This is a genomic window from Pseudomonas sp. GW823-FHT06B06 (genome assembly GCF_058795195.1).
Window position 1 is genome coordinate 1 of sequence record NZ_JBXAHO010000039.1, and the last position, 54684, is coordinate 54684.

General features: G+C 60.0%; 60 protein-coding genes. 33 read left to right on the forward strand and 27 right to left on the reverse strand.

The features are described 5' to 3' along the window. Nucleotides 1–122: 122 nt before the first annotated feature. The 3 genes from AC1Q8Q_RS26155 to AC1Q8Q_RS26165 form a co-directional block, all read right to left on the reverse strand. The gene (locus AC1Q8Q_RS26155) at nucleotides 123–338 is read right to left on the reverse strand and encodes a hypothetical protein (protein ID WP_020800925.1); all 216 of its coding nucleotides are present in this window, start codon (nucleotides 336–338) and stop codon (nucleotides 123–125) included. Nucleotides 339–355: 17 nt separating this feature from the next. Further along, the gene (locus AC1Q8Q_RS26160; RefSeq protein WP_020800926.1) at nucleotides 356–562 is read right to left on the reverse strand and encodes a DUF6021 family protein; all 207 of its coding nucleotides are present in this window, start codon (nucleotides 560–562) and stop codon (nucleotides 356–358) included. 87 nt (nucleotides 563–649) lie between these two features. Further along, nucleotides 650–1378: a peptidase C39 family protein gene (locus AC1Q8Q_RS26165; protein WP_492615707.1), complete on the reverse strand. Its 729-nt coding sequence runs from the start codon at nucleotides 1376–1378 to the stop codon at nucleotides 650–652. A 167-nt stretch (nucleotides 1379–1545) separates the two neighbouring features. Here AC1Q8Q_RS26165 and AC1Q8Q_RS26170 point away from each other — a divergent pair, with 167 nt between their 5' ends. Further along, nucleotides 1546–1713 carry a hypothetical protein gene (locus AC1Q8Q_RS26170; RefSeq protein ID WP_492615708.1) on the forward strand — a complete coding sequence of 56 codons (168 nt, stop codon included), beginning with the start codon at nucleotides 1546–1548 and terminating at the stop codon, nucleotides 1711–1713. An 80-nt stretch (nucleotides 1714–1793) separates the two neighbouring features. Here AC1Q8Q_RS26170 and AC1Q8Q_RS26175 read toward each other — a convergent pair whose 3' ends face one another. Both AC1Q8Q_RS26175 and AC1Q8Q_RS26180 read right to left on the reverse strand, forming a co-directional pair. Beyond that, nucleotides 1794–2543 (reverse strand): TerC family protein, encoded by a 750-nt coding sequence (locus AC1Q8Q_RS26175; protein ID WP_020800929.1) that lies wholly within the window; start codon nucleotides 2541–2543, stop codon nucleotides 1794–1796. Between the two features lie 29 nt (nucleotides 2544–2572). Then, on the reverse strand, nucleotides 2573–2815 hold the full coding sequence (locus AC1Q8Q_RS26180; protein ID WP_020800930.1) for a hypothetical protein: 243 nt from the start codon (nucleotides 2813–2815) through the stop codon (nucleotides 2573–2575). Nucleotides 2816–3057: 242 nt separating this feature from the next. On the opposite strand from AC1Q8Q_RS26180, the gene nhaR reads away from it, so the two are divergent. Then, nucleotides 3058–3957: a transcriptional activator NhaR gene (gene nhaR, locus AC1Q8Q_RS26185; RefSeq protein ID WP_492615709.1), complete on the forward strand. Its 900-nt coding sequence runs from the start codon at nucleotides 3058–3060 to the stop codon at nucleotides 3955–3957. Nucleotides 3958–3961: 4 nt separating this feature from the next. Here the strand turns inward: nhaR and AC1Q8Q_RS26190 are convergent, their stop codons facing one another. Then, nucleotides 3962–5116 carry an MFS transporter gene (locus tag AC1Q8Q_RS26190; RefSeq protein ID WP_168758597.1) on the reverse strand — a complete coding sequence of 385 codons (1155 nt, stop codon included), beginning with the start codon at nucleotides 5114–5116 and terminating at the stop codon, nucleotides 3962–3964. Nucleotides 5117–5440: 324 nt separating this feature from the next. Between AC1Q8Q_RS26190 and sstT the strand changes: the two genes are divergently transcribed. Beyond that, a complete protein-coding gene (gene sstT, locus AC1Q8Q_RS26195) occupies nucleotides 5441–6673 on the forward strand; it encodes a serine/threonine transporter SstT (RefSeq protein ID WP_020800436.1) in 1233 nt (410 codons plus the stop codon). Nucleotides 6674–6862: 189 nt separating this feature from the next. Here sstT and AC1Q8Q_RS26200 read toward each other — a convergent pair whose 3' ends face one another. The 3 genes from AC1Q8Q_RS26200 to AC1Q8Q_RS26210 all read right to left on the reverse strand — a co-directional run bounded on the left by AC1Q8Q_RS26200 (nucleotide 6863) and on the right by AC1Q8Q_RS26210 (nucleotide 9813). Beyond that, the gene (locus AC1Q8Q_RS26200; protein WP_020800435.1) at nucleotides 6863–7372 is read right to left on the reverse strand and encodes a DUF1993 domain-containing protein; all 510 of its coding nucleotides are present in this window, start codon (nucleotides 7370–7372) and stop codon (nucleotides 6863–6865) included. Between the two features lie 78 nt (nucleotides 7373–7450). Further along, nucleotides 7451–8644, reverse strand: coding sequence for an acyl-CoA dehydrogenase family protein (locus AC1Q8Q_RS26205; RefSeq protein ID WP_492615710.1), 1194 nt, complete (start codon nucleotides 8642–8644; stop codon nucleotides 7451–7453). Beyond that, nucleotides 8641–9813, reverse strand: a complete 1173-nt coding sequence (locus AC1Q8Q_RS26210) for an acyl-CoA dehydrogenase family protein (protein WP_168758598.1) — start codon at nucleotides 9811–9813, stop codon at nucleotides 8641–8643. Before AC1Q8Q_RS26210 ends, AC1Q8Q_RS26205 begins: the two co-directional genes overlap by 4 nt. 227 nt (nucleotides 9814–10040) lie before the next feature. On the opposite strand from AC1Q8Q_RS26210, the gene AC1Q8Q_RS26215 reads away from it, so the two are divergent. After that, entirely contained in the window at nucleotides 10041–10688 is a 648-nt protein-coding gene (locus AC1Q8Q_RS26215; RefSeq protein ID WP_020800432.1) for a YceH family protein, read from the forward strand. A 42-nt stretch (nucleotides 10689–10730) separates the two neighbouring features. Here AC1Q8Q_RS26215 and AC1Q8Q_RS26220 read toward each other — a convergent pair whose 3' ends face one another. After that, nucleotides 10731–11558 carry a shikimate 5-dehydrogenase gene (locus tag AC1Q8Q_RS26220; protein WP_020800431.1) on the reverse strand — a complete coding sequence of 276 codons (828 nt, stop codon included), beginning with the start codon at nucleotides 11556–11558 and terminating at the stop codon, nucleotides 10731–10733. A 244-nt stretch (nucleotides 11559–11802) separates the two neighbouring features. Between AC1Q8Q_RS26220 and AC1Q8Q_RS26225 the strand changes: the two genes are divergently transcribed. The 3 genes from AC1Q8Q_RS26225 to AC1Q8Q_RS26235 all read left to right on the forward strand — a co-directional run bounded on the left by AC1Q8Q_RS26225 (nucleotide 11803) and on the right by AC1Q8Q_RS26235 (nucleotide 12861). Then, nucleotides 11803–12186, forward strand: coding sequence for a hypothetical protein (locus AC1Q8Q_RS26225; RefSeq protein WP_020800430.1), 384 nt, complete (start codon nucleotides 11803–11805; stop codon nucleotides 12184–12186). Nucleotides 12187–12359: 173 nt separating this feature from the next. Then, a complete protein-coding gene (locus tag AC1Q8Q_RS26230) occupies nucleotides 12360–12554 on the forward strand; it encodes a hypothetical protein (RefSeq protein ID WP_020800429.1) in 195 nt (64 codons plus the stop codon). A 115-nt stretch (nucleotides 12555–12669) separates the two neighbouring features. Beyond that, a complete protein-coding gene (locus AC1Q8Q_RS26235; protein WP_032831464.1) occupies nucleotides 12670–12861 on the forward strand; it encodes a hypothetical protein in 192 nt (63 codons plus the stop codon). Here the strand turns inward: AC1Q8Q_RS26235 and AC1Q8Q_RS26240 are convergent. The 3 genes from AC1Q8Q_RS26240 to AC1Q8Q_RS26250 all read right to left on the reverse strand — a co-directional run bounded on the left by AC1Q8Q_RS26240 (nucleotide 12858) and on the right by AC1Q8Q_RS26250 (nucleotide 17345). Next, a complete protein-coding gene (locus tag AC1Q8Q_RS26240) occupies nucleotides 12858–13916 on the reverse strand; it encodes an AI-2E family transporter (RefSeq protein WP_020800428.1) in 1059 nt (352 codons plus the stop codon). The genes AC1Q8Q_RS26235 and AC1Q8Q_RS26240 overlap by 4 nt on opposite strands. A gap of 193 nt (nucleotides 13917–14109) precedes the next feature. After that, entirely contained in the window at nucleotides 14110–15918 is a 1809-nt protein-coding gene (gene oadA / locus AC1Q8Q_RS26245) for a sodium-extruding oxaloacetate decarboxylase subunit alpha (RefSeq protein WP_020800427.1), read from the reverse strand. An 11-nt stretch (nucleotides 15919–15929) separates the two neighbouring features. Continuing rightward, a complete protein-coding gene (locus tag AC1Q8Q_RS26250; protein WP_008056950.1) occupies nucleotides 15930–17345 on the reverse strand; it encodes an acetyl-CoA carboxylase biotin carboxylase subunit in 1416 nt (471 codons plus the stop codon). 189 nt (nucleotides 17346–17534) lie between these two features. On the opposite strand from AC1Q8Q_RS26250, the gene AC1Q8Q_RS26255 reads away from it, so the two are divergent. Continuing rightward, nucleotides 17535–18497, forward strand: a complete 963-nt coding sequence (locus AC1Q8Q_RS26255) for a LysR family transcriptional regulator (protein ID WP_033042890.1) — start codon at nucleotides 17535–17537, stop codon at nucleotides 18495–18497. On the opposite strand, the gene AC1Q8Q_RS26260 is transcribed toward AC1Q8Q_RS26255, so the two are convergent. From AC1Q8Q_RS26260 to uraH, 3 genes are all read right to left on the reverse strand, one after another. Next, nucleotides 18439–18651, reverse strand: a complete 213-nt coding sequence (locus tag AC1Q8Q_RS26260; RefSeq protein ID WP_033042891.1) for a PA3496 family putative envelope integrity protein — start codon at nucleotides 18649–18651, stop codon at nucleotides 18439–18441. The two genes, AC1Q8Q_RS26255 and AC1Q8Q_RS26260, sit on opposite strands and share 59 nt — an antisense overlap. Before the next feature lie 171 nt (nucleotides 18652–18822). Continuing rightward, on the reverse strand, nucleotides 18823–19689 hold the full coding sequence (gene hexR, locus AC1Q8Q_RS26265) for a transcriptional regulator HexR (protein WP_008056956.1): 867 nt from the start codon (nucleotides 19687–19689) through the stop codon (nucleotides 18823–18825). 265 nt (nucleotides 19690–19954) lie between these two features. Further along, entirely contained in the window at nucleotides 19955–20308 is a 354-nt protein-coding gene (uraH, locus tag AC1Q8Q_RS26270) for a hydroxyisourate hydrolase (protein ID WP_020800424.1), read from the reverse strand. A gap of 434 nt (nucleotides 20309–20742) precedes the next feature. Here uraH and puuE point away from each other — a divergent pair, with 434 nt between their 5' ends. From puuE to AC1Q8Q_RS26310, 8 genes are all read left to right on the forward strand, one after another. Continuing rightward, nucleotides 20743–21669: an allantoinase PuuE gene (gene puuE / locus AC1Q8Q_RS26275; protein ID WP_020800423.1), complete on the forward strand. Its 927-nt coding sequence runs from the start codon at nucleotides 20743–20745 to the stop codon at nucleotides 21667–21669. Next, the gene (uraD, locus tag AC1Q8Q_RS26280; RefSeq protein WP_033042892.1) at nucleotides 21666–22181 is read left to right on the forward strand and encodes a 2-oxo-4-hydroxy-4-carboxy-5-ureidoimidazoline decarboxylase; all 516 of its coding nucleotides are present in this window, start codon (nucleotides 21666–21668) and stop codon (nucleotides 22179–22181) included. The genes puuE and uraD overlap by 4 nt, the downstream gene beginning before the upstream one ends. Before the next feature lie 86 nt (nucleotides 22182–22267). Beyond that, nucleotides 22268–23263, forward strand: coding sequence for an allantoicase (gene alc / locus AC1Q8Q_RS26285; protein ID WP_492615711.1), 996 nt, complete (start codon nucleotides 22268–22270; stop codon nucleotides 23261–23263). 139 nt (nucleotides 23264–23402) lie between these two features. Continuing rightward, nucleotides 23403–23906: an ureidoglycolate lyase gene (locus AC1Q8Q_RS26290; RefSeq protein WP_007988150.1), complete on the forward strand. Its 504-nt coding sequence runs from the start codon at nucleotides 23403–23405 to the stop codon at nucleotides 23904–23906. Nucleotides 23907–23956: 50 nt separating this feature from the next. Continuing rightward, nucleotides 23957–25261: a urate hydroxylase PuuD gene (locus AC1Q8Q_RS26295; RefSeq protein ID WP_033044497.1), complete on the forward strand. Its 1305-nt coding sequence runs from the start codon at nucleotides 23957–23959 to the stop codon at nucleotides 25259–25261. Nucleotides 25262–25399: 138 nt separating this feature from the next. Beyond that, nucleotides 25400–26752 (forward strand): nucleobase:cation symporter-2 family protein, encoded by a 1353-nt coding sequence (locus AC1Q8Q_RS26300; protein WP_020800419.1) that lies wholly within the window; start codon nucleotides 25400–25402, stop codon nucleotides 26750–26752. A gap of 170 nt (nucleotides 26753–26922) precedes the next feature. After that, on the forward strand, nucleotides 26923–27708 hold the full coding sequence (locus tag AC1Q8Q_RS26305) for an outer membrane protein OmpK (protein ID WP_168758600.1): 786 nt from the start codon (nucleotides 26923–26925) through the stop codon (nucleotides 27706–27708). A gap of 376 nt (nucleotides 27709–28084) precedes the next feature. Beyond that, nucleotides 28085–28870, forward strand: coding sequence for an outer membrane protein OmpK (locus AC1Q8Q_RS26310; protein ID WP_033044650.1), 786 nt, complete (start codon nucleotides 28085–28087; stop codon nucleotides 28868–28870). Nucleotides 28871–28971: 101 nt separating this feature from the next. Here AC1Q8Q_RS26310 and AC1Q8Q_RS26315 read toward each other — a convergent pair whose 3' ends face one another. From AC1Q8Q_RS26315 to AC1Q8Q_RS26325, 3 genes are read right to left on the reverse strand one after another with little or no spacing between them, the layout of a single operon-like run. Next, nucleotides 28972–30144, reverse strand: coding sequence for a patatin-like phospholipase family protein (locus tag AC1Q8Q_RS26315; RefSeq protein WP_083349442.1), 1173 nt, complete (start codon nucleotides 30142–30144; stop codon nucleotides 28972–28974). Nucleotides 30145–30160: 16 nt separating this feature from the next. Beyond that, on the reverse strand, nucleotides 30161–30283 hold the full coding sequence (locus AC1Q8Q_RS26320) for a hypothetical protein (RefSeq protein WP_020800413.1): 123 nt from the start codon (nucleotides 30281–30283) through the stop codon (nucleotides 30161–30163). Between the two features lie 25 nt (nucleotides 30284–30308). Further along, nucleotides 30309–31241 (reverse strand): lipid A biosynthesis lauroyl acyltransferase, encoded by a 933-nt coding sequence (locus AC1Q8Q_RS26325; RefSeq protein ID WP_020800412.1) that lies wholly within the window; start codon nucleotides 31239–31241, stop codon nucleotides 30309–30311. 118 nt (nucleotides 31242–31359) lie between these two features. Here AC1Q8Q_RS26325 and minC point away from each other — a divergent pair, with 118 nt between their 5' ends. The 8 genes from minC to AC1Q8Q_RS26365 all read left to right on the forward strand — a co-directional run bounded on the left by minC (nucleotide 31360) and on the right by AC1Q8Q_RS26365 (nucleotide 39291). Further along, the gene (gene minC / locus AC1Q8Q_RS26330) at nucleotides 31360–32097 is read left to right on the forward strand and encodes a septum site-determining protein MinC (RefSeq protein ID WP_033044636.1); all 738 of its coding nucleotides are present in this window, start codon (nucleotides 31360–31362) and stop codon (nucleotides 32095–32097) included. Between the two features lie 200 nt (nucleotides 32098–32297). Then, complete coding sequence (minD, locus tag AC1Q8Q_RS26335; RefSeq protein ID WP_008056976.1) at nucleotides 32298–33110, forward strand: septum site-determining protein MinD; 813 nt, start codon at nucleotides 32298–32300, stop codon at nucleotides 33108–33110. 3 nt (nucleotides 33111–33113) lie between these two features. Continuing rightward, nucleotides 33114–33368: a cell division topological specificity factor MinE gene (minE, locus tag AC1Q8Q_RS26340; protein WP_007974947.1), complete on the forward strand. Its 255-nt coding sequence runs from the start codon at nucleotides 33114–33116 to the stop codon at nucleotides 33366–33368. Between the two features lie 76 nt (nucleotides 33369–33444). Next, nucleotides 33445–34080 (forward strand): RluA family pseudouridine synthase, encoded by a 636-nt coding sequence (locus AC1Q8Q_RS26345; protein WP_020800410.1) that lies wholly within the window; start codon nucleotides 33445–33447, stop codon nucleotides 34078–34080. A 146-nt stretch (nucleotides 34081–34226) separates the two neighbouring features. Further along, nucleotides 34227–35318 (forward strand): hypothetical protein, encoded by a 1092-nt coding sequence (locus AC1Q8Q_RS26350; protein WP_020800409.1) that lies wholly within the window; start codon nucleotides 34227–34229, stop codon nucleotides 35316–35318. Between the two features lie 88 nt (nucleotides 35319–35406). After that, the gene (locus tag AC1Q8Q_RS26355) at nucleotides 35407–36696 is read left to right on the forward strand and encodes a M18 family aminopeptidase (protein ID WP_020800408.1); all 1290 of its coding nucleotides are present in this window, start codon (nucleotides 35407–35409) and stop codon (nucleotides 36694–36696) included. Nucleotides 36697–36880: 184 nt separating this feature from the next. After that, nucleotides 36881–37057, forward strand: a complete 177-nt coding sequence (locus AC1Q8Q_RS26360; protein ID WP_008056983.1) for a hypothetical protein — start codon at nucleotides 36881–36883, stop codon at nucleotides 37055–37057. Nucleotides 37058–37134: 77 nt separating this feature from the next. Further along, entirely contained in the window at nucleotides 37135–39291 is a 2157-nt protein-coding gene (locus tag AC1Q8Q_RS26365; RefSeq protein ID WP_033043384.1) for a mechanosensitive ion channel family protein, read from the forward strand. A 211-nt stretch (nucleotides 39292–39502) separates the two neighbouring features. On the opposite strand, the gene AC1Q8Q_RS26370 is transcribed toward AC1Q8Q_RS26365, so the two are convergent. Further along, nucleotides 39503–41176: a DEAD/DEAH box helicase gene (locus AC1Q8Q_RS26370; RefSeq protein ID WP_020800404.1), complete on the reverse strand. Its 1674-nt coding sequence runs from the start codon at nucleotides 41174–41176 to the stop codon at nucleotides 39503–39505. A 420-nt stretch (nucleotides 41177–41596) separates the two neighbouring features. Here AC1Q8Q_RS26370 and AC1Q8Q_RS26375 point away from each other — a divergent pair, with 420 nt between their 5' ends. Then, nucleotides 41597–42388: a crotonase/enoyl-CoA hydratase family protein gene (locus AC1Q8Q_RS26375; protein WP_020800403.1), complete on the forward strand. Its 792-nt coding sequence runs from the start codon at nucleotides 41597–41599 to the stop codon at nucleotides 42386–42388. Between the two features lie 99 nt (nucleotides 42389–42487). Here the strand turns inward: AC1Q8Q_RS26375 and AC1Q8Q_RS26380 are convergent, their stop codons facing one another. Further along, nucleotides 42488–43243 carry a spermidine synthase gene (locus AC1Q8Q_RS26380; protein ID WP_020800402.1) on the reverse strand — a complete coding sequence of 252 codons (756 nt, stop codon included), beginning with the start codon at nucleotides 43241–43243 and terminating at the stop codon, nucleotides 42488–42490. 159 nt (nucleotides 43244–43402) lie between these two features. On the opposite strand from AC1Q8Q_RS26380, the gene AC1Q8Q_RS26385 reads away from it, so the two are divergent. Continuing rightward, nucleotides 43403–44749, forward strand: a complete 1347-nt coding sequence (locus AC1Q8Q_RS26385; RefSeq protein WP_033041859.1) for a class II 3-deoxy-7-phosphoheptulonate synthase — start codon at nucleotides 43403–43405, stop codon at nucleotides 44747–44749. Between the two features lie 104 nt (nucleotides 44750–44853). Here the strand turns inward: AC1Q8Q_RS26385 and AC1Q8Q_RS26390 are convergent, their stop codons facing one another. From AC1Q8Q_RS26390 to AC1Q8Q_RS26400, 3 genes are all read right to left on the reverse strand, one after another. Then, nucleotides 44854–46083: a winged helix-turn-helix domain-containing protein gene (locus tag AC1Q8Q_RS26390; protein ID WP_492615712.1), complete on the reverse strand. Its 1230-nt coding sequence runs from the start codon at nucleotides 46081–46083 to the stop codon at nucleotides 44854–44856. Nucleotides 46084–46150: 67 nt separating this feature from the next. Continuing rightward, nucleotides 46151–46390, reverse strand: coding sequence for a DUF1127 domain-containing protein (locus AC1Q8Q_RS26395; RefSeq protein WP_020800399.1), 240 nt, complete (start codon nucleotides 46388–46390; stop codon nucleotides 46151–46153). Between the two features lie 162 nt (nucleotides 46391–46552). Further along, entirely contained in the window at nucleotides 46553–46774 is a 222-nt protein-coding gene (locus tag AC1Q8Q_RS26400; protein ID WP_020800398.1) for a DUF1127 domain-containing protein, read from the reverse strand. A gap of 95 nt (nucleotides 46775–46869) precedes the next feature. Between AC1Q8Q_RS26400 and AC1Q8Q_RS26405 the strand changes: the two genes are divergently transcribed. After that, nucleotides 46870–47724, forward strand: a complete 855-nt coding sequence (locus tag AC1Q8Q_RS26405) for a LysR substrate-binding domain-containing protein (RefSeq protein ID WP_020800397.1) — start codon at nucleotides 46870–46872, stop codon at nucleotides 47722–47724. Here AC1Q8Q_RS26405 and AC1Q8Q_RS26410 read toward each other — a convergent pair. Next, on the reverse strand, nucleotides 47714–48463 hold the full coding sequence (locus AC1Q8Q_RS26410; RefSeq protein ID WP_020800396.1) for a sulfite exporter TauE/SafE family protein: 750 nt from the start codon (nucleotides 48461–48463) through the stop codon (nucleotides 47714–47716). The two genes, AC1Q8Q_RS26405 and AC1Q8Q_RS26410, sit on opposite strands and share 11 nt — an antisense overlap. A 112-nt stretch (nucleotides 48464–48575) precedes the next feature. On the opposite strand from AC1Q8Q_RS26410, the gene AC1Q8Q_RS26415 reads away from it, so the two are divergent. From AC1Q8Q_RS26415 to AC1Q8Q_RS26430, 4 genes are all read left to right on the forward strand, one after another. Beyond that, a complete protein-coding gene (locus tag AC1Q8Q_RS26415) occupies nucleotides 48576–49532 on the forward strand; it encodes a LysR family transcriptional regulator (RefSeq protein ID WP_020800395.1) in 957 nt (318 codons plus the stop codon). A 69-nt stretch (nucleotides 49533–49601) separates the two neighbouring features. Beyond that, complete coding sequence (locus AC1Q8Q_RS26420) at nucleotides 49602–50063, forward strand: MarR family winged helix-turn-helix transcriptional regulator (RefSeq protein ID WP_020800394.1); 462 nt, start codon at nucleotides 49602–49604, stop codon at nucleotides 50061–50063. Between the two features lie 270 nt (nucleotides 50064–50333). Further along, the gene (locus AC1Q8Q_RS26425; RefSeq protein ID WP_033041858.1) at nucleotides 50334–50753 is read left to right on the forward strand and encodes an organic hydroperoxide resistance protein; all 420 of its coding nucleotides are present in this window, start codon (nucleotides 50334–50336) and stop codon (nucleotides 50751–50753) included. A 36-nt stretch (nucleotides 50754–50789) separates the two neighbouring features. Further along, the gene (locus AC1Q8Q_RS26430) at nucleotides 50790–51800 is read left to right on the forward strand and encodes an alpha/beta hydrolase (protein ID WP_168758607.1); all 1011 of its coding nucleotides are present in this window, start codon (nucleotides 50790–50792) and stop codon (nucleotides 51798–51800) included. A gap of 77 nt (nucleotides 51801–51877) precedes the next feature. Here the strand turns inward: AC1Q8Q_RS26430 and efp are convergent, their stop codons facing one another. Further along, complete coding sequence (efp, locus tag AC1Q8Q_RS26435) at nucleotides 51878–52447, reverse strand: elongation factor P (protein ID WP_008057003.1); 570 nt, start codon at nucleotides 52445–52447, stop codon at nucleotides 51878–51880. 48 nt (nucleotides 52448–52495) lie between these two features. Further along, on the reverse strand, nucleotides 52496–53638 hold the full coding sequence (gene earP / locus AC1Q8Q_RS26440) for an elongation factor P maturation arginine rhamnosyltransferase EarP (RefSeq protein ID WP_151142868.1): 1143 nt from the start codon (nucleotides 53636–53638) through the stop codon (nucleotides 52496–52498). A gap of 124 nt (nucleotides 53639–53762) precedes the next feature. On the opposite strand from earP, the gene AC1Q8Q_RS26445 reads away from it, so the two are divergent. Together AC1Q8Q_RS26445 and AC1Q8Q_RS26450 are read left to right on the forward strand one after the other, a co-directional pair. Then, nucleotides 53763–54173, forward strand: coding sequence for a hypothetical protein (locus tag AC1Q8Q_RS26445; RefSeq protein WP_033041856.1), 411 nt, complete (start codon nucleotides 53763–53765; stop codon nucleotides 54171–54173). A gap of 2 nt (nucleotides 54174–54175) precedes the next feature. Then, on the forward strand, nucleotides 54176–54658 hold the full coding sequence (locus tag AC1Q8Q_RS26450) for a GreA/GreB family elongation factor (RefSeq protein WP_168758611.1): 483 nt from the start codon (nucleotides 54176–54178) through the stop codon (nucleotides 54656–54658). Nucleotides 54659–54684 lie beyond the last annotated feature (26 nt).

The window sequence follows — 54684 nt, forward strand, 5'->3', positions numbered from 1 at the left end:
CTGAAGGCTGCCCAAGGCAGCCTTCAGCTATGAAACATGTTTACCGGACACTAGTGACGCAGAGCGTGGGAACGATCATTCGCTACGATGGGCCCCGCCGAAATTGGACGACCTCCCCGCCATCAATCGTTAGGCAACGGCATCTGGTCATCATCAGGAATACCATCACCTTTGCTGGGGTCGTGCCAGCCCTGCGGATGTTCAGTCGGCACCACCGTCGGCCGCGCCAGCGGATCGCGCAGCGGACTGTCCGGGTCCATCACCGGATCCATGTCCTTCTCGGGAGTAGTCGGTACGGTTTCCGGACGTTCGTCGTTGAAGCTCGAATCGGTAGACATACGCACCTCCAAAAGAACTAGGGTTTGAGATTACCCAATGGATCGTAGGGTTTGGCCGGAGCCTTGGAGTTGTCACCCGGCTTCACATCCCTCGGGGCCTTGGCTGGCCCGATTGGATCGACCGCCGGATCGGCAAGGTCCGGGGAGTCGGGATCGAACCCCAACTCATCGCCAGACGAATGCTCGGATGAGTGAGGGCCGTCGGGGGTATTGGAATGTGCCATGACACCTCCTGATAGCCCGGGAAAATCCGGGCCTTTTAGATAAGAGGTTGGCAACGGCCGCAGGTGCCCGGCGAGTGACGAACGGGCTTACTGCGCGACCAGCGCTTTCTTCGCCTTGGCGGCAGCCTGTTCCTGGCCCGCTTGGGCAAGATCGTTGGCTGCCTTGAGCCAACGCTGCTGATCGACCTGAGCGGGCAGCTGGGTCGGATTCTGAATCAACACGGCCCATCCGCCGGCGTCCTTGAACGCTGATTCGAACGAACCAAACCCCATCATCAGCCGCTGATCCATACCTGCACGTAGCAAGACGGTCTGCTTCTGACGGTTGTATCCACTCAAAATCGCGTAGCGCGGTTCGGCCCAGAGCGCCGTGCCTTCGGTGAAGCGCACCATCACCGGGTAACCGGCCGCGACCTGGGTCAGCAAGGCGGGCAGATTGCTGTCAAGGGGATAAACCACCATCCCGTACTCGCGGGCGAGGTTCTGCATGTTCTGTTGCAACTGCGCCTCACCGCCCGGCAGATGCAAAGGCTTGTCGAGTAAGCCAGGGGTGATCACGATGCCCTGTTGCGACAGCATGCTCGCCAAGACTTGCGGCCCGCTTTGATTGGCCACACCCTTGTAGAACCGGCCGCTGAGTTCGACACGCTCCGGCAGACGCTTGATCTGCGGCGAAACGCTCCCGGCGCACCCCGCCAAACTGGCAACACACCCCACGATCAGTGCCGCCGACAGCATTCGAGAAATTACTCGCACCATCATCTCTCTCTTATTCAGATGCCAGGCAATCGCATTCCCGGCTTGGCAGTCGATCATAGGGCGCCGCACTGCAGCGGTATAGCCTTAATCGGCAGTTGATCGTCTTCGATAGAGCAAACTGGTTGGTGATAGCCGACCTTTGGTCAATAGCCTGAAACACGCCAGCGACTAGACTGTCACTTGCATGGCGTGTGCGCCCGCAGCAGGGCGAAGAGGAGGCCTCGATGAGCCTGGCAATGACGATCGTAATGTTGATTTCTGGATGGTTGGCGGTAGCGGCCGCCATGTTATGGGGCGTTCTGCGCATCACCCGCCGGCACCATCATCCTGTCGAGCCGGCACCTCTGGCGAAAACCGAAAAAGCCAGCGCATCACACGTCACTGTCCACTGAACGCCCCCTGCTCACCCAAAAAATCAGTAAAAAAAAAACGGCCGCCTGGAATCCAGGCGGCCGCTTTATGTCAGCGAGGTTCAAGCCTCAGCGGTAACCCGCTTCTGCCGAGCCCGGCGGGACATCATGTTCAGCACCTCGATCGCTGCCGAGAACGCCATCGCCGCATAAACGTAGCCCTTCGGTACGTGGGCGCCGAAGCCTTCGGCGATCAGCGTCATGCCGATCATGATCAGGAAGCCCAGCGCCAGCATGACGACTGTCGGGTTGTCATTGATGAACTTGGCCAACGGATCAGCCGCCAGCAACATCACCAGCACCGACACCACCACGGCGATGATCATGATCGGCAAATGCTCGGTCATGCCGACAGCGGTAATGATGCTGTCGATGGAGAACACCATGTCCAACATCAGGATCTGACCGATCGCAGCGGCAAAGCCCAAGGTCACGGTCGAGGTCGCCGACTTCGGATCGTCCGGCGCCGGGTCCATGCTGTGGTGGATCTCGGTGGTGGCTTTCCACAACAGGAACAAGCCGCCAGCGATCAGGATCATGTCCTTCCAGGAGAATGCGTGGCCGAAGATCTCAATGACCGGCGCGGTCAGCTGGACGATGAATGCAATGGTACTCAGCAAGCCCAGTCGCAGGATCAACGCCATGCCGATACCGATACGCCGAGCCTTCTGCCGATGCTGCTCGGGCAGTTTGTTGGTCAGGATCGAAATGAAGATCAGGTTATCGATGCCGAGCACGATTTCCATCACCACCAGGGTGGCCAGGGCGACCCAGGCAGTGGGGCTGGCGGCTAACTGTAAAAGGTATTCCATGGGTCAGTCCTGACTCGCTGTAAGACGGTTTAGATTTCCTGGGAGGACGATGCGGATTTTTCCGCCTCTTTTTCCGATGATTCTTTTTTGCTGATCAACCCACCGGTGGCATCACTGAGCGCTTGCTCGGCGGCCTTGTGGGTATCGTCGATTGCCTGTTTCGCGCTTTCGGCAGCCTTGCCCATCAACTGCTGGGCGCTTTTTTCTGCCTGGTCGCAACCGGCCAGGACCAGCAAGGAGGTGATCAAGAAGGCCGTAGCTTTGAGTTTCATGGTGTTTTTCCTCGATATAACGAACGCAGCCGAAACGATGGCCCGTTGATAGCGAGGGATTCTAGGCAATTGAATACTTCAGGAAAATTCGTATTTTTAGCGGTTATACTTCGGTTTTAACGAACTAAATAAAAATTCACCCTGTAGGAGCTGCCGCAGGCTGCGATCTTTTGATCTTGATCTTAAAAACAAGATCAAAAGATCGCAGCCTGCGGCAGCTCCTACAAAGGAACGCAGCGTGCATGCTCAACTATCGACAATTGCATTACTTCTGGGTGGTGGCCAAGACGGGCAGCATCGTGCGCGCTTGCGAGCAACTGAACCTGACGCCACAAACCATCAGCGGGCAGATCTCGCTGCTCGAACAAACCTATGGCATTGAATTGTTCCGCCGGGTGGGTCGACAGCTTGAGCTGACGGAGGCAGGCCGGCAAACCTTGCCTTACGCCGAGCAAATGTTTCAGTTGGGGGGCGAACTGGAATTGATGCTGCGCGCGCAGCCCAACGAGCAGCAGATCCTGTTTCGCGTGGGCGTGGCCGACGTGGTGCCCAAATCCATCGTCTATCGCCTGATCGCGCCGACCATGGAGTTGAGTGAGCCACTGCGCATCACCTGCCGCGAAGACAAGCTCGAACGGCTGTTGGCCGACCTGGCCATCCAGCGCCTGGACCTGGTGATCTCCGACAGCCCGATGCCCTCACACCTGGACATCAAGGGCTACAGCCAGAAACTCGGCGAATGCGGGATCAGTTTCTTCGCCACTGCCGAATTGGCGGCGCGCTATGGCCAGGATTTTCCCTGCAGCCTGCACGGCGCGCCCCTGCTGATTCCCGGGCCGGAAACCGTGGTGCGCAGCCGTTTGCAACGCTGGTTCGCCGAGCAGCAGATCCAGCCGCAGATCGTCGGCGAGTTCGACGACAGTGCCTTGATGCAGGCGTTCGGCCAATCCGGCAGCGGAATCTTCATCGGCCCGAGCGTGATCGCCAACGAAGTGCAGCGCCAATACGGCGTGCAAGTGATTGGCCAGACCGACGCGGTCAGCGAGTCGTTCTACGCCATTTCAGTGGAGCGCAAGGTCAAGCACCCTGGCATTGTCGCCATTACCGAAGGTGCCCGACGCGAGTTGTTTACCGAACTGTAAAGCCTCAGGCGCAGACTTCCCGGGGCTTGAACGTCATCAGGGCGATGGCCAGCAGGATTGAGGCGAGGATAAAAGCCGCTGCCGCGAAGCCAAGGCCTTGCAGCCCTACGCTGTCGATCACCCGCCCGCCGATCATCGCGCCCAGGCCAATACCCAGGTTGGCTCCAGCAATGTTCAGCGAGGCGGCGAACGCCGGCGCTTCAGGCGCGGCCTTCATCAGGCGCACGTGACTGACCAGGAACATCGCCGCCTGGGTCACGCCCCAAATGCCCATCGCCGCGGCCAGACCAAAGGGCGAATGAATGTTCGGCACCAATGCCACCAGGCCGGCAATCATGAACGCACAGAACATCATCGACGCCATCAGCGGGTGACGATCCACCGCACGACCGCCCAGCGAGTTGCCGATCAACCCGACCGCGCCGAAGCCCATCAGGCACCAGCCAACCACGGTGCCGTTGAACCCGGCCAGGCGCTCAAGGATATCGGCCAGATAGGTGTAGGCCGTGAACATGCCACTGAACACAATCACCGACAGCAACACATGACCCAGCATCAGCGGGCTGCGCAGGATCTTCAATTGCGACAGCAAACTCACCTGATGCTGGTGCAGGTTGGTTTTCGGCAAGTAGATAAACAGCAGCAGTGCCTTGGCAAAGGCGATGACCGCCAGAATGGCGAAAGCACTGCGCCAGCCGAACGCATCGGAAATCAACGTGCCCACGGGAATGCCGAACACCGTGGCACAGACTATGCCAAAGCCGATCTTGGCGATGGCGCGGCCGGCGTAATCGGGACCGACGATGTCCACCGCGGTCTCACTGGCCAGCGCCCAGAACACCGGCAACCCCAGCGCTGGAATCAACCGGGCAAGCGCCATGACCCAGATGTTCGGCGCCAGTGCCGCCAGGGTGTTGGCCAGGCCAAACATGATCAACACCGAGATAAACAGCTTGCGCCGCTCGAAGCGGGCGAAGTACGCCGTGAGGAATGGTCCGAATGCGGCGACAGTGAAGGCGAACAGGGTGACCAGCAAACCAGCTTGCGGGATGCTGACGTCCAGGTCCCGGGCAATGGCCGGTAACAGGCCGACGATAACGAATTCCGTGGTCAGCACCGTGAAGCCGGCGGCAGACAACAGAAGAATGGGCAACAGCATGCAAAACTCCAGAAAACGACAACACCAGCGATAGCCCGAAGGCCCACTGGCAGACATGAAAATGAGGATGGCGAATATTAACAGAGTGATTGCGCACGCGGTTGCACGAACCTGCAAATCGCGTCGCTTAGTCGAGCGGCAGTTCGTCACAGGCCTGAAGGATTCTTCCTACGCTGTGATAAAGTCCGCGCCCTGCAAAACGTACACCCAGCGCTCATCGACCTTTCATGACGTCGATAGCGCGACCCTCTTCGGTTTCCTGCCTGAAGCTGCTCTGCAGCAGCGGTGAAACCTTGCACTTATAAAAATCCGAGATGCCGTTTTATGACTGCTTCAGCCCCTTCTTTATTGCAACGCTTGAAACGCCTGAGCCTGGTCACGCAAATCGTGATCGGCCTGATCGCCGGTATCGCCCTGGCCTCGTTCGCGCCTGAAGCGGCGAAATCCACGGCGTTCATCGGCAAAGTCTTCGTCAGCGCGCTCAAGGCGGTCGCGCCGATTCTGGTGTTCGTGTTGGTCATGGCATCGATCGCCAACCATAAGCACGGCCAGGAAACCCATATCCGGCCAATTCTGTTCTTGTACCTGCTGGGGACTTTCGCTGCCGCCGTGGTCGCGGTGGTTGCCAGCATGATGTTCCCGTCCAGCCTGGTGCTGTCGACCCATGACGTTGCAGTGTCCGCGCCGGGCGGAATTGGTGAAGTGCTGCAAAGCCTGCTGCTGAGCGTGGTCGACAATCCGGTCAGCGCCTTGATGAACGCCAATTTCATCGGCATCCTGGCGTGGGCCATCGGCATGGGCATCGCCATTCGCCATGCCGGCGACACCACCCGTGAAGTGCTGGGCGACTTGTCCAACGGCGTGACGGTGATCGTGCGCCTGGTGATCTGCTTCGCGCCGCTGGGGATCTTCGGCCTGGTGGCCTCGACCCTGGCTACCTCCGGTTTCGGCGCCTTGATCGGCTACGCGCAACTGCTGGCCGTACTGCTCGGCTGCATGCTGTTCGTGGCGTTGGTAATGAACCCGCTCATCGTGTTCTGGAAACTGCGCCGCAACCCGTATCCGCTGGTGCTGACCTGCCTGCGCGAAAGCGGCATAACCGCGTTCTTCACCCGCAGCTCGGCGGCGAACATTCCGGTCAACCTGGAACTGAGCAAGCGCCTGGGCTTGCACGAAGACACCTATTCAGTGTCGATCCCGCTCGGCGCCACCATCAACATGGCCGGCGCGGCGATCACCATCACCGTGCTGACCCTGGCAGCCGTGCACACCCTGGGCATCGCCGTGGACATCCCGACCGCCATCCTGCTGAGCGTCGTTGCGGCAATCTGCGCCTGTGGCGCCTCGGGCGTGGCCGGTGGTTCGTTGCTGCTGATCCCGCTGGCGTGCAGCCTGTTTGGCATCCCGAGCGAAATCGCCATGCAGGTGGTGGCGGTCGGCTTCATCATTGGCGTGCTGCAGGACTCGGCCGAGACTGCGCTGAACTCGTCTACCGATGTGCTGTTCACCGCGGCTGCTTGCCTGGGCGAAGAACAGAAAGTCCAAAGATTGGCGTAACGCTGCAGACTCTGTGGGAGCGGGCTTGCTCGCGAAGGGGTCGTCAGCTTCAACATTAACGTTGCCTGACACACCGACTTCGCGAGCAAGCCCGCTCCCACAGGTCCGGTGGTGAGCATGAAAAATGATCGCCCACGAAAAAGCCCGCCCAGGCGCAAACCTGGGCGGGCTTTTTTGCAGCTGGACGGTTTAGAACGCGCCCATGTAGTCGCGCTTGCCCACTTCCACGCCGTTATGACGCAGCAGCGCATAGGCGGTGGTGACGTGGAAGAAGAACTGCGGCAGGCCGTAGGTCAGCAGGTAAGCCTGGCCGGAGAAACGCTTCTCCTTCGGCGTGCCCGGACGGGTCACGATCTCGATGCCTTCCTTGCCGTTGATCTGCTCGGGCGTGAACTCGCCGATGTAGGCCAGGACCTTGGCGATCAGTGCTTGCAGTTCGGCGAAGGTGGTTTCGCTGTCGTCGTATTTCGGCAGTTCGACTTCAGCCAGACGGGAAGTCACGCCTTTGGCGAAATCAACGGCGATCTGCACCTGACGTACCAGTGGGAACATGTCCGGGTACAGGCGCGCTTGCAGGAAAGCGTTCGGGTCGATGTTTTTCGCAGTGGCGTGGGCCTCGGCTTTTTTCAGCACGTCGCTCAGGGCGTTGAGCATTTGCTGGAAAACAGGAACGGAGGCGTCGTACAGGGAAATAGTCATGGCAGTCTCGTGTGATGACAGGAGGAAAACGTCGGCCGATTATAGCCGTGCGCGGTCCTCCCGAGATCGCTCTTTTTGCTACTTGCCCGCACGCGCCTCCCGAGGCATGCCCAAGGCGCGCTCGGCAATGATGTTGCGCTGGATCTCGTTGCTGCCGCCATAGAGGGTGTCGGCGCGGCTGAACAGGTACAGAGACTGCAGCCGAGTCAGTTGATAAGGCGCAGCTTCGAGCAGTTCTGCCTCGGCGCCCAGTACGTCCATCGCCAGCTTGCCGAGGCTGGCATGCCAGGTCGACCAGAACAGCTTGTAGATGGTCGCCTCCTTGCGCAGCGATCCATCCTGGCTTCCCGAGAGCATGCGCAGCGAGTTGTAGCGCATGATCCGCAACCCACTCCAGGCCTCGGCCAGGCGTTGGCGCAGGATCGGATCGCGGGCAGCCCCGTTGCGCTTGGCGATGGCGATGATTTCGTTGAGTTCGTTCTGGAACTGCATCTGTTGGCCGAGGGTCGACACGCCGCGCTCGAACCCCAGCAACGCCATGGCGATTTTCCAGCCGTCGCCCGGCGCGCCGATAATATTGGCGGCGTCGGTGCGGGCGTCATCGAAGAACACTTCGTTGAACTCCGAGGTGCCGGTCAGTTGCTCGATCGGTCGCACGGTGATTGAAGCCTGGGCCATCGGGACCAGCAGGAAAGACAAACCTCGATGGCCGACGCTGCCCGGTTCAGTGCGAGCAATCACAAAGCACCAATCCGATTCATGGGCCAGGGAGGTCCAGACTTTCTGCCCGTTGATCACCCAACTGCCGGTCGCTTCGTCCAGCGTCGCGCGGGTCTTGACGTTGGCGAGGTCGGAGCCGGCCCCTGGCTCGGAATAGCCCTGGCACCAGAAGCTCGTGCCGTTGACGATCCCAGGCAGAAAACGCTGTTGCTGCTCGACCGTGCCGAATGCGGCAATAGTCGGCCCGGCCAGGCCTTCACCGATATGCCCCATGCGCCCTGGGCCGCCAGCGCGGGCGTACTCTTCGTGAAAAATCACCTGCCGCGTGATCGACAGCCCACGCCCGCCATGCTTAGGCGCCCAGCCGACGCATGTCCAGCCGCCCTCGGCCAGTTTGCGCTCCCAGGCTTTGCGCTCTTGGGGAAACATGTGCTCATCGCCAGGGCCGCCGCGAAAACGCAGGGACTCGAATTCGCCACAGAGGTTGGCGCTCATCCAGTCGACGACTTCCTGGCGAAAGCACTCGTCTTGCTCGCTGAAACTGATTTTCATGGTTGCTCTCCAAGAATCACCGCGGCGATCCGCTCGCGATGCCAGGCCGGCAGCCCGAGGAAGCTCTCGCTGGCGCGGGCGCGCTTGAAGTAGAGGTGTGGGTCATATTCCCAAGTGAAACCGACGCCGCCATGCAACTGGATCGACTCGGACGCGCAGTGGAAAAAGGTTTCCGAGCACTGCGCCTTGGCCAGCGCTGCTGCCAGCGGCAGTTCGCCCGCCACGTCGGCATCGCCCCGGGGATCAAGGGCTTCCTGAGCGACGCACGCCGCGTAGTAGCAGGCCGAACGCGCGCATTCGACTTGCAGCATCATGTCCGCTGCACGGTGTTTGAGGGCCTGGAAACTGGCGATGGGGCGACCGAACTGCTGACGCTCCTGCATGTAGGCCACGCTGAGGTCGAGCACCTGCTGCGCGCCGCCGGTCTGTTCGGCAGCCAGGCCGATGCAGGCCAGTTGCAGGACCTGCTCCAGGTGCGGCCAGCCGTTGCCGAATGTACCCAGCAGGCAGTCGGCTTCGAGGTACAGGCCCTTGAGCTCGATGCGAGCCTGGCGCCGGGTCTGGTCCATGGTCGGCAGCATTTGCCGCTCGATGCCCGCCCGCGCGGCGTCAACGGCGAACAGACTGATGCCCGCCTCGCCGGTCGATCCGGGTTGCCGTGCGGCAATGATCAAGAGGTCGGCGCCATGGCCATCCAGTACATGCTTGAGCGTGCCGTCGAGGACAAAACCGTCGCCCTCAGCCACCACCGTGGCCTGGACATCGCCGGCCGACCAGCCGTTGGCACTGCTGAACGCCAGGGTCGCGGTCAGGCTGCCGTCGGCAATCGAAGGCAACCAACGCTGCTTCTGTTCATCATTGGCGGCCAGCAATAACGCTGGCGTGGCCATGCAAGCAGTGGCGAAAAACGGCGAGCACAACAATCGCCGCCCCATCTGCTCCAGCAGGATTGCCAGCTCGACGAAGCCCAGCCCGAGGCCGCCATAGGCTTCGGGAATATGGATCGCCGGCCAACACATTTCCTGGCATAACCGCTGCCAGAGGGCCTCGTCGAAACCCCGTTCGCTGGCCATTGCCGCGCGCACGGCGGCCGAATCCGACACATCGGCGAGCAAGCCCTCGGCCGATGCGCGGATCATTTCCTGTTCGTCGCTGAATGCAAACTCCATCGCGGCGCCTTCTGCTCGTCTGGTGGGGCACGCGTGGCGCAACACCCCTTTGAACATGAAGTCTGCCGCTGTGCGGGCGCGGTGAAATCGTCAGCCTTGCCTAGTCCGAACGAGCGATGCCGTGGACAATGAAGCGCTGAACGCAGGCAAGGCTCGACTAACCTCCATCAACGAGGTCTTATAAGCCGAGAAAATCCTGACCAACCCTTAGCGAGGTTCCAGACACTGTGAGTACTGAGCAAGAAACGACTTTCGACGAACCACGCCTGAACAGCACGGAAATCCGCATTCTGGGTTCCCTGATCGAAAAACAGGCCACCAGCCCGGAAACCTACCCGCTGACCCTCAATGCCCTGGTGATTGCCTGCAATCAGAAAACCAGCCGCGAGCCGGTGATGAACCTCACCCAGGGCCAGGTTGGCCAGAGCCTGCGCGCCCTCGAAGGACGCGGCTTCGCCAGACTGGTGATGGGCAGCCGCGCCGATCGCTGGGAGCACAAGGTCGACAAGGCACTGGAACTGGTGCCAGCGCAGGTGATCCTGACCGGGCTGATGTTTCTGAGGGGACCGCAGACGGTCAACGAACTGCTGACCCGCAGCGGGCGCATGCATGATTTCGAGGATGCGGAGCAGGTCGTGCATCAGCTGGAACGCCTGATCGCCCGTGGCCTGGCAGTGCTGATCCCGCGTCAGGCCGGACAACGCGAAGATCGTTATACCCACGCACTGGGTGATCCGGCGGATATCGAAGCGATCCTCGCGGCCCGCCAAAACGCGCCGGAGCGTGGTGCTGGCGGCGCGGTATCGGTTGAACGAATCGAGGAGCTCGAAGCACGAATTGCCGCGCTGGAAGAGCGCTTGGCACGCCTCGAATAAAGGGGCGAGCCTTTGCGGGCGGCAATTGCGGCTGCCCGTCAATCAATAGGCAAGGCTGCTGCGGGCAAACTCCACGGCTTTTTGAAACTGCTCATCGGTCGGGCGCACACCGGTATAAAGCACGAATTGCTCCAGTGCCTGGATCGCAATCACTTCGAGCCCGGTGATGACATGTTTGCCCTCGGTACGAGCGCGCACGATCAGCGGAGTTTCCGCAGGAACCGCGACGACATCGAAGACGATATCCGCAGCCGCAATGGCATGGGCATCGAACGCCAACTGCTCGGCATGTGGGCCGGTCATGCCGATGGGCGTGACGTTGATGAGCATTTGCGGACGTTGCTCACCGAGCTCGGCTTGCCACGGGTAACCCAGCGACTGGGCCAATGCCTGGCCCGCGCGCTCATTACGCGCCACGATCAGGCCATCGCGGTAACCGCCATCGCGCAAGGCGCTGGCCACTGCCTTGGCCATGCCGCCACTGCCAAGCAACGCAAACGTGGTGTCCTTGGACACCTGGTGGGTCTGCAGCAACTGGGCAATGGCGATGTAGTCGGTATTGAAGGCCTTGAGATGGCCGTCGGTATTGACGATGGTGTTGATCGACTGGATGGCTGCGGCAGAAGGGTCCAGTTCATCGACCAGGGCTATGCAGGCTTCCTTGAACGGCATCGATACACCGCAACCCCGAATTCCCAGGGCGCGAATGCCGCCGACGGCGCCCGGCAGATCCTGACTGGAAAACGCCTTGTAGTAGAAATTCAGCCCCAACTGCTCATACAGGTGATTGTGAAATCGCAGGCCAAAGTTCCCAGGGCGTCCGGAGAGGGACATGCACAGCTGGGTGTCTCTGTTGGGGTTCATCTGCATATGAATCTCCTTGTGCTGCACTTTCGGATGGAAGGGATTAGCCTGCCCATCGGGTTCTGATCAATCATATTTGCGTGCACTGGCGGACGCCGCATGACCGTAAGGATGACGACACAGACCTTACACAAAATTTACCCGGCGGCTGTGCTGTTTTTTTAAAAAAAGCTGTCTTAGAAGTATCCCCGCGACATTCCTTGAGTCTATTGCAGACACAAGCGCCGGGGCGAAGCACCGAGGAGTCATCATGATCCGTAGAATCCCCACAGTGGCTTTGCTGATCGGCGCCCTCGCGGTCGCAGGCCAAGCAGAGGCCCATGGCGGTGGCGGTTGGGAAGGTCCGGCGGTATTTGGCGCGATCGTCGGCTCTGCCATCGTTGGCTCGGCAATCATCAACAGCAACCGGCCTGTGTACGTGACGCCGCAACCGGTCTACGCCCAGCCGGTTTATGCGCAACCGCAGCCGGTGTACATGGCGCCGCCCCCACCGGTCTACTACCAACCCGCACCGGTGTATGTGGGGCAACCGATCTACTACCGCCCGGCACCGGTCTATTACGGCCCACCCCGTGGTTACTACGGCCCACCTCGCGGCTACTACGGTCCGCCCCACGGCTACGGCCGCTGGTAATCCCGCGCGCGCAATCCGCCGTTCGTCGTCACAGGTCTGGAAAGATCCTGTCGGTGTCGTTCTCGGGACAGTGTCGACCGGTGAAGTCGGCAAGATTGACTCGCCCTTCCCTTTTGCGCCAGCAACAGCAATAACGGCGCCTGCAACGGGTCAATAACAACAAGGACGAGCTCATGCCCACGCAAAACCCGCACCGCATCAATGGCCTGTGCACTTGCAGCAAGGTCTACAACGCCCTGACGGAACTCAAGCAGCTCGAAGGTCATCGCAGCGCCAAGTTCCTTTCGCTACTGACGCAGAACCTGGTGAGAAAGGGACTGCTCAGCGAGCAGGAAGTGGTTCATATGCTCGACCAGGTGGTCGTCTGAGCGTCAGCCGGTGGGCTGACCTCACTGGCATCAATGACCACTATTGAAAACGTTGATTTTCCCTCGACGCACCCGGACCGTAAGGTGACTCCACAGATTGATGGAGGTCCCTATGATGTCTCAGATTCAGATCATGTCCGTTATCGGCAGCGCCGTTCCCGCACCGCTCAGAGCGCTTGGGTTGCTCGCCTGCTGGTACCTGGTCCAGGACGGCGAACAAATCAGCGGCCCGCTGACCTCACTACCGGACGCCCAGGCGTTGTCCCTGCAAATCGGCACGGGACAGCCGGGCAAGCTCAGTGCCTAAGGCAGCTGAACCCGCGGTTTGGTCTCGATGAAAATGGCCCAGCTCGACATGAACAGGGCCGCGATCAACGGACCGATGACAAACCCGTTGAGCCCGAACAGCGCCAGGCCGCCCAGGGTCGAGATCAGGATCATGTAGTCCGGCATCTTCGTGTCCTTGCCCACCAGGATCGGGCGCAGCACGTTATCCACCAGGCCGATTACGAATACCCCGAACAACCCCAGCACCACGCCTTGCCAGACTGCGCCGGTCAACAGGAAAAACGCCGCCACCGGCGCCCAGACAATCCCTGCCCCAACTGCTGGCAACAAGGACAGAAGCGCCATCAACACCGCCCAGACCAGCGCGCTCGGAATGTCGAGAAACCAGAAAATCATTCCGCCCAATGCACCCTGGGTAATCGCTACCAATAGGTTGCCCTTCACCGTGGCTCGCACCACGCGGTTGAACTTGAGCTGCAAACGGCGTTTCTGGTGTTCTTCCAATGGCACGGCCATGCGTACCTTGCGCGCGAGTTCAGCGCCGTCGCGCAGGAAGAAAAACAACAGGTAGAGCATGATGAAAAAGCTGACGATGAACTCGAATGTACCCTGGCCAAGACTGAACACCCGATTAGTCACCTCGCCGCCTGCCATCGCGCTCTTGACGATTTTCTCCCGAAGCCCGTTCAACTCTCCCACGCCGAACCGATCGAGCAAATGCTGGAAATACGGTGGCAAGTGATGCTTGAACTGCGTTACATACGCGGCAATGTCCAGCTCACCGCTCTCGATACTCTTGTACAGCGCCGTCCCTTCCTGAACCAGCAGGAAGCTGATGATGATCACCGGCAGGATCGCAATCACCAGGCAGATGCTTAACGTACAGAACGACGTCAGGTTGCGCTCCCAGCCGAACTTGAGCTGCAGCCGGCGCTGCATGGGCGCAAAGACAATCCCCAGGATCACCGCCCAGAACACCGCACCGTAGAATGGCAGCAGGATCCAGATGAACGCGATGCTCACCAACACCAGCAAAACCGCCAGCGATTTATCTTTTAGCGTCTCTTCGTTCATATCCGATCCTGGCCAGTCACCGGGCGCAACGTTGCGCCCTGATGCTTAGGCCATCACAGCGAGCGCGAGTGCCGTACGTTGTTCAAAAAGCATCGGAGGAAGGCGCCCAGGGGACCAATGGTGAAAATCCGGGCAAAAAAAAGGGGAGCACATGCCCCCCCGAGGTTTAAAGCGTTGTATCGCGGCCGTTAACTCAGCCTTCGATCTCGATCAGGATCTCGCCCGGGTTCACCCGGTCGCCCTTGGCCACGTGAATGGCGGTGACTTTGCCGGCGATGGCGGCCTGGACTTCGGTTTCCATCTTCATCGCTTCGGTGATCAGCACAGCCTGGCCCGCCTTGACACTGTCGCCTTCCTTGACCAGCACATCGACGATGTTGCCCGGCATGGTGGTGCTGACGTGGCCCGGTGCGCTGGCCTGCTTGCGCTTGCTGCTACCACCGCCGACGAATTCGTTGAGCGGCTCGAACACCACTTCTTCCGGCATGCCGTCGATGGACAGGTAGAAGTGACGCTTGCCTTCAGCCTTGACGCCCACACCGGTGATGTCGACGCGGTAGGTTTCGCCGTGGACGTCGATGACGAACTCGGTCGGCACGCCTTCGCCGCCAGCCGAAGCGACGCCGCCAGCTTCCGGAATCGGCAACAGCACTTCCGGGGTCAGGGTGCCCGCTGCACGCTCTTCGAGGAACTTGCGCCCGATGTCCGGGAACATGGCGTAGGTCAGCACGTCTTCTTCAGACTTGGCCAGGGCACCGATGTCGGCACGTAGCTTGGCCATTTCCGGCTTGAGCAGGTCGGCTGGGCGCACGTCGATCACTTCTTCGCTGCCGATAGCCTGGCGACGCAGTTGCTCGTTCACCGGGGCCGGCGCCTTGCCGTAGCCACCTTGCAGGTACAGCTTCACTTCGTTGGTGATGGTCTTGTAGCGCTCGCCGGCCAGCACGTTGAAAAACGCCTGGGTGCCGACGATTTGCGAAGTCGGGGTCACCAGTGGCGGGAAGCCGAGGTCTTCGCGAACCCGCGGGATCTCTGCCAGCACTTCGCTCATGCGGTTCAGTGCGCCCTGCTCTTTCAACTGGTTGGCCAGGTTGGAAATCATCCCGCCCGGCACCTGGTTGACTTGAACACGGGTGTCGACCGCGGTGAATTCGCTTTCGAACTGGTGGTACTTCTTGCGCACGGCGTAGAAGTACAGGCCGATTTCCTGGATCAGCTCGAGATTCAGGCCGGTGTCGTACTCGGTGCCCTTGAGGGCCGCGACCATCGACTCGGTGCCTGGGTGGCTGGTACCGGAGGCAAAGCTGGAGATTGCGGTGTCGATGTGGTCGGCGCCGTTTTCAATCGCCTTGAGCTGGCACATGGTTGCCAGGCCGGCGGTGTCGTGCGAGTGAATGAACACTGGCAGCGATTGCTCGGCCTTCAGCGCCCTGACCAGTTCGCCGGTGGCGTAGGGGGTCAGCAAACCAGCCATGTCCTTGATCGCCACCGAGTCGCAACCCATGGCTTCCATTTGCTTGGCCTGTGCCACGAACGCGTCGATGGTGTGCACCGGACTGGTGGTGTAGGCGATGGTGCCCTGGGCGTGCTTGCCGGCGGCTTTCACCGCTTCGATGGCGGTACGCAGGTTACGCACGTCGTTCATGGCGTCGAAGATGCGGAACACGTCGATGCCATTGACCGCTGCCTTGGCGACGAAAGCCCTGACCACGTCGTCGCTGTAGTGGCGATAGCCCAGCAGGTTCTGGCCGCGCAGGAGCATTTGCAGGCGAGTGTTAGGCAACGCGGCGCGCAGTTGGCGCAGACGCTCCCACGGGTCTTCCTTGAGGAAGCGTACGCAGGCGTCGAACGTTGCGCCGCCCCAGCATTCCAGCGACCAATAGCCGACCTTGTCGAGCTTGTCGCAGATCGGCAGCATGTCTTCAGTGCGCATGCGGGTCGCGAGCAGCGATTGGTGGGCGTCGCGCAGGATGGTGTCGGTTACGAAAATCTTCTTGGACATTGTTCTATTCCTCACAGGCCTGCGTGGGCGGCAATGGCGGCGGCGATGGCCAGGGCCAGCTCTTCGGGTTTGCGCTTGATCGAGTAGTTGGTCAGTTCAGGGTGGCTTTCGACGAAGCTGGTGTTGAACTGGCCGCTACGGAATTCCGGGTTACGCAGGATTTCCTGGTAGTAGGCCGCGGTGGTCTTGACCCCTTGCACGCGCATGTCGTCCAGCGCGCGCAGGCCACGGTCCATCGCTTCTTCCCAGGTCAACGCCCAGACCACCAGTTTCAGGCACATGGAATCGTAGAACGGTGGAATGGTATAGCCGGTGTAGATCGCCGTATCGGTCCGTACGCCCGGGCCGCCGGGAGCGTAGTAACGGGTGATCTTGCCGAAGCTGGGCAAAAAGTTGTTTTTCGGGTCTTCGGCGTTGATCCGGAACTGCAGCGCGAAACCGCGATGCTGGATGTCTTCCTGTTTCACCGAGAGCGGCAGGCCGGATGCAATGCGGATTTGCTCGCGGACGATGTCGATACCGGTGATTTCTTCGGTGATGGTGTGTTCCACCTGCACCCGGGTGTTCATTTCCATGAAGTACACCTCGCCCTCGGCGAGCAGGAACTCCACGGTACCGGCGTTCTCGTAACCCACGGCCTTGGCTGCGCGCACCGACAGGTCGCCGATGTAGGCGCGCTGTTCCGGGGTCAGTTGCGGGCTCGGCGCGATTTCGATGAGCTTCTGGTTGCGGCGCTGGATCGAGCAGTCACGCTCGAACAGGTGCACCACGTTGCCAAAGCTGTCGCCGAGGATCTGCGCTTCGATGTGCTTGGGGTTGACGATGCACTTTTCCAGGAACACTTCCGCGGAACCGAACGCCTTGGTGGCTTCGGAAATGACGCGCGGGAACGCCTGTTCAAGTTCTTCACGGCTGTTGCAGCGACGGATACCGCGACCGCCACCACCGGAGGTAGCCTTGAGCATCACCGGGTAGCCGATACGGTCACCCTCGGTCAGGGCTTCTTCGATGCCCGAAACGTTGCCTTCGGTACCCGGGGTGACCGGGACACCCGCCTTGATCATGCTGCGGCGAGCTTCGGTCTTGTCACCCATCCGGCGAATGACTTCAGCCGATGGACCGATGAATTTGATCCCGCGTTCGGCGCAGATGTCGGCCAGTTCAGCGTTTTCCGAGAGGAATCCGTACCCAGGGTGCAAGGCATCGCAACCGGTTTCCACCGCCAGGTTCACCAGCTTGCGCGGGTTCAGGTAACCGGCCAGTGGCTCGGCACCAATACTGTGGGCCTCATCCGCACGTTTGACATGCAGGGCATGGCGATCGGCGTCGGAATAGATCGCGACCGAGCGAATGCCCATTTCGGCACAAGCGCGTACGATTCGTACGGCAATTTCACCGCGGTTGGCGATCAGGATCTTTTTTATCACTTGGAGTTTCCCTTGATCCGGTGGTACCCACGACCTGCTAGACCAGGTCGACGAGTGACCAAATGTTTCAATTTGGTCGCACCTCCACACTAGCGCTCACAAGGGATTAACAAAAATGAATAATTATTGGGTCATGCATAAGTAAAGACTTATAGTTGACGCACCAGCCGTGGCCAGAGTGTTCAAAAAATGCGTAAGTCCTTGATGCGAATGACATTACGTCAATTGCAGATCTTCAACGAAGTCTGTGACCTGAGGTCCTACAGCCGGGCAGCCGACGAAATGTCCCTCACGCAACCGGCCGTCAGCCTGCAGATTCGTCAACTTGAAGAGCTGGTTGGCCAGCCCCTGTTCGATTATGTCGGCAAAAAACTCTACATGACCGAGGCCGCAGAAGCGCTGCAACGAGCGAGCCGGGACATTTTCGGGCGCCTGGAAAACCTCGACATGCAACTGTCGGACATGCAGGGCTCCTTGCAAGGCCAACTAAAACTGGCGGTGGAATCGAGCGCCAAGTATTTCGTACCGCATCTGTTTGCCGCCTTCAAGCGCCAGCATCCGGAAGTGAATCTGCAACTGACGGTGGTCAATCGCGCCCAGGTGATTCGGCGACTGTCGGACAACCGCGACGACCTGGTGATCATGTCCATGGTGCCGCAGGACATGGGGCTGGAGTTCCTGCCGTTCTTGAACAATCCGATCGTTGCTGTGGCACCGCCGGACCACCCGCTGTGCCATCAGGGGCCTTTGCGCCTGCAGGATCTTGAGCCTTACACCTTGCTGATGCGCGAGGTGGGTTCGGGCACGCGATTGGCCTGCGAGGAATACTTCAAGGAGAAACGTGTGCACTTCAACCAGACCCAGGAGGTCTCCTCGGCCGAAGCTCAGCGCGAATGTGTGCTGGCGGGCCTGGGCGTGGCTCTGTTGACGCGCCACGCCCTGAACCTTGAATTGGCCACCGGCGGCTTGATCGAGTTGCCGATCGAAGAACTGCCGCTCTACCGCAGCTGGTGCCTGGTACAGGCCAAGGCCAAACGCCTGTCACCGGTGGCTCACGCCTTCCTTGCGTTCATTCGAAGCGAAAGAATTCAGATCAGCGCGCTGGTTGAGCGCTTCGACGGGAAGCTGTCGCGGCCGCCTGCCAGTAATTGAGCTCAAGGTCGCCAGTAAAATCGGCGATCTCGGCCAGCAGCTGACGCTGCTCACAACGATCTTCGATCGCACGGCGAAACGCCATGCGGCGCCGGTCTTCCTGCTGGCGACGGGTTTTGACGACACTGTTGCGTTCTTCGTAGGGCTGGGCCATTTGAGTTCTCCCAAGTCGAATACGGGAGTTTCAAGATAGGCGCGAGGGATGACGGTTTGGCGGCGGGTCGGTGACAGAGAGATGAACAATCAAAAGATCGCAGCCTGCGGCAGCTCCTACAGGGATTTGTGAACACCTGTAGGAGCTGCCGCAGGCTGCGATCTTTTGACCTTAGTCGTCCAGCGCTTTCACCGACTTGGGTGACAGGCGCAAGCTGCGCAGGCTGCGCTTGACGCTCTTGAGGTGGTTGACCAGGCTCGGCCCCCGGGCCATGGCCACGCCCATGGCCAACACATCGATCACCACCAGGTGGGCAATGCGCGAGGTCAGCGGCGTATAGATTTCGGTGTCTTCGTGCACGTCGATGGCCAGGTTGACGGTCGACAGTTCAGCCAAAGGCGTCTGGCTAGGGCACAAGGTGATCAATGAGGCGCCGCTCTCACGCACCAGGTTGGCGGTGATCAACAAATCCTTGGAGCGGCCGGACTGCGAAATGCAAATCGCCACGTCGCTTGGTTTCAGGGTAACCGCCGACATCGCCTGCATGTGCGGATCGGAATACGCCGCCGCCGTGAGCAGCAAGCGGAAGAACTTGTGCTGCGCATCCGCCGCCACCGCACCAGAGGCGCCGAAACCATAGAATTCGACGCGCTGGGCCTGGGACATGAGTGTCACCGCACGCTGCAACTCCAGCGGATCGAGCTTCTCGCGAACCTCCATCAGCGTGTGCAGGGTGGTGTCGAAAATCTTCAGGCTGTAGTCCGCTACCGAATCGTCCTCATGGATCGCGAACTGCCCGAAACTCGCGCCCGCCGCCAGGCTCTGGGCCAGCTTCAGCTTCAAGTCCTGGAAACCCGAGCAACCGATGGCGCGGCAAAAGCGCACGATGGTCGGCTCACTGATCCCCACGCTGTGGGCCAGGTCCGCCATGGAACTGTGCATCACGGCCGCAGGATCAAGCAAAACGTGATCGGCGACCTTGAGCTCCGACTTGCGTAACAGGTGGCGAGACTGGGCGATGTGTTGCAGCAGATTCAAAGGGCTGGACTCTTTTTTATTTGGCAGGCGCCGGGGATGTAGCACGCTTGTAGTTATACTACATGAATCGCCTTTTTGCCTGCTCAATAAGTAACTGAATTGTCTTCGTCACACCCTGTTTTGGCGGGATGGGCTTTATGTAGCAGCGGATCCGGCCTTTGCCACCCAGGATTTTTTGCGAAAAAAAGCCCGCAGTGTGAGCGGGCGAAAGACCAAAGAAGCTATATGCGCAGTCGCTTCCAGGTGGAGAAAGCTGCTTGGGGGATCAGCTTCCTCGGTACGTTGAATAGCTGTAGGGCGAAATGAGCAGCGGTACATGGTAGTGATCCTGCTCGGCAGAGATGCCAAAACGCAGCACCACCACATCCAGGAATGCCGGCTCCGGCAACTGGACACCACGGGCGCGGTAATAGTCGCCCGCATGAAACTGAACCTGGTAGACGCCGGTCCGGTACTCATCGCCTTGCAGCAGCGGCGCATCGACACGACCATCGCTGTTGGTTATCGCGCTGGCGACCAATTCCAGCTGCGAACCTTCAACGCGGTACAACTCGACCTTGATCGAGCTGCCTGGGCAACCATGTGCAGCGTCCAAAACATGTGTAGTCAAACGTCCCATTGATTCTGCGCACCTGCCTGCGTGGAGCAGCCAGGCTTCGCGCCTCCCGAAGTCAGATGAAAAGGAGACCGCACCGATTCGGAGCACGAAAAGCTGCGGCGAGCGATTGATTAAGACACTTTTCAAAAAAATTGTACACAATAAAAACGACATTTTTGCGACTGATGGCGCCAACGATGAAAATCCCGCGGATTTCCTGTGAAACCCGCCACCTCTGAACCGTGCAATCATTAACTGACCAGCCAGGCAGGTTTCTTGCAGGAGCTTGTCATTAACACGCAAAGATGACCGTTAACGAAAAATGCAAAAAATCAGGCTTACAAAGTGAATATAAAGTTGTATACAATCACCCCATCGCTGTGACGCCACCCAGTGATCCAACCTTTAGTCGCGTCACACCAACTGTCACCACGAATATAAGAAGGAAGACTGCAGTGAGCGCTGACTACCCTCGCGACCTGATCGGTTACGGCAGTAACCCTCCGCACCCACACTGGCCGGGCAATGCCCGCATCGCCCTGTCATTCGTTCTCAACTACGAAGAAGGCGGCGAGCGCAATATCCTGCACGGCGATAAAGAGTCCGAAGCATTCCTCTCGGAAATGGTGTCTGCCCAGCCGCTACAGGGCGCGCGCAACATGAGCATGGAATCGCTTTACGAGTATGGCAGCCGCGCCGGCGTCTGGCGGATTCTGAAGCTGTTCAAGGAATTCGACATTCCGCTGACCATCTTCGCCGTGGCGATGGCCGCCCAGCGTCACCCGGATGTGATCCGCGCGATGGTCGATGCCGGCCACGAAATCTGCAGCCACGGCTACCGCTGGATCGACTACCAGTACATGGACGAAGCGCAGGAACGCGAGCACATGCTCGAAGCGATCCGCATCCTCACCGAAATCACCGGCGAGCGTCCGCTGGGCTGGTACACCGGTCGCACCGGCCCCAACACCCGCAAGCTGGTGATGGAAGAAGGCGGTTTCCTCTACGACTGCGACACCTACGACGACGACCTGCCCTACTGGGAACCGAACAACCCGACCGGCAAGCCGCACCTGGTGATCCCGTACACCCTGGACACCAACGACATGCGCTTCACCCAGGTGCAGGGTTTCAATAAGGGCGACGATTTCTTCGAATACCTCAAGGATGCGTTCGACGTGCTCTACGCCGAAGGCGCGGAAGCCCCGAAAATGCTGTCGATCGGCCTGCACTGCCGCCTGATCGGCCGTCCGGCGCGTCTGGCTTCGCTCAAGCGCTTTATCGAATACGCTAAAAGTCATGAACAGGTGTGGTTCAGCCGCCGCGTCGACATTGCACGCCACTGGCAGGAAACCCACCCGTACCAAGGGGCCGCGAAATGAGCGCCTTTCAAACATTGAAACCCTCGACCCTGAGCCGCGACGCCTTCGTCAAAGCCTTCGCCGACATCTACGAACATTCGCCATGGGTGGCCGAGAAGGCCTTCGACCTGGGCCGGGATGCCTCGATCGACCAGATCGAAACCCTGCACCAGCGCATGAGCGACATCCTGTTGAGCGCTGATCACGAAAGCCAGTTGGCCCTGATCAACGCTCACCCGGACCTGGCTGGCAAAGCTGCCGTCCAGGGCCAATTGACCGAAGCCAGCACCCATGAACAGGCTGGCGCCGGTATTCACCAATGCACGGCCGAAGAGTTCCAGCGCTTCACCGAGCTGAACGACGCCTACAAGGCCAAGTTCAAGTTTCCCTTCATCATGGCGGTAAAAGGCAGCAACCGGCATCAGATCCTCGCGGCGTTCGAAACGCGCATCCACAACCCGGTAGATACCGAGTTCAAGTGCGCGCTGGCGGAGATCAACAAGATCGCCCTGTTCCGATTACTGACCCTATAGCGAGTTTTGCCCGAGTGTTAAAAACGCTGAAGCACCCAGGGCACTGCAAGCATCCCAAGCCAACTTATTAAAGGCAGACAAGAAGAATGAAAGCTTACGCCGTACCTTTCGAGAAGTTCGTCAACCTGGCCGACGCCCGCCTGGGCACCAAGATCATCTCGGTCACCGATGACTGGTTCGCAGACGCCAACCGTCTGTTTCAACCGACCCCGGCCGTATGGAAGGAGGGCGTGTTCGATGATAACGGCAAGTGGATGGACGGCTGGGAGTCGCGCCGCAAGCGCTTCGAAGGCTACGACAGCGCCGTGATCCGCCTGGGCGTGCCTGGCTCGATCAAAGGCGTGGACATCGACACTTCATTCTTCACCGGCAACTTCCCGCCGTCGGCTTCCCTGGAAGCCTGCTTCCTGGCCGAAGGTGAGCCAGACGAAAACACCCAGTGGACCGAAGTGCTGTCGGCCGTCGAGCTGCAAGGCAACAGCCACCACTACCACGAAATCAGCAACGACCAGGCGTTCAGCCACCTGCGCTTCAACATCTACCCGGATGGCGGCGTGGCTCGCCTGCGCGTGTACGGCATCCCGTTCCGCGACTGGTCGGCGGTGGGTGACAACGAGCGGGTCGACCTGGCGGCAGCCCTCAACGGTGGCCGTGCCCTCGCCTGCTCCGACGAACACTTCGGCCGCATGAGCAACATCCTCAACCCGGGCCGTGGCATCAACATGGGCGACGGCTGGGAAACCGCACGTCGTCGCACGCCAGGCAATGACTGGGTGATCGTCGCCCTCGGCCATCCGGGCGAGATCGAGAAAATCATCGTCGACACCCTGCATTTCAAGGGCAACTACCCGGACAGCTGCTCGATCCAGGGCGCGTTCGTCAAGGGCGGTACCGACAGCCAGATCGAAACCCAGTCGCTGTTCTGGCGCGAACTGCTGCCAAGCCAGAAGCTGGAAATGCACGCCGAACACACCTTCGCCGAGCAGATCAAGGCCCTGGGCCCGATCACTCACATCCGCCTGAACGTGTTCCCGGACGGTGGTGTGAGCCGCCTGCGCGTCCTCGGCAAGGTCGCTAAATAAGGTGTAGATGATCGTTCCCACGCTCCGCGTGGGAATGCATACCGTGACGCTCCGCGTCACAGTGGACGCGGAGCGTCCATGGCGGCGTTCCCACGCAGAGCGTGGGAACGATCAAATTCAAAAGATTAAGAAGACCAGCATGCGCACACTGACGATTGAACCGCTGACCAAAGAAGCCTTCGCCCCTTTCGGTGACGTGATCGAAACCGACGGCAGCGATCACTTCATGATCAACAACGGTTCGACCATGCGCTTTCACAAACTGGCGACGGTGGAAACCGCCACGCCAGAGGACAAGGCGATCATCAGCATCTTCCGCGCCGACGCGCAGGACATGCCGCTGACCGTCAGCATGCTGGAGCGTCATCCGCTGGGCAGCCAGGCTTTCATTCCGCTGCTCGGCAACCCCTTTCTGATCGTGGTCGCGCCACTTGGCGACGAACCTGTATCAGGCTTGGTCCGCGCCTTCGTCACCAACGGCAGGCAGGGCATTAATTACCATCGCGGCGTCTGGCACCACCCGGTGCTGACGATCGAAAAGCGGGATGACTTCCTGGTGGTTGATCGCAGTGGCACAGGCAATAACTGCGATGAGCATTTTTTCAAAGAGGATGAGCGTTTGATCCTCGCCCCCCACCAATAAGAGAAGGTCTGATCACTCGACAACAGAGTGACAGGCGAGAGGTAAAGACTGTGGAAGCACATCTGTTGGAATGGCTGAACCTGAGCGTGCGCTGGGTTCACATGATTACTGGCGTGGCCTGGATCGGCGCATCGTTCTACTTCGTCTGGCTGGAAAACAACCTCAATCGGGTCAACCCGAAAAGCGGTCTGGCCGGTGACTTGTGGGCGATCCATGGCGGCGGTATCTACCACCTGGAAAAATACAAACTGGCTCCACCGACCATGCCGGACAATCTGCACTGGTTCAAATGGGAAGCCTACTTCACCTGGATGTCGGGTATCGCGCTGCTGTGCGTGGTGTTCTATTCCAACCCGACGCTCTACCTGCTGGCTCCGGGCAGCACCCTGAGCGGCCCTGAAGGCGTGGCCATCGGTATCGGCTCGTTGTTCATCGGCTGGTTCATCTACTCCTTCCTCTGTGACTCGGCCCTGGGCAAACGCCCTGCCCTGCTGGGTTTCATCCTGTTCGTACTGATCATTGGCGCCGCCTATGGCTTCAGCAAGGTGTTCAGCGGTCGTGGTGCATACCTGCACGTCGGCGCGATCATCGGCACCATCATGGTCGGCAACGTGTTCCGCATCATCATGCCGGCGCAACGCGCACTGGTGGCGGCCATCGCCGAGAACCGCACGCCCGATCCGGCGCTGCCGGCCAAGGGCCTGCTGCGTTCGCGCCACAACAACTACTTCACCTTGCCGGTGCTGTTCATCATGATCAGCAACCACTTCCCGAGCACCTACGGCAGCCAATACAACTGGCTGATCCTGGCCGGGATCGCGGTACTGGCGGTGTTGGTGCGTCACTACTTCAACACCCGTCACGACAGCCACAAGTTTGCCTGGACCCTGCCGGTGGCAGCGGTGGGCATGATTTGCCTGGCCTATGTGTCCGGTCCGAAACCGATGTCCAGCGCGCCTGAAGTGGCCAAGGCACCTGCCGCGATCGAGTACCAGCCTCTGCCGGAAACAGCAGTGGGTGGTGGTTTGAAACCGGCTGAAGCAAAACCTGCCGAAGCCCCTGCAACCGCGCAAGTTAAGGCGTCCAACGCCGGCCCTGGTTTCGACAAGGTGCACAGCGTGATCCAGGAACGCTGCGCAGTCTGTCATTCGGCCAAACCGACCAGCCCACTGTTCAGCGCCGCTCCCGCCGGCGTGATGCTCGACACCCCCGAGCAGATCCGCCAGAACGCGGCGCGCATCCAGGCTCAAGCGGTTGCCACCCAGATCATGCCGTTGGGCAACATCACCCAGATGACCCAGCAGGAACGTGACCTGATCGGCGCCTGGATCGTTCAGGGTGCCCCGACCAATTAAGCAATAAAAGCTTCGCGAGCAGGCTCGCTCCCACACAGACAATGCAAAACCTGTGGGAGCGAGCCTGCTCGCGAATGGCCGCACCGCGGTCGACCCTGATGCAAAAATCACAAGAATAAAAATGATCCGAGGTGTTGCATGTCCGAGCTCTTCCAAGCGCGCATCCCCGACGCACCCGCCATTCAGCGTTTGCCCCTTTTGCAACTGATCCTGGTCGGTCTGCAACATGTTCTGCTGATGTACGGCGGCGCCATTGCGGTGCCGCTGATCATCGGACAGGCCGCTGGCCTGAATCGTGAAGAAATCGCCTTCCTGATCAACGCCGACCTGCTGGTCGCCGGCATCGCCACCATCGTCCAGTCTCTCGGTATCGGTCCCATGGGCATTCGCATGCCGGTGATGATGGGTGCCAGTTTCGCCGCCGTCGGCAGCATGGTCGCCATGGCCGGCATGCCGGGCATCGGCCTGCAGGGGATCTTCGGCGCGACCATCGCCGCCGGGTTCTTCGGCATGCTGATCGCGCCATTCATGTCCAAGGTCGTGCGCTTCTTCCCGCCGCTGGTCACTGGCACGGTCATCACCTCGATCGGTTTGTCGCTGTTCCCCGTGGCCGTGAACTGGGCCGGCGGTGGTGCTCAAGCCGCTCAATTCGGCTCACCGATCTACCTGACCATCGCCGCGTTGGTGCTGGGCACCATCCTGCTGGTGCATCGCTTCATGCGCGGCTTCTGGGTCAACATTTCCGTATTGATTGGCATGTGCCTGGGCTATGTACTTTGTGGCGTGCTGGGCATGGTCGACCTCAGCGGCATGGCTCAGGCGCCATGGCTGCAATTTGTCACGCCGCTGCACTTTGGCATGCCGAAATTCGAGCTCGCGCCAATCCTCTCGATGTGCCTGGTGGTGGTGATCATTTTCGTCGAGTCCACCGGGATGTTCCTGGCCTTGGGCAAGATCACCGGCCAGGAAGTCTGCCCGCGCATGTTGCGTCGCGGCTTGTTGTGTGATGCTGGCGCCTCGTTCTTCGCCGGCTTCTTCAACACCTTCACCCACTCCTCCTTCGCGCAGAACATCGGCCTTGTGCAGATGACTGGTGTACGTTGCCGCTCAGTAACCATCGTTGCGGGCGGCTTGTTGATCGTGCTGAGCCTTCTGCCCAAGGCCGCGTTCCTCGTGGCCTCGATTCCACCGGCGGTGCTGGGCGGCGCGGCGATCGCAATGTTCGGCATGGTCGCCGCCACCGGGATCAAGATCCTGCAGGAAGCCGACATCGGTGACCGACGCAACCAATTGCTGGTGGCGGTGAGCATCGGCATGGGCCTGATTCCGGTGGTTCGGCCGGAGTTTTTCGCCCACCTGCCGGTGTGGATGAGCCCGATCACCCACAGCGGTATCGCCATGGCCACGCTTAGCGCCCTGACCCTGAACTTGCTGTTCAACATCCTCGGCGGCGCCGAACGCGCGGCCATCAACGACTGTCACGCCCACTAAGACAGAAACGCCCCCCCACTGTAGGAGCGAGCATGCTCGCGATGGACGTGAAGACAACGCGTTTAACCAGATACCACGCGTAATCGTTAACGACCATCGCGAGCATGCTCGCTCCTACAGGGGTTGGGGTTTCCTGCGCCTTGAAAAATAAAAACAAGAGGGAGCAACAGATGATTCGGACACAGAAAAACATGCTGATGGGTGCTGGCCTCCTGGCCGCGAGCCAAGCGATGGCCGGCGATCTACTGCTGTGGCAAACCAACAGCTTGAGCTATCTGTATGGCAAGGACTTCGCGGTCAACCCGCCGATCCAGCAAACGATCACTTTTGAACATGCCGACCGCTGGAAGTACGGCGACAACTTCATGTTCATCGACAGCACCTACTACAACGGCGAGAAAGACCGCAACAAAGGCGTGCACGCCTATTACGGCGAGTTCAGTCCGCGGCTCTCCTTCGGCAAGATTCTCGACCGCCGTTTCGAACTCGGCCCAATCAAGGATGTGTTGCTGGCCTTGACCTACGAGAATGGCGAAGACGACAGCGAGGCGTACCTGATCGGCCCCGGTTTTGACCTCGCGGTACCGGGCTTCAACTTTTTCACCTTGAACTTCTACTATCGCCAGACCGAAGGCTCGCGTCCCGGTGATGACGTCTGGCAGATCTCGCCGGCCTGGTCCTACACCGTGCCCCTGGGCAACTCGAGCCTGTTGATCGACGGCTACCTGGACTGGGTCGTCGACAATGACCAGAACTCGCGCGGCACGTATCACGCCAACCTGCACTTCAACCCGCAGGTCAAATATGACTTGGGCAAAACCCTCGGCTGGCGGGAAAAGCAGGTGTACGTCGGCGTCGAATACAGCTACTGGAAAGACAAATACGGCATCGAAAACAACAACAACCTCGATACCCACGAAAGCACCACCAGCCTGCTGGTGAAGGTGCATTTCTAAGATGATCCGCAACCATGCCCCAAACCTGTCGTCGGTGCGCTGTTGCGGAGCACTTGAGACCTGGCCGAGGAGTCAGTATTCTCCGCGGCCGCCTGAATCCGCTTTAAAAAAAAGCCCGGATTTAATTCCTGACCAGAAAGCCAACTTATCCCGGCTCTGGACGGTACCAAGGCACCCCCAAACCACTCTCAATCGACTGCTCCAGAGCCGCCGAACGGGAGTTTTTTTGTTTTCTGAAAGCCTTGGCGCAGCTCTTGCTAACAGTACAAAGCTGACCGAATGGATGATTTTTTTGCAGTTACGGAAAAAGGCGCCACACCAGAGCGTCGACCTTAAAAAAATAACGTGAAACCACTACTTTTTTGGGAGCAACCGAATGAAACGTACGTGCACTAGCCTGATGCTGGCAGGATCGTTGCTGGCGGGGGGTCAGGCCATGGCCGGCGACTTGCTGCAATGGCAGAACAACAGCCTGACCTACCTGTATGGCAAGGACTTCCAGGTCAACCCGCGCATCCAGCAGACGGTGACCTTCGAACACGCCGACGGCTGGAAATACGGCGACAACTTCTTCTTCATCGACAAAATCTTCTACAACGGCAAGGAAGACGCCTTCGCGGGCAAGAACACTCACTATGGTGAATTCAGCCCGCGCTTGTCGTTCAACAAGATTTTCGATCAGAAGCTGGAGTTCGGTCCGATCAAGGACGTGCTGCTCGCCATGACCTATGAGTTCGGTGAAGACGATACCGAGTCGTACCTGATCGGTCCGGGTTTCGACCTGGCCATCCCCGGCTTTGACTACTTCCAGCTGAACTTCTACAACCGTCATACCGAAGGCGACCGCCCGGGTGACGATGTCTGGCAGATCACTCCCGCCTGGTCCTACACCATTCCGGTGGGTGACTCGGACGTGCTGATCGACGGTTTCATGGACTGGGTCGTTGACAACGACGTCAACAAGAAAGGCGAATACCACGCCAACCTGCACTTCAACCCACAGATCAAATACGACCTGGGCAAGGTGCTGAACCTGGGCGCCAAGCAGCTGTACGTCGGTGTCGAGTATGACTACTGGAAAAACAAGTACGGTATCGAAGACAGCCAGGGCTTCAAGACCGATCAGAGCGTGACCAGCTTCCTGGTCAAGGTGCACTTCTGATTTAAAAACTTCGCGAGCAGGCTCGCTCCCACATTTGATCTTTGTCGCACTGAAGATTCACTGTGGGAGCGAGCCTGCTCGCGAATGCCGCACCGCCAATCTCAAGCCGAAACCACAGGCTCCGCCAACCCGAGAAACCGGCAAATCTCCCCGCGCTTGGCCAACGCATCCCGCCGCCCCAGATCAATCAACTCGCTGCAATACCCCGCCTCGAACAGCAGATAACTCAACACCCCCGCCCCGCTGGTCTTGGTCGCTCCCGGTCCACGCAAGAACAGGCGCAGCGCCGCTGGCAGTTCCTGGCGATGGCGTGCGGCGATCTCGTCGATCGGCTGGCTGGGTGAAATCACCAACACCTCCACTGGCGCCACCCCCAACGTACGGATCGGCGTGCCATCGGGCATGAGGCGACTGAACTGATTCAAGCGCTGCAAAAGTTCGATATCACTTTCCAGGCTATCGATGAACGTGCTGTTGAGCATGTGTCCACCGATTTGCGCCAAGGTTGGCTGCTGACCGGAGTAGGCGCGTTGCAGCGGCTGCTCCGGGTCGATGCCGCGCGGGTTGCCGCTGACACCTACCACCAGCACCCGGTTGGCGCCCAGATGCAGGGCCGGGCTGATCGGTGCCGATTGGCGCACCGCGCCGTCGCCGAAATACTCCTCGCCGATTTTCACCGGGGCGAACAGCAGCGGAATGGCCGAACTGGCGAGCAAATGGTCGACCGACAATTGTGTGGGAACGCCGATCCGCCGATGGCGCAACCAGGCGTCTATAGTGCCGCCGCCCTGATAGAACGTCACCGCCTGACCGGATTCATAGCCGAACGCCGTGACCGCAACGGCCTGCAACTGCTTCTGCTCGATGGCGTGGGCAATGCCGCCCATGTGCAGTTTGTCGTCGAGTAATCCGCGTAGCGGCGAGCTGTTGAGCAACGCCACGGGCACCGGGGCGCCAAGGCCCAACAAACTGTGGCTAACGAACCGGGCGGCCTGGCTGATCACGCCCGGCCAGTCGCTGCGCAACACCAGATGGCTGCGAAAACCCTGCCAGAACGCCGTCAGCCGCTCGATAGCCGCGCGAAAATCCATCGCCCCGCTGGCCAGGCTGACGGCATTGATAGCGCCAGCGGAGGTGCCGACGATCACCGGAAAAGGATTGTCCGCACCCAATGGCAGCAACTCGGCAATCGCCGCCAGCACGCCCACTTGATAGGCCGCCCGAGCCCCGCCGCCGGAAAGGATCAAGCCCGTGACGGGTTCAGCGGGATTCATGAATAACGCTCCATGCTCATTGATGGGGATCGTCCCTTGTAGGAGCGAGCATGCTCGCGATGGACCCGAGGACGCCGCTGGGTGTCAGGCTGCCAGCATTATCGTTGACGACCATCGCGACGGTGCGACGATTCGACATGCTCGCTCCTACAGGGTGCGGCCGTTCAGCCGCGCTTTGGGTACAGCTTCGGTTCACCGGGCGGACGGCTCTTGAAGCGGCGATGGGCCCAGAGGTATTGCTCTGGGCAATCACGCAAGACGCCTTCGATCCACTGGTTGATGCGCAGGCAGTCGGCTTCCTCGGTTTCGCCTGGGAAGCCTTCGAGCGGCGCGTGGATCACCAGGCGATACCCACTCCCGTCCGCCAGGCGTTCCTGGGTGAACGGCACCACCAACGCCTTGCCCAACCGCGCGAACTTGCTGGTGGCGGTGACGGTGGCGGCCTGGATGCCGAACAACGGCACGAAAATGCTTTGCTTGGCGCCATAGTCCTGGTCCGGCGCATACCAGATCGCACGGCCGGCGCGTAGCAACTTGAGCATGCCGCGCACGTCCTCACGCTCCACCGCCAGCGAATCCAGGTTGTGCCGCTCGCGACCGCGACGCTGCACATAGTCGAATAGCGGGTTCTTGTGCTCGCGGTACATACCGTCGATGGTGTGTTGCTGGCCGAGCAGCGCCGCACCGATTTCCAGCGTGGTGAAGTGGACGGCCATCAGGATCACGCCCTTGCCCTCACGCTGGGCATTCTTCAGGTGCTCCAGGCCTTCGACATGGGCCAGTTTCGCCAACCGCTCGCGTGACCACCACCAGCTCATCGCCATTTCAAAGAAGGCGATACCGGTGGACGCAAAATTTTCCTTGAGCAGACGCTTGCGCTCTGCCGCGGATTTTTCCGGGAAGCACAGTTCGAGATTGCGCTTGGCAATGCGCCGCCGGTCGGCCGCTACCCGATACATCAAGGCACCCAGGACCCGACCGATCCACAGCAATGCAGGGTACGGCAGCTGGACAATCAGCCATAACAGCCCCAGGCCGCACCAGAGCGGCCAGAAACGCGGCATCAGAAAAGTTGTTCGAAAACGCGGGCGATCCATTAAAGGTTCCGAAAAGACGTTGGCCGCGCATTCTACATCGTTCGACCCGGCTTGCGGCTCGCGGGCGTTCTCGTTATAAGTCTGGGCACTTTTAGTGACAAGTCGTTGTATGCCGACCATGAGCCAAACCGAACCGCTTGACCAAGATCCCGTGTTCCAGTTGAAGGGCAGCATGCTTGCCATAACGGTGCTGGAACTGGCCCGAAATGACCTTGAAGGCCTCGATCGGCAGCTGGCCGCCAAAGTCGCTCAGGCGCCGAACTTCTTCAGTAATGCACCGCTGGTCCTGGCTTTGGACAAACTCCCGGCCAACGGTGGTGCCGTGGATCTGCCCGGCCTGATGCGCATCTGCCGTCAGCATGGCCTGCGTACCCTGGCCATCCGCGCCAGCCGCATCGAAGACATCGCGGCCGCCATCGCCGTCGACCTGCCAGTGTTGCCGCCATCCGGGGCCCGTGAACGGGCGCTGGACCTGAACGAAGGCGTCGTTGCGAAAAAACCGGAAAAACCAGCGGAACCGACCATCAAGCCGACGAAAATCATCACTTCGCCAGTGCGCGGTGGCCAGCAGATCTACGCCCAGGGCAGTGATCTGGTAGTGATCTCCTCGGTCAGCCCGGGGGCGGAACTTCTCGCCGATGGGAACATCCATGTATACGGCCCGATGCGCGGTCGTGTGCTGGCCGGCGTCAAAGGCGACACCAAGGCACGGATTTTCTGCCAGCAAATGAGCGCTGAACTGATCTCTATTGCCGGACATTACAAGGTTTCCGAAGATCTGCGCCGCGACCCGTTGTGGGGCTCGGGCGTGCAGGTCAGCCTGTCTGGCGATGTGTTGAACATCATTCGGCTTTAACGGATACTGCCGCATTTTCCAAGCATCTCTAAAACGTAGCGAAAACGGCTCAAACGAAGTAGGAAACAGGCTACAAACAGTGTTTACCGGGGGTAAATGCCGTCTGCGGCCATATTCCAGCCAAGGCTGTCCAACTGCTGTAGTTTTCAAGAGATGTTTTTCAGGGGCTAAAAGTCCTTTTTCCTTAGGGGTGAAACACCTTGGCCAAGATTCTCGTGGTTACATCCGGCAAGGGTGGTGTGGGTAAGACCACCACCAGCGCCGCTATCGGTACCGGCCTCGCTCTGCGCGGTCACAAAACAGTCATCGTCGACTTCGACGTCGGTTTGCGTAACCTCGACCTGATCATGGGTTGCGAGCGTCGCGTGGTGTATGACTTCGTCAACGTAGTGAACGGCGAAGCCAACCTGCAACAGGCCTTGATCAAAGACAAGCGCCTGGAGAACCTCTACGTACTGGCCGCCAGCCAGACCCGCGACAAAGACGCGCTGACGGTCGAAGGCGTGGAAAAAGTCCTGATGCAACTCAAGGAAGACTTCGAGTTCGTGGTCTGCGACTCCCCGGCGGGTATCGAAAAAGGTGCTCACCTGGCCATGTACTTCGCAGACGAAGCGATCGTGGTGACCAACCCGGAAGTCTCCTCGGTGCGCGACTCCGACCGCATGCTTGGCCTGCTGGCCAGCAAGTCCCGTCGAGCCGAGCGTGGCGAAGACCCGATCAAGGAACACCTGCTGATTACCCGTTACCATCCAGAGCGCGTGAGCAAGGGTGAAATGCTCGGCGTCGAAGACGTCAAGGAGATCCTCTCGGTGGCCCTGCTCGGCGTGATCCCTGAATCCCAGGCGGTGCTCAAGGCATCCAACCAGGGCGTTCCAGTGATTCTCGACGACCAGAGCGATGCAGGCCAGGCCTACAGCGATACCGTGGACCGCCTGTTGGGCAAAACCGTGGAACATCGTTTCCTTGATGTACAGAAGAAGGGATTCTTCGAGCGCCTGTTTGGAGGCAACTAACCAATGAACCTTTTTGACTTCTTTCGTGCCAACAAAAAGCAAAGCACCGCGTCGGTAGCGAAAGAGCGTCTACAGATCATCGTGGCGCACGAACGCGGCCAACGCAGTACCCCGGATTACCTGCCAGCCCTGCAGAAGGAACTGGTCGAGGTGATTCGCAAGTACGTCAATATCGGGTCCGATGACGTGCACGTCGCACTGGAAAGCCAGGGCAGCTGCTCGATTCTGGAACTCAATATCACCCTGCCAGATCGCTGAGTCGATCCGGGTGGAACCACGGCGGTTCAGGCCTGCAGGCCTGAACCGCCGTTGGCGTTTGTAACGAGGCTGTTTGATGCCGCTGTCCAATATTCACATCATCCATGAGGACGCTGCTGTCCTGGTGGTCAACAAACCCACCCTGTTGCTCTCCGTGCCCGGTCGGGCCGACGACAATAAGGACTGCCTGATTACCCGCCTGCAGGAAAACGGCTACCCGGAAGCGCGAATCGTCCATCGACTGGACTGGGAAACCTCCGGCATCATCCTGCTGGCCCGGGATCCCGATACGCACCGTGAACTGTCTCGGCAATTTCACGACCGCGAAACGGAAAAGGCCTACACCGCATTGTGCTGGGGCCAGCCGGAGCTCGACAGTGGCAGCATCGACTTGCCGCTGCGCTACGACCCGCCGACCAAGCCACGTCACGTGGTGGACCATGAATTCGGCAAACACGCCCTGACCTTCTGGCGCGTGCTGGAACGCTGCGGTGATTGGTGTCGCGTCGAACTCACGCCGATCACCGGACGCTCGCACCAATTGCGCGTGCACATGCTGTCGATCGGTCATCCATTGCTGGGCGACGGACTCTACGCCCATGAGCAAGCCCTGGCCGCCTGGCCACGCCTGTGCCTGCATGCAAGCATGCTTAGCTTCACCCACCCACAAAGCGGCGAGCGACTGCGCTTTGAGTGCCCTGCACCTTTTTGAGTGGCTGACCACTGAAAGCGCATTGAAAACGCCCTTGCAATGAAGGGCGCTTTTCATTTGTCGTTACAACATTTGCTGACAACAGCGCGCCTGCATTGCCCCAGGCCAATACGGTAAACTCGCGCTTCTGTTGCCTGGAGCTACTTATGCGCGAAGCGCTGCCCCCCCTGGAAAAAACACCGCACCAGTTGCTCTACCTCATCTATGGCAACCAGGATGTCTACCGGCGCGAAGCCAAATTCAGCATGCTCACCGCCCTGTCGCAACTCAAACGGGGCGAGTCATTGTGCATCAGGGTCATGACCGATCGCCCGGAAGATTATGCTGGCTGGCCGGTGGACACGATCGCCCTGAACGAGCAGACCATGACCCAGTGGCAGGGCGAAAACGGCTATCACCATCGACGCAAGGCCTGCGCCATTGCCCAAGGGCTGAAGCTTGCGCAAAAGACGCTGTTCGTCGACACCGATACACTGTTCCTGGAATCGCCGCATCGCGTCTTCGACCGCATCGCGCCCGGGCGTTATGTCATGGACCGTTTCGAGTACGACTGGAGCTACGTCTGCGAACGCCCGGACTACGTCAAGCTCGGCCGCTGCCTGCAAACCCATGGCATCTCGGCCAACAACAGTTTCAAGCTGTATAACAGCGGGCTGTGCGGTGTCACCGACGGTGATACGCGGTTGCTCGATGAATCAATCCGCCTGATCGATGAATGGACCCGAGACTCATTCGATATCCACACCATCGAGCAAATCGCCCTGTCGTTCGCGATGCGCAACCAACCCGTTCAGGAAGCAAAGAAGTTCGTCTATCACTACTTCGCGGAAAAACGCTTCTTCCATGCCATGCAGAAGCATTTTTTCTCCCGCCATGGCGAGCAGTTCCGTGCCGAGCTGCCAGCGCTGTGCACAGAAGTCCCGCGCTGCAAGCCCGTGCCCTCACCCTGGCAGCGCTTGCGCATCAAGTGGAAGCTGCGCAACAAGCGCAAGAGCGTGAAAAAGGTCGGTCGTGACCTGCTCTATGGAAGCGCGGCGCCCGAACATCCTTACTACGAAGTGTGCCGCCATGAATGGTGGGAGTCCGCCTCCCGCGAAATCCTGCGCTGGGATGAAGACAAACAGAAAAGGTTTTTCGGCACGGACAAGGGTCGCTGGCCAAAACATCTGCCGCGGCCAGCCAAGTCCAGCGACGAACAAACCATCATTGCCTACCTGCGCGAGCGAATGACCCATTGAGCGCCCGGCCAGGCCCGGTGCTGCAAGCTCTTGTCCAACGCACCGGGCCAATACGTTAAACTGGCGTCATTGCTGTCTGGAGCTACTTATGCGCGAAGAGTTGAACCAAGGCCTGATCGATTTCCTCAAGGCCTCCCCTACCCCGTTTCATGCCACCGCCAGCCTTGTTCAGCGTCTGGAAGCGGCGGGCTTCCAACGCCTGGACGAACGCGAGCCATGGAACACCGAAGTCAATGGTCGCTACTACGTCACCCGTAACGACTCCTCGATCGTCGCGATCAAGATGGGCCGGCACTCGCCACTGCACGGCGGCATTCGCCTGGTCGGTGCCCACACCGACAGCCCGTGCCTGCGGGTCAAGCCTCAGCCGGAACTGCAACGCCAGGGTTTCTGGCAATTGGGCGTCGAAGTCTATGGAGGCGCCCTGCTGGCTCCCTGGTTCGACCGCGACCTGTCCCTGGCCGGCCGCGTCACCTTCCGTCGTGATGGAAAGGTCGAAAGCCAGCTGATCGACTTCAAGGCGCCGATCGCGATCATCCCCAACCTGGCCATTCACCTCAATCGTGAAGCCAACATGGGCTGGGCGATCAACGCCCAGACCGAACTGCCCCCGGTACTTGCGCAATTCGCCGGGGACGAGCGCGTGGATTTCCGCGCCGTGCTCACCGACCAACTGGCCCGCGAACACGGCCTGAACGCCGATGTCGTGCTGGATTACGAATTGAGCTTCTACGACACCCAAAGCGCGGCCGTCATTGGCCTGCATGGTGATTTCATCGCCGGCGCGCGCCTGGACAACCTGCTGTCATGCTATGCCGGCCTGCAAGCGCTGCTGACCACGGACACCGACGAAACGTGCGTCCTGGTCTGCAATGACCACGAGGAAGTCGGATCCTGCTCGGCCTGTGGCGCCGACGGTCCGATGCTGGAGCAGACATTGCGCCGCCTGCTGCCAGAAGGCGATGAATTCGTACGCACCATTCAGAAATCACTGCTGGTCTCGGCCGACAACGCCCACGGCGTGCACCCCAACTACGCCGACAAGCACGATGCCAATCACGGCCCGAAACTCAACGCCGGCCCTGTGATCAAGGTCAACAGCAACCAGCGCTACGCCACCAACAGCGAAACCGCCGGGTTCTTCCGTCACCTGTGCATGGCCGAAGAAGTGCCGGTGCAGAGCTTCGTGGTGCGCAGCGACATGGGTTGCGGCTCGACCATCGGCCCAATCACCGCCAGCCACCTTGGGGTGCGTACCGTGGACATCGGCCTGCCGACCTTCGCCATGCATTCGATCCGCGAACTGTGCGGAAGCCATGACCTGGCGCACCTGGTAAAGGTGCTCAGTGCGTTCTACGCCTGCCGCGAATTGCCGTAACCGCGCATGAATCTGCATCTTTATCTGTAGGAGCGAGCATGCTCGCGATGGAGGCACAAGCACCGCGAGGTGTCAGACGGCCAGCGATTTCGTTGGCGTCCATCGCGAGCATGCTCGCTCCTACAGACAGCAGCCTGCAAAATGCCACCTAGACTTTAACCACTCCTTTGACAAGGCAGTCGCCATGATCACGATGTCCTCATTTCACGCCATGCTCATCCCCATTCTTATCGGGATGATCATGTTGGCAGTCGGTTTCAATTTTCGCGACAAGAACGCCGGCGTGCTCGCCATGTGGCTCGGCATGCTGCTGATCCTGGCCACGGTGATCTTCAAGATCCTCGCCAAACTCAACGAATAAAATCCCCACCCCGCTCGCATTGGTTTTGACGGGCTCGTACACTCGGTCGATCTGCCCATTTCGAGGTTGACCGCCTAGTGTTCGCTCGCCTGTTCGCCCTGCCATGTCTTTTCCTTATCTGCCTGATGACCCTGATGGCGTCAGCGCCAGCCCAGGCCGTCGGGTTGCCGGGCCTGCTTGGCAGCCCGGCAAAAACCCAACCCGAGGCGCAGGAACCCCTTGGGCAATCCCTCGACGAAGTCATCAAGTCGCTGGAGAACGATCAGCAGCGCAGCAAGCTGCTGGCTGATCTGAAGAAGCTGCGCGACGCCACAAAAAAAGCCCAACCGGTGGCCGAGGAAGGCGTGCTGGGGCTGATTGGCGGGACCCTGGCCAGTTTCGAAAAGCAATTTTCCGGCGCCGACAGCCCAATCACTCGCTGGTCCGCCGAATTCGACCTGGCCAAGGATGAATTGGCGGCACTGGTGCTGCCGGCCAGCGAGTGGCTGCCGATCATCTTCGCCTTTGCCATGATCCTGATGGTCTGGAGCCTGCTGGCGGCGGTGCTGATCTGGGTCAGCCATCGGGTACGGATGCGCTTCGGCCTGACCGAGGAATTGCCGCAACACCCCCGGGCCGTGGATATGCTGCGCTTTGCCCTGCGCAAGCTGGGGCCGTGGTTGATTGCCTTGGTCATCACCGTCTACATGAGTTACGCCCTGCCATCGTCACTCGGTAAAAGCCTCGCCATGGTGCTGGCCTATGCACTGGTGGTCGGCACCTGTTTCTCAGCAATCTGCGTGATTGCCTTTTCCCTGCTCGACGGCCCACACCGTCACCGGGCCCTGTACATCCTGCGGCACCAGGCCTTCCGACCGCTATGGTTGATCGGCAGTTTCGCCGCTTTTGGTGAGGCCTTGAGCGACCCACGCCTGGTTGAAAGCCTTGGCGTACACCTCGCGCACACTGCGGCGACGGTGGCCAATGTGTTGGCGGCGTTGTCCACGGGGCTGTTCATCCTGCGTTTCCGGCGCCCGATTGCCCACCTGATCCGCAATCAGCCACTGTCCCGGCGCCTGACCCGCCGCGCCCTCAGCGACACCATCGAAATTCTCGGCACCTTCTGGTTTGTACCGGCACTGGTGCTGGTGGGGATCTCGCTGTTCGCCACCTTCGTCTCGGCAGGCGACACCAGCACCGCGCTGCGCCAGTCGCTGATCTGCACCGTGTTGCTGGTGTTGTGCATGGTCATCAATGGCCTGGTGCGCCGCCACGCCCTCAAACCGCAACGCGGCGCAAAGCGTCACGCGCTGTATTCGGAACGCCTGAAAAACTTCTTCTATACCCTGGCCCATCTAGTGGTATGGCTGGCATTCATCGAACTGGGCCTGCGGGTGTGGGGCATGTCACTGATCGGCTTCACCGAAGGCGAAGGACACGAGGTCAGCGTCAAGCTGTTCAGCCTTATTGGCACACTGATCTTTGCCTGGCTGATCTGGATCCTCAGCGACACCGCCGTGCATCACGCCCTCACCCGCTCTCGCAAGGGCCTGGCCAACGCCCGCGCACAGACCATGATGCCGCTGATCCGCAACGTGCTGTTCGTGGCGATTTTCATCATCGCGCTGATCGTCGCCCTGGCGAACATGGGCATGAACGTTACGCCACTGCTGGCCGGTGCCGGCGTGATCGGCCTGGCCATCGGTTTTGGCGCCCAATCGCTGGTCGCCGACCTGATCACCGGCCTGTTCATCATCATCGAAGACTCCCTGGCCATCGACGACTACGTGGACGTCGGCGGCCATCTGGGCACCGTCGAGGGCCTGACCATTCGCACCGTGCGTCTGCGGGACATCGACGGCATCGTTCACACCATTCCGTTCAGCGAAATCAAGAGCATCAAGAATTACTCCCGGGAATTTGGCTACGCGATTTTCCGGGTCGCGGTGCCTGCCAGCATGGACATCGACAATGCGATCAAGCTGATGCGCGACGTCGGCCAGAAAATGCGCACCGACCCGCTGCAACGACGCAATATCTGGTCGCCCCTGGAGTTTCAGGGCGTGGAGAGCTTCGAGTCTGGCAACGCGATTCTGCGGGCTCGATTCAAGACCGCTCCGATCAAGCAATGGGAAGTTTCACGGGCATTCAACCTGTCGCTCAAACGGCATCTGGATGAAGCCGGACTGGACCTGGCGACACCGCGCATGAGCATTCAGGTGGTGACGGCGGGCGGCGGGCCAACTGCCGAATAACCCCATAATGTAGGAGCAGCCAGTCGACGCTCGAATTCTCGCGATGGAGGATCAGGCAGCGCGGGGTGTCAGACAGCCAGCGTTTTCGTTAACGTCCATCGCGAGCATTCGAGCGTCGACCGGCTGCTCCTACAACAACAAATCACAGGCATAAAAAATCCCCGAACCAGTCGGGGATTTTTTATGTTCGATCAATCAGCCCGTGGGCGGATCAATCTTCGCGGTAGCGACGCAGCTTCAACTGCTTACCGGCAACGCGAGTGTCCTTCAGCTTGCTCAGCAACTTCTCAAGACCGTCTTCCGGCAGTTCGACGAGGCTGAAGCTGTCACGCACCTGGATGCGACCGATGGCTTCACGCGCCAGACCACCTTCGTTGAGGATCGCGCCCAGCAGGTTCTTGGCAGCGATACCATCACGCGCACCCAGCGCGGTACGGCAACGAGCACGGCCTTCGGCCAGAGGGATCGGTGCGCGACGCTCGCGGTCACCACGCTCAGGACGATCACCGGAACGCTCTGGACGATCGCCACGCGGTGCATTGTTCGGCACCAGTGGACGCTCTTTCTCGATAGCGGCCAGGTTCAGCGCTTGACCGTTGGTTGCCTTGCGCAGCAAGGCTGCGGCCAGGGCACGCGGGCTGCAACCGATGTCGGCGGTCAGGCGATCGAGCAGATCACCGTGGGTCGATTCGGCTTCAGCCACCAGCGGCGACAGGCTGTTGGTCAGTTTCTTGATGCGCGCATCCAGAACGGCTTGAGCGTCCGGCAGGCGAACTTCAGCAACCTTCTGACCGGTTACACGCTCGATCACTTGCAGCATGCGGCGCTCACGTGGAGTCACCAGCAGCAATGCACGACCTTCGCGACCGGCACGGCCGGTACGACCGATACGGTGAACGTAGGATTCCGGATCGTACGGCATGTCGACGTTGAACACGTGAGTGATGCGCGGAACGTCCAGGCCACGAGCGGCAACGTCGGTCGCCACAACGATGTCCAGACGGCCATCCTTGAGGGAGTCGATCACGCGCTCACGCTGGTTCTGGGCAATGTCACCGTTCAGCGCAGCGGCTTTGTAGCCTTTGGCTTCCAGGGCGCTGGCCAGGTCCAGGGTCGCTTGCTTGGTGCGCACGAACATGATCAGGGCGTCGAAGTCTTCCACTTCCAGCAAGCTGAGAACGGCGGAAGTCTTCTGGTCAGCGTGAACCAGCAGGTGAGCCTGCTCGATCGCGGTAACGGTCTGGGTCTTGCTCTGGATCTTGACGTGCTTCGGATCGCGCAGGTGGCGCTCAGCGATGGCACGAATCGATTGCGGCAAGGTGGCCGAGAACAGTACGGTCTGACGGGTTTCCGGCATGGCCTTGAAGATGACTTCCAGGTCGTCCATGAAGCCCAGCTTGAGCATTTCGTCTGCTTCGTCGAGAACCAGGTGGTTCACGGTCGCCAGAACTTTTTCGTCGCGACGCAGGTGGTCGCACAGACGGCCCGGAGTGGCGACAACGATCTGTGCGCCATTACGGATTGCTTTCAATTGTGGGCCCATCGGCGCGCCGCCGTAGACAGCCACAACAGTTACGCCCGGCATTTGCTTGGCGTAGGTTTCGAAAGCGGTTGCAACTTGTAGCGCCAACTCACGAGTTGGGGCCAGGATCAGAGCTTGCGGCTCGCGCTTGGACGGATCAATGCGGTGCAGGATAGGCAGGGCAAAGGCAGCGGTTTTACCGGTACCGGTTTGCGCCTGGCCAATCATATCGTGACCGGCGAGAATGATCGGGATCGACTGCTGCTGAATGGCCGAAGGCTCTTCATAGCCGGTAGCGACTACTGCAGCGACAATATTAGGGTGAAGTTCAAGAGCGGCGAAGCCGCCGATTTCCTGGGTCATGGGTCTGCCTCTAAGTGCATCCGCAAAGACCCATGCTCCAAAGCTGCGCATGCCGTGTTGAGACTCAAGAGTCGCCCTGGCAGCTTTGTCGGCGGGGATTTGCGAAAACGAATGAATGAAAGAATCGTTTAGGAAGAGTTCGCTGGGCGAACGTGCAACCGAATCTGACTTCGGGGAATTGCGCCACCTAAACGCGGCCCGGCTAAAGGCCGGCGCGCACTATACCGGAATTTGCCGAAAAAGGGAGCTTTTTTTATCGCAAAACTCCCGCGCACGGCGTTCTATCGCAGGCTTTGCGGATAATCGCTCGAGCGTCTACTTTTCAAAGGCCCTGCCCTGCGGGCGATGACGCTAAAACGGTTCACCCACCCGCCACAGACCTTGAGTCTGCGCGCCCTCAGCCGCTCGAGGAAATGCACCATGAAAGAGCTCAATACCAGCCGTGTGAGTCGGGAAAAGCGTGGTCATGTCCTGTTGATCGGGCTGGACCGGGTGGCCAAGCGCAACGCCTTTGATATCGACCTGCTCAACGAGTTGAGCCTGGCCTACGGTGAATTCGAAGCTGACAGCGAAGCACGGGTGGCCGTGGTCTTCGGGCATGGCGATCATTTTACCGCCGGCCTGGACCTGGTCAGCGCCAGCGCGGCACTGACCGAAGGCTGGCAAGCCCCACCCGGTGGCTGCGACCCGTGGGGGGTCTTCGCCGGGCCCAGGGTCAGCAAACCGGTGATCGTCGCCGCCCAGGGCTACTGCCTGACCATCGGCATCGAGTTGATGCTGGCCGCCGATATCAACCTGTGCGCCAGCAACACCCGCTTTGCGCAAATGGAGGTGCAACGCGGCATCTTCCCCTTCGGTGGTGCCACCTTGCGCCTGCATCAGGTGGCCGGGTGGGGCAATGCCATGCGCTGGATGCTGACCGGCGACGAATTCGATGCCCATGATGCCTTGCACTTGGGCCTGGTGCAGGAAGTCATGGCAAGCGAGGATTTGCTGCCGCGGGCGATTGAACTGGCCGAACGCATTGCCCGGCAGGCGCCGTTGGGGGTTCAGGCAACGCTGATGTCTGCCCGGCAGGCCCGTTATGAAGGGGAAACGGCCGCGGCGCAGGGATTGCCGGCGCTGGTGAAGAAATTACTGGCCAGCGAGGATGCACAGGAGGGTGTGCGGTCACTGGTGGAGCGCCGGCCCGGAATTTTCAAAGGTTGTTGACCCCTGTAGGAGCTGCCGCAGGCTGCGATCTTTTGATCTTAAAAAAACAAAATCAAGAGATCGCAGCCTGCGGCAGCTCCTACACGGGGATTTGTGTTCTCAGGTCGCCGGGCGAATCGCCTTGATCAGCGACTGCAACGAATAACCCAGCCGCGGCGCCAATGCTTCGGCCCGTGCGGTCAGGCTTTCCATGTCCAGCGCCTGATCCAGTTCCGACGGCACGATCAGGATCACGTTGCCCTCCTTCACCGGCAGCTCCCAGTAATGCCGATGGTAGAGCCCGCGCAGCAACGCGGCGCCCAGTGGCTTGCCATCGTCGGTGGCCCATTGGTTGATCACCAGCCAGCCTCCCGGATTCAGGCGCTTCTGACAGTTCTCCAGGAAGGTCCAGGCCAGATGCCCGACACCCGGGCCGACGTCGGTGTAGAGATCGACAAAAATCAGGTCCGCAGGCTCGGCGGTGTCGAGCAGCTCAAGCGCATCGCCCACGCGGATATACAGGCGCGGGTCGTCGTCCAGCCCCAGGTACTCGATGGCCAGGCGCGGCACATCAGGGCGCAGTTCGATGGCTTCGACATCCTCCAGGGGCAGGAACTTGAGGCAGGCCTGGGTCAGCGTTCCGGCGCCAAGCCCCAGGAACAGCGCGCTTTCCGGCTGCTCATGGCACAGCGCACCGATCAGCATCGCCCGGGTATAGTCGTACTCGAGCCAGCTCGGATCGGCCGTGAACACGCAACTTTGTTCGATGGCATCACCGAATTCGAGGAAGCGGTAATCGGCCACTTCCAGCACGCGAATCACGCCATATTCGTCCTGCACCTCGGCGAGCAGATGCTCGACGCGCTCCTCAGTCATTTCGTCTCCTGATCGTTGCCGGGCCTTCTTGGGCAAACAGCAACGCGATAAACCGCAGCGGAAGCGGCAAAGGCGCGATTGTCCGCGAATCGACGGGAACAGGTCACGCACTAATTGCTGATAACATGGTCGTCCGAGCGGAAAACACTAGAGATCATGATGAGCCAACCCTGGAGCCCTGACAGCTGGCGCGCCCTGCCGATCCAGCAACAACCCCAATACCCCGACGCGGCGCATCTGCAGCACGTCGAGCAGACCCTGGCCAGCTACCCGCCGCTGGTGTTTGCCGGGGAAGCCCGGGAATTGCGCCGTCAGTTCGCCGAAGTGACCCAGGGACGAGCGTTTTTGCTGCAGGGCGGCGATTGCGCCGAAAGTTTCGCCGAGTTTTCCGCTGCGAAAATCCGCGACACCTTCAAGGTGCTGCTGCAAATGGCCATTGTCATGACTTTCGCGGCCGGCTGCCCGGTGGTCAAGGTCGGGCGCATGGCCGGGCAGTTCGCCAAGCCTCGCTCGGCTAACGACGAGACCATCGACGGCGTGACATTGCCCGCCTACCGTGGCGATATCGTCAACGGCATCGGTTTCGATGAAAAAAGCCGCGTGCCGGACCCGGAACGCCTGCTGCAGTCGTACCACCAGTCCACCGCCACCCTCAACCTGCTGCGCGCCTTCGCCCAGGGCGGGTTTGCCGACTTGCACCAGGTACACAAGTGGAACCTGGACTTCATTGCCAACTCGGCCCTCGCGGAAAAATACAGCCACCTCGCCGACCGCATTGATGAAACACTGGCGTTCATGCGCGCCTGTGGTATGGACAGCTCGCCGCAACTGCGCGAAACAAGTTTTTTCACCGCCCACGAAGCGCTGCTGCTCAATTACGAGGAAGCCTTTGTCCGTCGCGACAGCCTGACCAACGACTATTACGACTGTTCGGCCCACATGCTATGGATCGGCGATCGCACCCGCCAACTCGATGGCGCGCATGTCGAATTCCTGCGCGGGGTGAATAATCCGATCGGGGTCAAGGTCGGCCCGAGCATGAATCCCGAGGAGCTGATTCGCCTGATCGACGTGCTCAACCCCGACAACGATCCGGGGCGCCTGAACCTGATCGCCCGCATGGGCGCGAACAAGGTTGGCGATCATTTGCCGCAACTGATCCGCGCCGTGCAGCAAGAAGGCCGGCAGGTGCTCTGGAGTTCCGATCCGATGCACGGCAACACGATCAAGGCCAGTAGTGGCTACAAGACTCGCGACTTTGCGCAGATCCTTGGCGAGGTGAAGCAGTTCTTCCAGGTTCACGAAGCCGAGGGCAGTTACGCCGGTGGCATCCACATCGAAATGACCGGTCAGAATGTCACCGAGTGCATCGGTGGAGCGCGGCCGATCACCGAGGACGGTTTGTCGGATCGCTACCATACGCATTGCGACCCGCGGATGAATGCCGATCAGTCGCTGGAATTGGCGTTTTTGATTGCTGAGACATTGAAGCAGGTTCGGCGTTAAACAGCGCTGAATTCTTCGCGAGCAGGCTCGCTCCCACAGTGGACCGCGTCCTACTGGGCAACTCGGTTTACTGTGGGAGCGAGCCTGCTCGCGAAGGGGTCGGCTCAGGCACCATCAATACTGGCCAATGCCACCCGCAATCTTGCCGCACTCGCCCGCGGGCAATTCAACTGGACCTGCGCCAGTCCCAGCCAATCCGCCATCCGCCGCAAATTCACCGCCAACGCCAACATCCCCTCGTCATCCAGCCCCGACGCTTCCTCATGTACCGCATGCACCGCCAACCGCCCGGCCGCCCTCTCGGCACGCAGGTCAACCCGCGCGGCAATCCGTTCATTGTGCAAAAACGGCAGGACGTAATAGCCATAGACCCGCTTGTCCGGCGGCGTGTAGATCTCCAGCCGATAGCGAAAATCAAAAAGCCGCTCGGTACGGCTGCGCTCCCAGATCAGTGAGTCGAACGGTGAAAGCAAGGCGCTGGCATCGACCTTGCGCCGCACCTTCGGCTCAGGCAGGCAATAGGCAGGTTGCCGCCAGCCCTCGACTTCGCAGCGGAGCAACTCGCCTGCCTCGACCAACTCCGCCAGGCGCGGACGACTGTCCCCAGGACCCAAGCGAAAATAGTCTCTCAGATCTTTCTCGGTGCCGACGCCCAAGGCCGACGCAGCATGCCGTATCAGCCCGCGCTGGGCCTCAGCCTCGCTCAGCAGCGGCTGGGCCAGTATTGCCAAAGGAATAACCCGCTCCGGCAGGTCGTAGAGGCGTTCGAAGCCGCGCCTGCCTGCCACTGTCACTTCACCGGCGGCGAACAACCATTCCAGCGCATGCTTTTCCGCACTCCAGTCCCACCAGGGCCCTGCCCGTTCCTGGCGAGTCGACAGGCTGCCAGCGCCCAACGCGCCCTGCTCCTGAACACAGGCCAGCACCCGGCGAACCGTGTCCTGCTGCTCACGACCGAAACGCGCCAGTTGCTGATAAATATCTTCGCCACGGCTTGCCCGCTGCATGCGCCAGCGCATCAATGGGTACATCGACAAGGGCAGCAAGGACGCTTCATGCCCCCAGTATTCGAACAAGGTACGCTGTCGTCCCTGGCTCCAGGCGGCTTGATCTAGCAGGTCGGCGCGATACTGGCCAAGCCGGGAAAACAGCGGCAGGTAGTGCGAACGCACCAGCGCATTGACCGAGTCGATCTGCAAAATGCCCAGGCGCTCGATCAATCGATTGATCCTGGCAGGCTTGACCGGAACAGGGGGCTGGCGCCCGACGAAACCTTGTGCGCTCAGCGCCAGGCGTCTGGCTTGTTTCAAGGAAAAAGACAGGGATGCAGGCATCTGGCGGCTCTTCGGCAAGGGTCTTCCCACCTTAGCGGCAGGCGGGAAAAACGCCACTACCAACGCCTCATCGCTTGAGAGGATCATTCCAGAATGGCCGGGCAGACTCCCTGCGGACATCGGCTCGACTCAAGCCAATATCACGCAGGCACTCGTCGCTCAGTCGCGCCAACTCGGTTCGATCCCTGTTCAGTTTGCGCCAGCGCTGCAATTGCGTGACCACCGCCCAAACGGGCTGTCGGAGCCTGAGCAGCGCATCGCGCACGCCATGCCTCGCACGCTTTCGTTCAATGCCTTGTCGTTCCATGACACCACTCCTCAATGTTGGGGAGGGGATCTTCGGCCAGCGCAGAACCAGGCTCCAGCAAAGCTCTATGACCATCTGTTTCGGACTCGCGCCTACCCCATCAGCCCGGGGTTTGGCCGGGATAATGGGGTAGTGACAGGACATTTCCATGGGTCGTCGAGCCTATTTTCCATTGCTCATCGGGTCTTGCCAGAAGTGCAGTTCAGCTTCGTGGGCGACGTCGGCACGACTCAAGCCGATGTCCTTCAACGCCTCATCACTCATGCTCGCCAGCATTTCGCGCTCACGGTGCAGTTCGTACCAGCGACTGAACTTGTGCAACAGGTCGGATATCAGGTGAACCGAATGTTTTTCAGTGCCGTGAATTTCATGATGACCTTTCATCTTGTTGCCCTCCGTTTGGATAGCTCAAGTCTCTGCCCAGGTCTAAGATCAATCCAACGAATGTTTCTGATGGTAACCATCTCGGAGATTGATGAATGTCCGCCTACCCGAGTATTGATACCGAAGTGCTGCGCACCTTTGTCGCCATCGCTGACCAGGGGGGGTTCACCCGTGCCGGTGAATTGGTCAACCGTACCCAGTCAGCCGTCAGCATGCAGATGAAGCGGCTGGAAGAAGATGTGCTGCAGCGCCAATTGTTCCAGCGCGACGGACGCCAGGTGCGGCTCACGGCCGAAGGCCAGGTACTGCTGGGTTATGCGCGGCGTATCCTCAAGCTGCACAGCGAAGTATTCAACACGCTGCGCGAGCCACACATGGTCGGTACGGTTCGCATTGGCACCCCGGACGACTACGTGATGCGTTTTCTGCCGGGGATCCTGCGTCAGTTTGCCCAATCCTATCCGCTGATCCAGATCGAAGTGCATTGTGAATCATCAAAACAACTGCTGATGCGCCAGGATCTCGACCTGTCCATCGTCACCCGTGAACCGGGCAGCGAAATCGGCCAGTTGTTGCGCAAGGAGCGTTTGGTCTGGGCCGAGGCGCAATGCTACAGCGCCCACGAGCAGACGCCGTTGCGCCTGGCGATGTTCAACACTGATTGCTTCTGCCGGATGTGGGCCTGTAACGCCCTTGATGCCCAAGGGCGCGATTATCGCGTGGCGTATAACAGCGACAGTCTGTCGGCGATCATGGCGGTCGTCAGCGCTGGCCTGGCTGTCACCGCGCAACTTGAAAGCCTGATCACCGCGGACATGCGCATCCTGGGTGAAGCCGAGGACCTGCCAGTGCTACCCGAGGCCAGCATCATGCTGGTGCGCAACCTGCATAATCCGTCACCGATCACCGAGTGCCTGGCCGAGCATATCGTCGAAGGCTTCAAGCTTTAAACACAAGCATGACCGCACAGCACAGCAGGAAGCCGCAAAACAAGGCGCGCAACAGGCGCTCCGGCAGGCTGTGGGCGATCTTCACGCCCCAACTGATACTCATCAGCCCGCCGATCGCCAGTGGCACACCGATCATCCAGTTCACCTGGTGATGCACGCCATAGGTGACCAGCGTCACACCGGTGCTTGGCAGTGCCAGTGCCAGGGACAACCCTTGGGCAACCACCTGTGTAGTGCCGAACACGCTGGTCAACACCGGTGTGGCCACCACCGCCCCGCCCACGCCAAACAGCCCGCCCATGGTGCCGGATGCGGCACCGAGCACGCCGAGCCATGGCCAGGAATGGTTCATCTGCGTTGAAGGCGCTGCACTGGTGAAGAACATCCGCACCAGGTTGTAGGCGCACAACGCGATCAGGAACGCGACAAAACCGATGCGCATGCTTTGTGCATCGATACCCACCGCCCAGATCGATCCCAGCCAGGCGAAGCAAAAGCCCATCGAGGCCAGCGGCAGCGCGTAGCGCAACTCGATCTTGTTGCGCTGGTGGTAGCGCCACAGCGCCAGCATCACGTTCGGCACCACCATCACCAACGCCGTACCTTGGGCAATCTGCTGATCGAGACCGAATAACACGCCCAGCATAGGAATGGCGATCAATCCCCCGCCGATGCCAAAGAGGCCGCCGAGTGTTCCCAAGGCGGCGCCGAAAACCAGGTACAGCACAAACTCAATCACTGTGTATCTCTCCCAAACGTCAGGCGATTCATCCTACGCAACTGGTTCTGGCGGCGAAACGCACAGCAACGCACAATGGCTATGCCAAACTCGCACAAGCATCGAGCCACTCATGAATCCCAACCAACTGACCGATCAACTGGGCCTGTTTCTCGACGTTCTGGAAACCGGCAGTTTTTCCGCCGCGTCACGCCGTCATCCACTGACGCCCTCGGCTGTGGCACGGCGCATTGACAGTCTGGAAGGCGCCGTCGGCAGCCAATTGTTCATACGCAGCACCCATGCGGTGCGCGCGACGCCTGCGGGCATGGCGTTCGCTGAGCGCGCACGCAGGATCGTCGCCGAATTGCGCCTGGCCCGGGCCGAAGCGGTGTCCCTGAGCAGTGCTCCGGAAGGCCTGATTCGTATCGACGCACCGGCCGCGTTCGGGCGGCGTCATCTGGCACCGGTGATTGCCGATTTCCTGCTGCTCTATCCCGGCCTCGACGTGCAATTGCAGTTGATCGACAGCTTTGTCGACATGCAGGGCTTGAACCTGGGCAAGGTCGACCTGGTGTTGCGCGCCGGGCAATTGGCCGATACCCGGTTGGTGGCCACGCCGCTGGCGAGCATGGTTCGCATTGCCTGCGCCAGTCCCGCCTACTTGCAACGCCGCGGCGTGCCGAATGATCCGGCGCAACTGGTCGAGCATGATGGCCTGGACTGGGCCGGCCTGGCCCCTCCCTTCGCCTGGCGCTTTGAACGGAACGGCCAGATGCAATTGCATCGGCCGTCGCGCGTGCGCATGAGCGCCAACAATGCCGAAGCGTTGATCTCCAGCGCACTGGCCGGCCTGGGCATTGCCCACTTGCCGACCTGGCTCGTCAGCGAATACCTGTTGCGCGGCGAACTGCTGCCGTTGTTCTGCGAGAACGGCCTGCCAAAGCCGGAAAGCTCCGGGATCTACGCCTTGCGACTGCAGCAACAACCCAACTCCCGCAGTCGCCTTCTCCTGGAATACCTGAAAACCCGTTTCAGCCCCATTCCGCCCTGGGACCTGGAGCTGCAAACCCATCTGGGACGGCACTAGCCAAGAATTGTCTGGCGCGTTAAAGATTTGCCCGCTAGATTCATGAAGATCACTGATCAAGGTTTCCCAATGACCACCAAGCGCGACACCCCGGACAACTGCGACGACCTGCTGCTCGACAACCAGGCCTGTTTCGCCCTGCATTCCACTTCGCTGATGATGACCAAGGTCTACAAGCCCTTGCTGCAGGCGCTGGGCCTGACCTATCCGCAATACCTGGCGATGATGGTGCTGTGGGAGAAGGACGGTTTGACCGTAGGTGAAATCAGTGCGCGCCTGTTGACCGATCCCGGCTCGCTCACGCCATTGCTCAAGCGTCTGGAGGCCGAGGGTCTGCTCAGCCGCACCCGCAGCCGTGAGGACGAGCGCGTGGTGATCGTCGAACTCACCGAACAAGGCCGCGCCTTGCGCGACAAGGCCCGTGACATTCCGCAATGCATCCTCGGTGCCAGCGGCATGACGCTGGAACGTTTGCAGAAACTCCAGGCAGAACTTCAGGAACTGCGCCGGCATCTGCAAGACAGCCTCTGATTTTCAAACCTCCCGAAAATCCTCCCCTGTGGGAGCGAGCCTGCTCGCGAAGAGGGCATGTCAGGCGATATTGATGTTGCCTGGCACACCCTCTTTCGCGAGCAGGCTCGCTCCCACAGTCGTTTTGCGTTTGCGGTGAAAATTCAACTGATCCGAATTTTTTCATAAAAATATCTTGCGCGCTAAACATTAGCGCGATACATTCATCTCGCACTTACTTAGCGCGCAAACATTTAGCGCAAACATCCAAACCCGAACGAGGCTTTCACCATGCAAACTCTCTACACCGCTATCGCAACATCCACCGGTGGCCGCGACGGTCGTGCGATCTCCAGCGACAACGTTCTCGACGTCAAGCTCGCCACCCCGAAAGAACTCGGTGGTGCTGGCGGGGCGGCGACCAATCCTGAGCAACTGTTCGCCGCCGGTTACTCCGCCTGCTTCATTGGCGCGCTGAAATTCGTCGCCAGCCAGACCAAACGCAAAATTCCGGATGACGCGTCGATCACGGCCCACGTCGGCATCGGCCAGATCCCTGGCGGTTTCGGCCTGGATATCGACTTGCACATCAGCTTGCCGGGCCTTGAACAAGCCGACGCACAAACATTGGTCGAGGCTGCCCACCAGGTCTGCCCGTACTCCAACGCCACCCGCGGCAACGTCGAAGTGCGTCTGCACGTAACTGTCTAACGTCGCTTTCCACTCAGGCCCGAACAGGAAATGAACATGAACACTTTCAGCAAAGTCTTGACCGGTACCCTTCTCGCCCTGTCTGTCCACAGTGCATTCGCCGGCGACGTTGAACACAACACCCAGGCGTTTCTCGATGTGCTGAATGCCGGCACTGGCAAACCGATGGAACAGCTGACGCCCAAAGATGCTCGCGCCGTGCTGGTGGGCGCGCAATCCGGGGTGAAGCTGACGTTGCCAAAAGCCGATGTCAGCCAGAAGACCATCCAGGTCGATGGCCAACCGCTGGACCTGACCATCGTCCGGCCGGCCGGGGTCAAGGGTGAGCTGCCGGTGTTCATGTTCTTCCACGGCGGCGGCTGGGTTCTGGGGGACTTCCCGACGCACGAGCGTCTGGTTCGGGATCTGGTAGCGGGCTCGGGGGCGGCAGCGGTTTTCGTCAACTACACGCCGTCACCGGAAGCGCACTACCCGGTGGCGATCAACCAGGCTTACGCCGCGACCCAATGGGTGGCCGAGCACGGCAAGGAGATCAACGTCGATGGCAAACGCCTGGCGGTGGCCGGCAACAGTGTTGGCGGCAACATGGCGGCAGTGGTCGCGCTGATGGCAAAAGACAAAGGTACACCGGCAATCAAATTCCAGGTCCTGTTGTGGCCGGTGACCGATACCAACTTCGACACCGGTTCCTATAACCAGTATGCCGAAGGGCACTTCCTGACTCGCAACATGATGAAGTGGTTCTGGGACAACTACACCACCGACCCCAAGCAGCGTAACGAGATCTACGCTTCGCCGCTTCGGGCGACCCCGGCGCAACTCAAGGGCCTGCCACCTGCGTTGGTGCAAACCGCCGGAGCCGACGTACTGCGCGATGAAGGCGAGGCCTACGCCCGCAAACTCGACGAGGCCGGCGTGGCGGTGACCTCGGTACGCTACAACGGCATGATCCACGACTATGGTTTGCTCAACGTGGTCAGCCAGGTGCCGGCAGTGCGTTCGGCGATGTTGCAGGCGTCGCAAGAGCTCAAGCAACACCTGAAGTAACACCCCCCCTGTGTGTTTCCGACAGGCACAAAAAAGCCCGACTCGATGGTCGGGCTTTTTCATTCCTGAAGCAGTGCTTATTTAGCACGGCCTTTGTAGGAACCGCCTTCGCGGGTATCGATCTCGATCATGTCGCCGATTTCGATGAAGTCAGCAACCGACAGCTCGGTACCGTTCTTCAGTTTGGCAGGCTTCATCACCTTGCCGGAAGTGTCGCCGCGAGCGGAACCTTCGGTGTAGTCAACCTGACGCACGATAGTGGTCGGCAGCTCTACGGAAACCAGGCGGCCTTCGAAGAACACGGCTTCGCAAACGTCGGTCATGCCTTCTTCGATGAACGGCAGAACGCTCTCGATGTCTTCGGCGTTCAGTTCGTACATGGTGTAGTCGGTAGTGTCCATGAACGTGTAGCTGTCACCGCTGATGAAGGACAGGGTCGCTTCTTTACGGTCCAGGATCACGTCGTCCAGCTTGTCGTCGGCGCTGTAGACGGTTTCGGTCTTGTAGCCGGTCAGCAGGTTTTTCAGCTTGGTCTTCATGATCGCGCTGTTACGGCCCGACTTGGTGAATTCAGCTTTCTGAACCAGCCAAGGATCGTTGTCGATACGGATCACGGTACCGGGTTTGAGTTCTTTACCAGTTTTCATTGCGAATATCCGAATTTGGATGGGATTTACAAAAATCTAGGCCGCGTATCATATCCAATTTACATAAAACTGTACCAGCGCCGCGGCAAGATCGGTGTGCAAGGCCTGTTCCAGACACCACGTCTCGGCGTGATTTTGCAGCTGCGGCCAGTGTTTGCGGGTTGATTGCCAGTGGTCGGTCATTGTCTCACCGGCATTCCAGGCCCGCCAGAGACCGCTGATCGCCTCGCCAGCCGCAGGCGAAAGGTCTTTGGTGTAGAGAGAGAGGAAGGCTTCGAGCTTGTCCAGATGAACATCTTCCTCCTGCTGATAGATGTGCCACAACATCGGCCGTCCCGCCCATTGCGCGCGGACAAAGGAATCTTCGCCGCGTACGGCGTTGAAATCACAGCACCAGAGCAGCTGGTCATACTGGTCCTGTCGGACGAACGGCAGCACCTGCACGGTCAAGGCATCGCGCACATGCAATGCCCCCGCCTGCAGGTCCTGCACGCCCAGCCAACGCTCGACGTCACCCAGGATACGCCCTTGCGGCACCAACAGATGAGTGGGCATCGAGTCGCTCGCCAAGGTGTCCAGCCAGCTGGCCAACCCGGAATTTTCATAGGCAAACAGTGAAATCAGTAGCGCAGCGGGCGCGCGGTCGACTCCCAGGCCTTGCAGGAAGGTTTGCTGAGCCTCGGGACTCTGCTGGAATTGCCGGCGCCGCTCGAGCAATCCGCTTTCACGCAGCAGGCCGCCCGTACCTTTGTGGAACCCGGGGAAGAAAAAGTGCTTCTGGACGTGTTTGTATTTTACCGACGGCAAGCCGTGGCAGCCGATCACCCAGTCCTCGGCGCTCAGGTAATCGAGGTTCATCCACAGCGGCGTTTTGTCCCGCTGCGCCATGGCGTCCATGTAGGCGCCTGGCAACTGGCAGGCAAACGCGGCGATCACCACATCGGCCGCTTCTACCGGTTGCCAGTCGGCCGACCATTGACATACCTCGACACCCTGGTGCCATTGCCGACCAGCGTGAATGTCGATCTGCGGACACAGGCGCTCGAAGGCACGCAGATCATCGACCCACAAACGCACCTCCACCCCGTGCTCGGCCACCAGTTGCCGGGACAGCCGCCACGTCACGCCGATGTCGCCAAAATTGTCGACCACGGTGCAAAAAATATCCCAGCGGGTTTTCATATCAGGCATTCCAGGCTCCCGTTGGCAAAGGTGCCAATTGTCCGCATAAATCAGCCCGTGCAGAAGAGCCGACGCCGATTAATCTTCGTGCGACAATCGGCAATCGCCCGCGACCCTTCGCCAGGAGGCAACCATGCCCTACCGCCCTACTCCGCGCCGACCCATTGCGATTCACCTCAGCGTCCTGCAACTGACCGGCAGCATCGCCCTGGGCCTGTGGCTGGGTTTCATCGCCATCGCGTTGACCGGCTGGCTGGTGTCCCGGCTGTTTTTCAGCGAACAACTGGCGCCGGTCGCAGCCGCGGTGGAACAACTGGCCAAGCCGCCAGTGGTGGCACGCCCGGTGCCGGACAATCCCGCACAGAGCCCGTTGTTCGAGCAGTATGAAGAAAACCTGCGCAAGAACGAGCAGGCGCAACGACTCGACCAGGCGCGCGGCAGCAACCGCAACCTGTCGAACCCCCGCTGCCAATTCTGGTTACAACAGGATCAGACGGCACCGAGCGAAAAAAGCCGCGCCAACGTCCTGCAATTCTGCGATTGATCATGAATAAGCACACTGTCCACCAACTGATTCTCGACAAATTGCGGGTCGATCTCGACATTGCCGAGCGCGCGGCGCAAACCGCCTACGAAACCGCGACCCACGAAGAAAACATCGCTGAAAACAAGTACGACACCCTGGGCCTGGAGGCGTCTTACCTGGCTGCAGGCCAAGCCAGGCGGGTCGAGGAGATTCGCCAGTCACTGGCGCTTTGCCAGAACCTGGCATTGCGTGCGTATGACGAGCAACGGGGTATCGAGATAGGTGCGCTGCTCGGCCTGGAGGACGAAAAGGGCCGCGAGCAATGGTTGTTCCTGGCGCCGGATGCGGCGGGCCTGAAGGTTGACCTGGTGGGGCAACTGATTACCGTCATCACCCCGCGCTCACCGCTGGGCAAAAGCCTGCTGGGCAAGCTCGCAGGCGACGAGGTGGAGATCCTGGTGGCGGGCGCTCGGCAACAGTTTGCTGTCACCGAGGTGGTTTGACCGGCTGCCCCGCCAACGCGGCGGGC

Coding starts and splice junctions, on each gene's coding strand:
- AC1Q8Q_RS26170 (WP_492615708.1), top strand. CDS start 1,546: ATGAGCCTGGCAATGACGATCGTAATGTTGATTTCTGGATGGTTGGCG.
- AC1Q8Q_RS26175 (WP_020800929.1), bottom strand. CDS start 2,543: ATGGAATACCTTTTACAGTTAGCCGCCAGCCCCACTGCCTGGGTCGCC.
- AC1Q8Q_RS26430 (WP_168758607.1), top strand. CDS start 50,790: ATGAACACTTTCAGCAAAGTCTTGACCGGTACCCTTCTCGCCCTGTCT.
- AC1Q8Q_RS26205 (WP_492615710.1), bottom strand. CDS start 8,644: ATGAAAATCAGTTTCAGCGAGCAAGACGAGTGCTTTCGCCAGGAAGTC.
- AC1Q8Q_RS26360 (WP_008056983.1), top strand. CDS start 36,881: ATGATCACGATGTCCTCATTTCACGCCATGCTCATCCCCATTCTTATC.
- AC1Q8Q_RS26155 (WP_020800925.1), bottom strand. CDS start 338: ATGTCTACCGATTCGAGCTTCAACGACGAACGTCCGGAAACCGTACCG.
- AC1Q8Q_RS26220 (WP_020800431.1), bottom strand. CDS start 11,558: ATGCAGATGAACCCCAACAGAGACACCCAGCTGTGCATGTCCCTCTCC.
- AC1Q8Q_RS26210 (WP_168758598.1), bottom strand. CDS start 9,813: ATGGAGTTTGCATTCAGCGACGAACAGGAAATGATCCGCGCATCGGCC.
- AC1Q8Q_RS26255 (WP_033042890.1), top strand. CDS start 17,535: ATGCGTAAGTCCTTGATGCGAATGACATTACGTCAATTGCAGATCTTC.
- AC1Q8Q_RS26425 (WP_033041858.1), top strand. CDS start 50,334: ATGCAAACTCTCTACACCGCTATCGCAACATCCACCGGTGGCCGCGAC.
- AC1Q8Q_RS26450 (WP_168758611.1), top strand. CDS start 54,176: ATGAATAAGCACACTGTCCACCAACTGATTCTCGACAAATTGCGGGTC.
- AC1Q8Q_RS26200 (WP_020800435.1), bottom strand. CDS start 7,372: ATGACTATTTCCCTGTACGACGCCTCCGTTCCTGTTTTCCAGCAAATG.
- earP (WP_151142868.1), bottom strand. CDS start 53,638: ATGCCTGATATGAAAACCCGCTGGGATATTTTTTGCACCGTGGTCGAC.
- efp (WP_008057003.1), bottom strand. CDS start 52,447: ATGAAAACTGGTAAAGAACTCAAACCCGGTACCGTGATCCGTATCGAC.
- AC1Q8Q_RS26230 (WP_020800429.1), top strand. CDS start 12,360: ATGCCCACGCAAAACCCGCACCGCATCAATGGCCTGTGCACTTGCAGC.
- AC1Q8Q_RS26370 (WP_020800404.1), bottom strand. CDS start 41,176: ATGACCCAGGAAATCGGCGGCTTCGCCGCTCTTGAACTTCACCCTAAT.
- AC1Q8Q_RS26350 (WP_020800409.1), top strand. CDS start 34,227: ATGCGCGAAGCGCTGCCCCCCCTGGAAAAAACACCGCACCAGTTGCTC.
- AC1Q8Q_RS26415 (WP_020800395.1), top strand. CDS start 48,576: ATGAATCCCAACCAACTGACCGATCAACTGGGCCTGTTTCTCGACGTT.
- AC1Q8Q_RS26190 (WP_168758597.1), bottom strand. CDS start 5,116: ATGCTGTTGCCCATTCTTCTGTTGTCTGCCGCCGGCTTCACGGTGCTG.
- minE (WP_007974947.1), top strand. CDS start 33,114: ATGAACCTTTTTGACTTCTTTCGTGCCAACAAAAAGCAAAGCACCGCG.
- AC1Q8Q_RS26400 (WP_020800398.1), bottom strand. CDS start 46,774: ATGAAAGGTCATCATGAAATTCACGGCACTGAAAAACATTCGGTTCAC.
- oadA (WP_020800427.1), bottom strand. CDS start 15,918: ATGTCCAAGAAGATTTTCGTAACCGACACCATCCTGCGCGACGCCCAC.
- AC1Q8Q_RS26310 (WP_033044650.1), top strand. CDS start 28,085: ATGAAACGTACGTGCACTAGCCTGATGCTGGCAGGATCGTTGCTGGCG.
- AC1Q8Q_RS26325 (WP_020800412.1), bottom strand. CDS start 31,241: ATGGATCGCCCGCGTTTTCGAACAACTTTTCTGATGCCGCGTTTCTGG.
- AC1Q8Q_RS26315 (WP_083349442.1), bottom strand. CDS start 30,144: ATGAATCCCGCTGAACCCGTCACGGGCTTGATCCTTTCCGGCGGCGGG.
- AC1Q8Q_RS26290 (WP_007988150.1), top strand. CDS start 23,403: ATGCGCACACTGACGATTGAACCGCTGACCAAAGAAGCCTTCGCCCCT.
- AC1Q8Q_RS26420 (WP_020800394.1), top strand. CDS start 49,602: ATGACCACCAAGCGCGACACCCCGGACAACTGCGACGACCTGCTGCTC.
- AC1Q8Q_RS26165 (WP_492615707.1), bottom strand. CDS start 1,378: ATGATCGACTGCCAAGCCGGGAATGCGATTGCCTGGCATCTGAATAAG.
- AC1Q8Q_RS26260 (WP_033042891.1), bottom strand. CDS start 18,651: ATGGCCCAGCCCTACGAAGAACGCAACAGTGTCGTCAAAACCCGTCGC.
- alc (WP_492615711.1), top strand. CDS start 22,268: ATGAAAGCTTACGCCGTACCTTTCGAGAAGTTCGTCAACCTGGCCGAC.
- AC1Q8Q_RS26225 (WP_020800430.1), top strand. CDS start 11,803: ATGATCCGTAGAATCCCCACAGTGGCTTTGCTGATCGGCGCCCTCGCG.
- AC1Q8Q_RS26305 (WP_168758600.1), top strand. CDS start 26,923: ATGATTCGGACACAGAAAAACATGCTGATGGGTGCTGGCCTCCTGGCC.
- AC1Q8Q_RS26395 (WP_020800399.1), bottom strand. CDS start 46,390: ATGGAACGACAAGGCATTGAACGAAAGCGTGCGAGGCATGGCGTGCGC.
- AC1Q8Q_RS26160 (WP_020800926.1), bottom strand. CDS start 562: ATGGCACATTCCAATACCCCCGACGGCCCTCACTCATCCGAGCATTCG.
- sstT (WP_020800436.1), top strand. CDS start 5,441: ATGACTGCTTCAGCCCCTTCTTTATTGCAACGCTTGAAACGCCTGAGC.
- AC1Q8Q_RS26320 (WP_020800413.1), bottom strand. CDS start 30,283: ATGTCGAATCGTCGCACCGTCGCGATGGTCGTCAACGATAATGCTGGC.
- AC1Q8Q_RS26345 (WP_020800410.1), top strand. CDS start 33,445: ATGCCGCTGTCCAATATTCACATCATCCATGAGGACGCTGCTGTCCTG.
- AC1Q8Q_RS26235 (WP_032831464.1), top strand. CDS start 12,670: ATGTCTCAGATTCAGATCATGTCCGTTATCGGCAGCGCCGTTCCCGCA.
- AC1Q8Q_RS26390 (WP_492615712.1), bottom strand. CDS start 46,083: ATGCCTGCATCCCTGTCTTTTTCCTTGAAACAAGCCAGACGCCTGGCG.
- AC1Q8Q_RS26300 (WP_020800419.1), top strand. CDS start 25,400: ATGTCCGAGCTCTTCCAAGCGCGCATCCCCGACGCACCCGCCATTCAG.
- uraD (WP_033042892.1), top strand. CDS start 21,666: ATGAGCGCCTTTCAAACATTGAAACCCTCGACCCTGAGCCGCGACGCC.
- AC1Q8Q_RS26445 (WP_033041856.1), top strand. CDS start 53,763: ATGCCCTACCGCCCTACTCCGCGCCGACCCATTGCGATTCACCTCAGC.
- AC1Q8Q_RS26355 (WP_020800408.1), top strand. CDS start 35,407: ATGCGCGAAGAGTTGAACCAAGGCCTGATCGATTTCCTCAAGGCCTCC.
- nhaR (WP_492615709.1), top strand. CDS start 3,058: ATGCTCAACTATCGACAATTGCATTACTTCTGGGTGGTGGCCAAGACG.
- AC1Q8Q_RS26385 (WP_033041859.1), top strand. CDS start 43,403: ATGAGCCAACCCTGGAGCCCTGACAGCTGGCGCGCCCTGCCGATCCAG.
- AC1Q8Q_RS26375 (WP_020800403.1), top strand. CDS start 41,597: ATGAAAGAGCTCAATACCAGCCGTGTGAGTCGGGAAAAGCGTGGTCAT.
- uraH (WP_020800424.1), bottom strand. CDS start 20,308: ATGGGACGTTTGACTACACATGTTTTGGACGCTGCACATGGTTGCCCA.
- AC1Q8Q_RS26180 (WP_020800930.1), bottom strand. CDS start 2,815: ATGAAACTCAAAGCTACGGCCTTCTTGATCACCTCCTTGCTGGTCCTG.
- AC1Q8Q_RS26405 (WP_020800397.1), top strand. CDS start 46,870: ATGTCCGCCTACCCGAGTATTGATACCGAAGTGCTGCGCACCTTTGTC.
- AC1Q8Q_RS26380 (WP_020800402.1), bottom strand. CDS start 43,243: ATGACTGAGGAGCGCGTCGAGCATCTGCTCGCCGAGGTGCAGGACGAA.
- AC1Q8Q_RS26240 (WP_020800428.1), bottom strand. CDS start 13,916: ATGAACGAAGAGACGCTAAAAGATAAATCGCTGGCGGTTTTGCTGGTG.
- minC (WP_033044636.1), top strand. CDS start 31,360: ATGAGCCAAACCGAACCGCTTGACCAAGATCCCGTGTTCCAGTTGAAG.